The organism is Isoptericola maris (assembly GCF_048065335.1).
GTDB lineage: Bacteria > Actinomycetota > Actinomycetes > Actinomycetales > Cellulomonadaceae > Isoptericola > Isoptericola rhizosphaerae.
On sequence record NZ_JBLUNY010000008.1, the window covers coordinates 111,024 to 166,959 of the forward strand.

Consider the following 55,936-nt stretch of genomic DNA (forward strand, 5'->3'; position numbering starts at 1 on the left):
CTCACGGTGGGAGCGGTCTTCGCCGTCGTCCCCGCGGCCCAGATCGTGCTGGCCGTGGCCTACTGGCAGTCCAGCTACGGCCGCCGGGGATACCTGACCCAGACGTTGCCGGTGCGAGGATCCTCGATCTACTGGGCCAAGACGGTCTGGGCGTGGCTGGTCTCCCTCGCCGGGATCGCCCTCAGCCTCGGCATCGCGCTCGCCGTGTCGCCCCTGGTCGGCACCGGCGACGGGACGGGGCGGGGCGACCTGTTCAGGCCGCTGCGCGAGGGCTGGGCGCGACTGGTCGAGATGGCGCCCGCCTGGGGCGTCGTCGCCATCGTGGTCGCGGTCGTCTCGCTCGTCCTGATCTGGCCGGTGCAGTACTTCTTCGCTGCCTCGATCGGGAGCCAGGCACCGCTGAACCGGCTGGGCGTGGGAGGCCCGGTCGTGGTCTGGGTGGGTGTGTACCTGGTCACACAGGTCGCCACCTTCGCCTCGTTCGCCCTCGTGCCGCTGGCGATCGGGGTCGACGACGGCCGGCTGAGCATCGTCCGCTTCGCTGTGTTCGTCGAGATGGTGGCGGGCACCCCCGCCGACGTCATGCCCATCGGGTTCCTGCCGGCGCTGCTGGTGGTGGCCCTGGTGTGCGTCGTCTGGAGCGTGCGCTCCTGGAACCGCCGGGTGTCGCTGGTCTGAGGCCAGGGCCCCTCGGCAGGCCCGTAGAATCGAACGGTGACGACCCCCGAGAATCCCGCCTCCGCCGCGCCCGACGACCTCCCCGAGCAGCTGCGAGTCCGTCTCGAGAAGCGTGACCGCATCATCGCCGAGGGCGGTGAGGCGTACCCCGTCAGCCTCCCGATCACGACCACGATCGTCGCGGTCCGCGACGGGTACGGACACCTCGAGCCCGGCGTCGAGACTGACGACCTCGTCGGCGTCGCCGGCCGGGTGGTCTTCCTGCGCAACACCGGCAAGCTCTGCTTCGTGTCGCTGCAGGACGGCGAGGGGAACCGGTTGCAGGCGATGCTCAGCCAGAAGGTGGTCGGGGAGGAGTCGCTGGCCGCGTTCAAGGCCGACGTCGACCTCGGCGACCACCTGTTCGTCCACGGACGCGTCGCGGCTTCCCGCCGGGGTGAGCTGAGCATCTTCGCCGACTCCTGGCGAATGGCGGCGAAGGCGCTGCGCCCGCTGCCGGTCCTGCACAAGGAGCTCTCGGAGGAGGCACGGGTCCGCCAGCGGTACGTGGACCTCATCGCGCGCCCGGCCGCACGCGACATGGTGCGGGTGCGTGCCGGCGTCGTGCGCTCGCTGCGCGAGAACTTCCACCGCCGTGACTTTCTCGAGGTCGAGACGCCGATGCTGCAGACGGTCGCCTCGGGCGCCTCTGCGCGGCCTTTCGAGACGCACATGAACGCCTACGACATGGATCTGTTCCTGCGGATCGCGCCGGAGCTGTTCCTCAAGAAGGCCGTCGTCGGTGGTGTCGAGCGCGTCTTCGAGATCAATCGCAACTTCCGCAACGAGGGCGCGGACTCCTCCCACTCGCCCGAGTTCGCGATGGTCGAGGCCTACGAGTCGTACGGTGACTACGACACGATGGCGGATCTCACCAAGAATCTTGTGCAGCGGGCTGCCGAGGACGTCCTCGGTACCACCCTGGTCACCCTGGCCGACGGCGAGGAGTACGACCTGGGCGGCGAGTGGGCCGACATCAAGATGTACGACTCCCTCTCGGCGGCCGTGGGAGAGGAGATCACGCCGCAGACGTCGGTGGAGCATCTCATGGCGCTCGCCGAGAAGGTCGAGATCTCGATCGACCCGAAGAAGGCCAGTCACGGAAAGCTCGTCGAAGAGCTGTGGGAGCACCACGTGGGCGACCACCTGCACGCGCCGACCTTTGTCCGGGACTTTCCGGTCGAGACCTCCCCGCTCACGCGCGACCACCGCAGCGTCCCGGGCCAGGTCGAGAAGTGGGACCTCTATGTGCGCGGTTTCGAGCTCGCCACGGCCTACTCCGAGCTCGTGGACCCCGTGATCCAGCGCCAGCGGTTCGAGGCCCAGGCGCTGCTGGCTGCGGCCGGCGACGACGAGGCCATGCGTCTCGACGACGACTTCCTGACGGCGATGGAGTTTGCGATGCCGCCGGCCGGTGGAATGGGGATGGGCATCGACAGGTTGCTCATGGCACTCACCGGCGCCGGCATCCGCGAGACCATTCTGTTCCCGCTCGTCAAGCCGACGCACTGAGAGGATCGAGACATGGATACCTTCTGGGCGGTGCTTGCCGGGCTGGTCCCTTCCGTGGGCGTCGGTCTGCTCTTCTGGTTCGTGATGCGGAAGATCATGCGGGCCGACCGGAACGAGCGTGCGGCGCTCGAGCTCCATGATGCCGAGGCGCGGATGGCTGCGGAGAAGAATTCGGCGAATGGTTCTGCCGAGGCAATCAAGAACGCCTGACCGGTCGTGGTGAGTTGACAATTCATTCTCTGCTCGGGCATGCTCGAATCGCTCAGTCAATTCGAGGCACCGGAGGGTGACAGCGTGGTTCAGAAGACACAGGTCGTACTGATCGACGACATCGACGGGAGCGAGGGTGACGAGACCGTCACCTTTGCGCTGGACGGTGTGTCGTACGAGATCGACCTCTCTGCAGCGCATGCTGCCGAGCTCCGCGAGTCCCTGTCCCAGTGGATCGGGCACGGACGCAAGACGGTGGCAAGGACCACCCCTCGCGCCACGGCGTCGCGCCGTGGCCGCACCGATCGTGAGCAGTTGCAGAAGATCCGCGAGTGGGCGCGCGAGAACGGTCACACGGTCAACGACCGCGGCCGCATCCCGGGTCGCGTCCTGGAGGCCTACGAAGCCGCTCACTGACCCTCACCACAACCAGCCTGCGCCCCGGTCGGATCAGCCCCGCCGGGGCGCGGTGCTGTCCGGAGCCTAGGCTGGCCCCATGATCTCCTCGAGCTCCCGGACCCTGTGGATCGGCACCTATCCCGCGGGCAGCACGCCGGGCACCGGTGAGGGCGTGTGGCGGGTCGAGGTGGACCCGGGCACCGGGGCCTTCGGCACCCCGACGCTCGCCGCGGAGGTGGCGGCGCCGTCCTTCCTGGCTCTGCACCCGCACGCTCCGGCGCTCTACGCCGTCTCCGAGACGGCGCCCGGGAGGCTGACCGCGCTGCACGTCTCCGACGACGGGGGCGCCACCCCGCTCGGCGCGCTCGCCTCGGGCGGCGACGACCCGTGCCACGTGGCCGCGACGCCGCGGACCGTCTGGGTCGCGAACTACGGCGACGGCGCCGCGGCGGCGGTCGCGGTGGCCGACGACGGCACCCCGGCGGAGGACCACCGGGCGGTGCACCTCGGTGAGGGGACCGGGCCGGTCACGGATCGGCAGGAGGGCCCGCACGCCCATCAGGTCACGGTCGTCGGCGACCACGTGCTGGTGACCGACCTCGGCGCGGACCTGGTCCGGCGGTACCCGGTCGACGCGGGCCCCGGCGACGCCGGCCCGAGCCGCTCGCCCGCGGCCGACGACCCGTCCGTGGACGACGACGTCGCGGCACGCCTTCCCGCCGGCACCGGTCCCCGGCACCTCGTCGTCCTGCCGAGCGGTGCCCTGGTGGTGGTCGGCGAGCTCGACGCGCGGCTGCACGTGCTGGTCCCGTCGGGTGCGGGGTGGGAGCACGCGGGCGCCGTGCCGGTCAGGCCGGGCGCCGTCGCCGGGGAGGACTTCGGCGGGCACGTCACCGTGAGCGGGGACGGCACGCGGCTGCACGTGGGTGTGCGTGGGCCGGACGTGCTCGCGGTCCACGAGGTGGCGGACGGCGCCGCACCGACGATCACGCACCTCGCCGACACCTCGTTGGGGGACGGCGGCTGGCCCCGGCACCACGAGGTGCTCGACTCGGACGGGGCGGAGCTCGTGGTCGTGGCCCTGCAGGGGTCGAGCGAGCTCGCCGCGGTGCGGCTGGACGGCGGCTCCGGTGCCGGTGAGGTCGTCTCCCGCGTCCCGTGGGCGACGCCCCCGGCGTGCGTCGTGGTGGCGCGATGACCCCCGCCCGGCCCGGCCCGCGGGTCGCGATGCTCTCGGTCCACACCTCGCCCCTGGACCAGCCGGGCACTGGCGACGCGGGCGGGATGAACGTCTACGTCCTGGAGCTGTCCCGGGCGCTCGCCGGGCGCGGGGCCGAGGTGGAGATCTACACCCGCGCGACGACGTCGGCCCAGCCGAAGGTCGTGGAGGTCGAGCCGGGCATCCGGGTCGTGCACGTGTCGGCCGGGCCGTACGAGGGCCTCGACAAGAACGACCTGCCGGGCCAGCTCTGCGCGTTCACCGCCGGGGTGCTGCGCGCCGAGGCGCACCGCCCGGCCGACTGGTACGACGTCGTGCATGCGCACTACTGGCTCTCGGGGCAGGTCGGCTGGCTGGCCGCCGAGCGCTGGGACGTCCCGCTGGTGCACACCATGCACACGATGGCGCGCGTGAAGAACGCGGCGCTCGCCCCGGGGGACGTCCCGGAGCCGCAGGGCCGCATCATCGGCGAGGAGCAGGTGGTCGAGGCCTCGGACGCGCTGGTCGCGTCGACGCGCGAAGAGGCCGACGACCTCGTGCGGTACTGCCACGCGGACCCGGACCGGGTCCACGTGGTGGCCCCGGGCGTCGACCTGGAGGAGTTCGCCCCGGCGTCGCCCGCGGGGACGACGGCGGAGTCTCGGCGCGCGCTCCGCGAGCGGCTCGGCCTGCCGGACGACCGGCCCGTCGTGCTCTTCGCGGGCCGGGTACAGCTGCTCAAGGGGCCGGACGTCCTCGTGCGGGCGTGGGGGGTCATGGCGGACCACACGGACCCGGCGGGCGCGCCGGAGGACCAGCTGCTCCCGCGGCTCGTGGTCCTGGGTGGTGCGAGCGGTCGTCCGACGGCGGTGCGCGAGCTCGAGGCCCTGGCCCACCAGAAGGGGGTCGGGGAGCACCTGGACGTGCGTCCGCCGGTGCCGCGCAGCGAGCTCGCCGACTGGTACCGGGCGGCCGACGTCGTCGCCGTGCCGTCGCACAACGAGTCCTTCGGCCTGGTGGCGGCCGAGGCGCAGGCCTGCGGGACGCCGGTCGTCGCCGCGGCCGTGGGCGGGCTGCAGACCGTGGTGGTCGACGACGTCTCGGGCGTGCTGGTGCGCGACCACAGCCCGTGGACCTGGGCGCGGGAGCTGACCGGGCTGCTGGCCGACGAGCCCCGGCTCGTCCGGCTCGCGGCGGGTGCCCGGCGCGCGAGCGAGCGTTTCTCCTGGGACCGCGCGGCCGCGGCGATGCTGGACGTGTACGAGCAGGCCGGCAAGGTCCGCCGCGCGAGGTAGCGCACCGGGAATGACCTGGCGGTCCGACGACGTTGGCGCGGACATGCCTATCACCGGAGAATACGTCCCCAGCCCGTCCACCTGGGCCGCCGAGCAGGTCTCGACGTACGAGTCCTCGGGCGGCACCGAGGGCACCACGTTGCGTGGCAAGCCGGTCATCATCCTGACGACCCTTGGCGCCCGGAGCGGCAAGGTGCGCAAGACGCCGCTGATGCGCGTCGAGCACGACGGCGCCTACGCCGTCGTCGCCTCCATGGGCGGTGCACCGAAGCACCCCGTCTGGTACCACAACATCGTGGCGAACCCGCAGGTCGAGCTGCAGGACGGCACGGAGAAGCACGACTACGTCGCCCGCGAGGTCGCCGGCGAGGAGCGGGCGGCCTGGTGGGAGCGCGCGGTCGAGGCGTGGCCTGACTACGCCGAGTACCAGACGAAGACGGATCGCGAGATCCCCGTGTTCGTCCTCGAGCGCGCCGACGCCTGACGGCGGCTCGCCGACGGCGAGACGACGGACGCCAGACGTCCGCGATCCGGCCGGGAAGTGCGTCCGGTCCCTCGGTCAGGGCAGGATGGAGGCATGACCTACACCCTCGTGCTGCTCCGCCACGGCGAGAGCGAGTGGAACGCCAAGAACCTCTTCACCGGCTGGGTCGACGTCCCGCTGTCGGACAAGGGCATCGAGGAGGCGAAGCGCGGCGGCACCCTCCTGACGGAGGCCGACGTGCTGCCCGACGTGCTGCACACCTCGCTGCTGCGCCGTGCGATCTCGACCGCGAACCTCGCGCTCGACGCCGCGGATCTCCACTGGATCCCCGTCAAGCGCAGCTGGCGCCTGAACGAGCGCCACTACGGCGACCTGCAGGGCAAGGACAAGAAGCAGGTCCGCGACCAGTACGGCGAGGAGCAGTTCATGCTCTGGCGTCGTTCGTACGACGTTCCGCCGCCCGAGATCGAGCTCGGCTCGGAGTTCTCCCAGGACGCCGACGTCCGTTACGCGGGGGAGCCGATCCCGCGCAGCGAGGCGCTCAAGCAGGTGCTGGAGCGGGCCCTGCCCTACTGGGACGGCGAGATCGTGCCCGACCTCCAGGCGGGCAAGACCGTCCTGGTGGCCGCGCACGGCAACTCGCTGCGCGCGATCATCAAGCACCTCGACGGCGTCGACGACGAGACCATCGCGGGGCTGAACGTCCCGACGGGGATCCCGCTGCTCTACGAGCTCGACGAGGAGACGCTGAAGCCCACCAACCCGGGTGGCACCTACCTGGACCCGGAGGCCGCGAAGGAAGCCATCGCGGCCGTGGCCAACCAGGGCAAGTAGCCCTCCGGCACACCGGCACGTCCGGCGTGTCGTGCACGACGGCGGCGCCCCCCATCGCGGGGAGCGCCGCCGTCGTCGTCCACAGGGGCCGGAGCGCCGCGTGCGCCGCTCAGGCCTCGGCGACGCGGGAGTGCTCCGCGTCGAAGTCGCCCGTCACGAGGAACGTGATGCGTCGTGCCACGGAGACGCCGTGGTCGCCGAACCGCTCGTAGTAGCGGCCCAGCAGGGTGACGTCCACCGTCTCCTGCGCGGTGCCCGTCCAGTCCGGGGACAGCGTGGCCGCGAACGTGTCCTGGTGGAGCTGGTCGAGGGTGTCGTCGCCCTGCTCCACCTCTGCGGCCAGCGCGACGTCGCGGGTCGCCAGCAGCTCGGTCGTGCGGCGGGCCACGAGGATCGCGGCCTCGTTCATGCTGACGAACGTCTCGCGCGCGCCGTCCGGCACGGCGGGCGCCGGGTACCGGCCGCGCGCCACCTCCGCGACGTGCTGGGCCAGGTCGCCCATCCGCTCCAGCGTGGCGCTGATGCGCAGGGCGCTGATCACGACCCGCAGGTCGGTCGCGACGGGTGCCTGCTGCGCCAGCAGGTGCACGCAGCGCTCGTCCAGCTCCTTCTCGAGCCGGTCGATCTCGTGATCGGCGGCGATGACGTCCTGCGCGAGCTGGTGCTCGCCGTCGAGCAGCGCCGAGCCGGCCCGCGTGATCGCGGACTCGACCAGCCGGCTCATCTCCACCAGTCCCTCACCGATCTGCTGCAGCTCGGCGTCGAAGATCTCTCGCATGGGTGTCCTCCCGGAATTCTTGTGCTGAGCAACTCTCGCAGCCGGCCCAGGCTCCCAGGTGAACGTCGCGAGGTCCACAGGTGAACACTGGACGACACGTCAGGGAGCAGACGGCGCCCTGGCACGGCGAGGGCTCCGGCGCGACCTAGGCTGAGGGCGTGGAGGGAATCATCCAGGGTGCGACCGCCGTCGTCGCCGGCGTGCTCGGCGTCGTCGTCGGGCTGGTCGCTGCCCTCGCCTTCCGCTTCTCGGACCGCATCCAGCGCCGTGACGCGGACGCCGGGACGTCGGAGCTCGACAGCGGTCTCGTGCGGGTGCTGTCGGTGCTGCGCTCCGCCGCCGTGGTGCTCGGCGACGACGACGAGGTGATCCGGGCGTCCCCGCCCGCGTATGCGCTCGGCATCGTGCGCAACGACGCGCTGGTGCACCCGGCGATCGTCGACATGGTGCGGGAGGTGCGCCGCGACGGCGTCATCCGCGAGGAGGAGCTGGAGCTGCCGCGCGGCCCGATCGGCTCCGGCACGGTGCTGCTGCAGGTGCGGGTCGCGGCGCTGGGGCTCGACAACCTCCTCGTCCTGGCCGAGGACCGCACCGAGGCGCGGCGCGTCGAGGCCATCCGTCGGGACTTCGTCGTCAACGTCTCCCACGAGCTGAAGACGCCGGTGGGCGCGCTCGCGCTGCTCGCGGAGACCGTGCAGGACGCCGCTGACGACCCCGTGGCCGTGCGCCGGTTCACCGAGCGGATGCAGTCCGAGGCGCACCGGCTGTCCGCCCTGGTGCACGAGATCATCGAGCTCTCGCGCCTCCAGGTGGCCGGAGCGTTGCAGCAGGTCCGCCCCGTCCCGGTGCGCGACGTCGTCGACGAGGCCGTCGACCGGGCCCGCACGACGGCGCAGGGCAAGAACATCACCATCACGGTGGGCGGCTCGGTGGACTGCGTCGTCTTCGGTGACCACAACCTGCTCGTGACGGCGGTGCGCAACCTGCTCGACAACGCCGTGTCCTACTCGGGGGAGAACACCCGCGTGGGCGTCGGCGTGCACGAGCGCGGCGGCCTGGTCGAGATCGACGTCGTCGACCAGGGCATCGGCATCTCCGCGGAGGTGCAGGAGCGGGTCTTCGAACGCTTCTACCGCGTCGACCCGGCGCGTTCGCGGGACACGGGCGGCACGGGCCTCGGGCTGAGCATCGTCAAGCACGTCGCCGCCGACCACGGCGGGGACGTGCGCGTGTGGTCCGAGCCGGGCAAGGGGTCGACCTTCACCTTGCGGATTCCTGCCGCGGACCTCCCGGCCGGCGAGCCGCCCGGGTCGACGGCGAGCCCGGCAGACGCGACCGACGACGTGACCCACGTTTCGCACGTGCCCCCGAGGGCGGGGCGCGGCGGTGACCATGAGCACGGGCCGGAAGGCCCGACGAACGAGGAGGTAGGCGCGTGACGCGCATCCTGGTGGTCGAGGACGAGGAGTCCTACCGCGACCCGCTGACGTACCAGCTGACCCGCGAGGGCTACGAGGTCGTGGCGACGTCGAACGGCAACGACGCGCTGGACCGGTTCGACGACGGCGGCGCGGACCTCGTGCTGCTCGACCTGATGCTCCCCGGCCTCAGCGGCACGGAGGTGTGCCGGGAGCTGCGGCAGCGAGGAGACGTGCCGATCATCATGCTCACCGCCAAGGACTCGGAGATCGACAAGGTCGTGGGCCTGGAGCTCGGCGCGGACGACTACGTCACCAAGCCGTACTCGTTCCGCGAGCTGCTGGCGCGCATGCGTGCGGTCATGCGGCGGCGTGGGGCGGCCGGTGCCGACAGCGGCGCCAACGGCCACGACGACGACGGCGAGTCGGTCCTCGAGGTCGGCCCGGTGCGCATGGACGTGGAGCGGCACACGGTGGCCGTGGGCGGGGAGGCGGTCTCGCTGCCCCTCAAGGAGTTCGACCTGCTCGAGCTGCTGCTGCGCAACGCCGGTCGCGTGCTGACCCGCGGGCAGCTCATCGACCGGGTGTGGGGCGCCGACTACGTCGGCGACACGAAGACGCTCGACGTCCACGTCAAGCGCATCCGCTCCAAGATCGAGGCCGACCCCGGGTCGCCGGCCCTCCTCCTCACGGTGCGCGGGCTGGGGTACAAGCTGGCCGACGAGTCCTGAGAGGCGGTCTCGCCAACAGGCCCTCGGCTGTTCATGAGTCGTTCACCTGCTCCTGGTCACCGGGTCATCTGGCCTCCTTAGCGTTCCATCCGAACGCCGGCGGCCGCCGGTGCCACCACATGCGTGAAGGATGGACGACTCGTGAACCTCAGCCGATTCACTCGTGCAGGATCTGCCGTCGCCGTCGGCGTGCTCGCCCTGAGCCTCGCCGCGTGCGGCTCGGACCCCGAGCCTGCGGACACCGCCTCGGGCGGCGACGGCGCGGAGTCGACGGAGACCGGCGACGCGACGGCCTCGCTCTCCGGCGAGCTCTCGGGCGGCGGTGCCTCGTCGCAGGAGGCCGCGATGAACGCCTGGCGCGCCGGCTTCCAGCAGGCGAACCCGGACGCCACCGTGAACTACGACCCGGTCGGTTCGGGCGGCGGGCGCACCGGGTTCGGTGACGGCTCCTACAAGTTCGCCGGCTCGGACGCCGCGCTGGACGACGAGGAGCTCGCCGCCGCCGAGGCCCAGTGCGGCCCGGACGGGGTCATCGAGTTCCCCGGCTACGTCAGCCCTGTGGCGGTGGCCTTCAACCTCGAGGGCGTCGACTCGCTGAACATGCAGCCCGAGACGATCGCCAACATCTTCCTCGGCGAGATCACCACCTGGGACGACGAGGCGATCGCCGCGGACAACCCGGACGCCGAGCTCCCCGGCACGGCGATCACCGTGGTGCACCGCTCCGACGAGTCGGGCACGACGGAGAACTTCGAGGAGTACCTCTACACGGTCGCACCCGACATCTGGACGACCGAGCCGTCCGGTGTCTGGCCGATCGACGGCCAGGAGTCCGCGCAGGGCACCTCCGGGGTCGTCGGCGCCGCCCAGGCCGGTGACGGCACCATCACCTACGCCGACGCCTCCCAGGTCGCCGACCTGGGCACCGTCGCGGTCGGTGTCGGCGACGAGTTCGTGCCGTACTCGGCCGAGGCCGCCGCCGAGGTCGTCGCCCAGTCGCCGCGTACCGAGGGCACCAGCGAGTACGTCTACTCGATCGACCTGGAGCGCGACATCCCGGGCACCTACCCGATCGTGCTCGTGTCGTACTCCCTCGCCTGCACGTCCTACGACGACGCGGAGACCGCCGAGCTGGTCAAGGGCTTCCTGACCTACCTCGCCAGCGAGGAGGGCCAGCAGGCCGCCTCCGACGCCGCCGGTTCCGCGCCGCTGTCCGACACGATCCGCCAGGCGATCATGCCCGGCATCGAGTCGATCTCCGCGAGCTGACCCGACCACAGGCTCCGGCCGGCGGCCGGGGGCCCCCCCCCCCCCCGCGCCCCCCCCCGCCCCCGGCACCGCCGTCTGGCACCAGAGCAGAGTCGAGAGCAGCGCACCCAGCATGAGCGAGGAATCCGAGTGAGCATCACCGACAGCCCGCCTCGAGCGGGCACCCGCGCGGTCCGCCGACGGCGGTCGTCCGACCGCGGCTTCAACCGCGTCTTCCGCTGGATCGCCGTCGGCGCCGGCGTCCTGATCCTCGTCGTGCTGGCCGCGGTCGCACTGTTCCTGCTGTGGCAGGCATGGCCGGCGATCACGGCGGGCAGCACCGAGCTCGCGTCGGCCGTGCCCCGCTACCCGGAGGACACGTCCCTCCTGGGGTACGTGGGACCCCTCGTCTTCGGCACGCTCCTGGCCGCGGTCCTCGCACTGTGCCTGGCGGTCCCGGTGGCGATCGGCATCGCGCTGTTCATCTCGCACTACTCGCCGCGGCGCCTGTCGCAGGTGCTGGGCTACCTCGTCGACCTGCTGGCCGCGATCCCCTCGGTCGTCTACGGCCTCTGGGGCTTCCTCGTGCTGGCCCCCGTGCTGACGCCGGTCTGGCTGTGGCTGAACGAGAACCTGAGCTGGATCCCGCTGTACGGCGGCCAGGCGTCCACGACCGGGCGAGCGATGGCCACGGTCGGCGTGGTGCTGGCCGTGATGATCCTGCCGATCATCACCGCGGTGTCCCGCGAGGTCTTCCTCCAGACGCCCAAGCTGCACGAGGAGGCGGCGCTCGCCCTCGGCGCCACCCGCTGGGAGGTCGTGCGCACCGCGGTCTTGCCCTTCGGGCGGTCCGGCGTGATCTCCGCGGCCATGCTCGGTCTGGGCCGCGCGCTCGGCGAGACGATGGCTGTGCTGATGATCATCTCGCCCGGGTTCTCCTACAGCCTGGACATCCTCGCCGCGGGGCAGCACCAGACGATCGCCGCGTACATCGCCGCAGACTTCCCGGAGTCGACCGGGCTCGGCATCAACACGCTGATCGCGACCGGCCTCGCCCTGTTCGTCATCACGCTGGCCGTCAACATGACCGCGCGCTGGATCGTCGCGCGCCGCAAGGAATTCTCGGGGGCCAACTGATGAGCGTCGCGACCGGAACCACGAACACCGCGGACGCCACCGAGCGCACCCGCGCCCTGCTCACGGCGGCCGACCCGGGCCGCCGCCGCACCGACCTCGTCATGCGGAGCCTCATCTGGTTCGCCTTCGCCCTGGCGATGGTCCCGCTGGTCTGGCTCCTGTGGACCGTCACGGTCGAGGGCGTCGGCCGGATGAGCATCGACTTCCTGTCGCTGTCGATGCGCAACATCTTCGGCGGCGACCCCACCGGCGGCATCTACCACGCGATCATGGGCACGCTCGTGATCACCGGGATCGCCGCGCTCATCTCCGTACCGGTGGGCGTGCTCACGGCGATCTACCTCGTCGAGTACGGGCGCGGCTGGCTGGCCAAGGCGGTCACGTTCTTCGTGGACGTCATGACCGGCATCCCGTCGATCGTCGCCGGGCTCTTCGCCTTCTCGCTCTTCGCCCTCTTCCTCGGCCCGAGCGCCCAGATGGGCTTCATGGGCGCGGTCGCGCTCTCCGTGCTCATGATCCCGGTGGTGGTGCGCTCCTGCGAGGAGATGCTCAAGCTCGTCCCGAACGAGCTGCGCGAGGCCTCCTACGCGCTGGGCGTGCCGAAGTGGTTGACGATCGTCAAGGTGGTGCTCCGCACCTCGATCGCGGGCCTGACCACGGGCGTGCTGCTCGCCGTCGCCCGCGTCATCGGCGAGACGGCCCCGCTGCTCGTCACCGTGGGCGTCACCGACTCGATCAACATGAACCCGTTCGACGGCCGCATGATGACGCTGCCCGTCTTCAGCTACCGGCAGTACCACCAGGGCTACGCGCCCTGCCCGTCCGGCGAGTCGGCGTCGTGCGTGGCGGACATCGCGTTCCAGAACGCGTGGGGCTCCGCACTCGTGCTCATCGCGATCGTCCTGGTCCTCAACATCGTCGGCCGACTGGTGAACCGTTGGTTCTCCCCGAAGCTGCGCTGACGCGCAGACCCGCCGACCAGACGCAGCTCAGAAGAAGGAAATAACGATGGCACAGCGCATCGATGTCAAGGATCTCAACATCTACTACGGCGACTTCCTCGCCGTGCAGGACGTCGCGATGACGATCGAGCCCGAGTCGGTGACGGCCCTCATCGGCCCGTCCGGCTGCGGCAAGTCGACGTACCTGCGCACGCTCAACCGGATGCACGAGGTGATTCCTGGTGCGCGCGTCGAGGGCAGCGTCCAGCTCGAGGGCGTCGACCTCTACGGGTCGGACGTCGACCCGGTCGCGGTGCGCCGCAACGTGGGCATGGTGTTCCAGCGCCCCAACCCGTTTCCCACGATGTCGATCCGCGACAACGTGCTGGCGGGCGTCAAGCTCAACAACAAGCGGATCTCCAAGGCCGACGCCGACGACCTGGTCGAGTCCTCGCTGCACGGCGCCAACCTGTGGAACGAGGTGAAGGACCGCCTCGAGAAGCCGGGGTCCGGACTCTCCGGCGGGCAGCAGCAGCGGCTGTGCATCGCTCGGGCCATCGCCGTGAAGCCGCAGGTGCTCCTCATGGACGAGCCCTGCTCGGCCCTCGACCCGATCTCGACCATCGCGATCGAGGACCTGATCGGCGAGCTGAAGAACGACTACACGATCGTGATCGTCACGCACAACATGCAGCAGGCGGCGCGCGTGAGCGACCGGACGGCATTCTTCAACATCGCCGGCACCGGCAAGCCGGGCAAGCTGATCGAGATGGACGACACGTCGACGATCTTCTCGTCGCCGGCCGAGAAGTCGACCGAGGACTACGTCTCCGGCCGCTTCGGCTGACCGCGGGGTAGTACCGCGCCTGCCGAGGCAGTACCGCCGGCCGCCGCGTCGCAACGAGAAGGCCCCTCCCGCTCGAGCGGGAGGGGCCTCTTCCTACTACCTCGACGGCGCCGCTACTACCTCGGCGCCGCTACTACCTCGGGGGTCAGGGGAGGTACTCGGCGTACTCCGGGAGCGTGCCGTCGAGGACGGGCAGGTAGAAGTCCTCCGTCGCGCCGGCGGCGGAGAGCGACGCCTCGAGGTTCGCGCCGGGGATCGCCGCCACGGAGCCGAGCATGACCTGCTCGCCGTCCTCGGTGCCGAGGTAGACCGTCCCGTTCGCGGGCACGGGGACGCTCACCGGGCCGGAGCCGGGGGTGGTCAGGACGAACTCGACGTCCTCGGAGGACTCGTTGGCGAGAGCGCCCAGCACCCTGCCCTGCTCACCCTCGGCAGCGGACACGACCATCAGGTTGAGACCGCGCACGTCGGCGTCCTCGAAGTCGACACGGCTGCCGTCCGAGGGCGAGTAGGCGAGCTGCGTGGTGATCGGTGCGCACGCCCCCAGCAGCAGCGCTCCGACGGCGGCGCCCGCGACGGCGAGGGTGGTTCGGGCAGGACGGGCGGAGCGGGCCACGTGCTCTCCTTCGGCTGGAGCGTGCGTGCCGACGGCAGGTCTTGTGCACGCGTTGTGTCACTGGATGGGAGGACGCAGAGCGCCCGGCGCTATCCTAGTGCGGTTCGCCGACCTACATCCACCGAGGTTCCCGGCAACGCTCTGACCTGCGGCGATGCTGTCGCGAGCCACGGCGTGAACGCCTCCGGGCACGCAGAGCGAGCCCTTTCCCGTGATAGACTCACCTACTGGGAAAGGGGACATCTACAGATGACGTTCACAGTAGGCGAGACGGTTGTCTACCCGCATCACGGCGCCGCGCTGATCGAAGAGGTCAAGACGCGCAAGATCCGTGGTGAAGAGAAGATGTACCTCAAGCTCAAGGTCGCCCAGGGCGACCTGACGATCGAGGTCCCGGCCGAGAACGTCGACCTCGTCGGCGTGCGCGACGTGGTCGACCAGGAAGGCCTCGACAGGGTCTTCGACGTGCTGCGCGCCCCGTACACCGAGGAGCCGACCAACTGGTCACGGCGGTACAAGGCGAACCTCGAGAAGCTCGCGTCCGGCGACGTGATCAAGGTCGGCGAGGTCGTGCGCGACCTCTCGCGCCGTGACGCGGACCGTGGGCTGAGCGCCGGCGAGAAGCGCATGCTCGCCAAGGCTCGTCAGATCCTCGAGTCCGAGGTCGCCCTCGCCGAGGGCGTCGACGAGGAGAAGGCGGGCGCCATCATCGACGAGGTGCTCGCCTCCTGACGACGCTCGCGATCCTCACCGCGGCCGGCTCCGGCACGCGGCTCGGGCGGGACGTCCCCAAGGCGCTGGTCGAGGTCGGCGGCCTGCCGATGATCACGCACGCCGCCCGGGCGCTGGCGGGCTCCGGCGTGGTGGACGTCCTCGTCATCACCGCGCCGCCGGGTCGCAGCGCAGAGATGCGTGCCGCCGTCGGCCCGCTCGATCTCGAGCTGCACGTGGTCGACGGCGGCGTGACGCGTCAGGCGTCCGTCGCCGCCGGGCTCGCCCAGGCGGTCCCGGGCACGGACGTCGTCCTCGTGCACGACGCGGCCCGGCCGTTCACCCCGCCCGCGCTCGTCCGGCGCGTCGTGGCGGCCGTGCGCAGCGGGCATCCCGCCGTCGTCCCCGGCCTGCCGGTCACGGACACGATCAAGCGGGTGGCGCCCGACGACGGCGCCCCGGCCGGACGCTCCGCCTCCGGTGCGCCCGTGGTCGAGCGAGTCGTCGAGACCCCGGACCGCAGCGTGCTGCGTGCCGTGCAGACGCCGCAGGGCTTCGACCACGACCTGCTGGTCCGGGCGCACGCCGAGGGCGCCTCCCGGGCAGCCGCCGAGCACCTGGCCGCCACGGACGACGCGGGGCTGGTCGAGGCGCTCGGTGAGCCCGTGCACGTCGTCGCCGGCGACGCCGCGGCGCTCAAGATCACCACGGAACGCGACCTCGCCGTCGCCACCATCCTGCTGGAGGAACGATGAGCGCCCTGCCGCGGACCGGCGTCGGCGTCGACGTCCACGCGTTCGCCCCCGAGGGTTCGGACCGTGAGCTGTGGTTGGGCGGTCTGCACTGGCCGGGGGAGCGTGGGCTGGCGGGTCACTCGGACGCGGACGTCGCGGCGCACGCGGCAGCCGACGCGCTGTTCTCCGCGGCGGGCATCGGCGACCTCGGGTCGCACTTCGGTACCAGCGAGCCCGAGTGGGCCGGGGCGAGCGGTGCGGCCCTGCTCGCGGAGGCCGCGCGCCGGGTGCGTGCCGCGGGCTTCGAGATCGGCAACGTCGCCGTCCAGGTGATCGGGAACCGGCCGAAGGTCGGGCCGCGCCGGTCGGAGGCGGAGGCGGCGCTGTCGGAGGCTGCCGGCGCACCGGTGTCGCTGAGCGCGACGACGTCCGACGGGCTCGGGCTCACCGGTCGCGGCGAGGGCGTCGCGGCGGTCGCGACGGCACTGGTCGCCTCCCACGACGCCGAGGGTCGCCCCTGACGCTCAGAGGGCGCCGAGGACCCGGTCCGTGTACGCGTTGCGGAACGTTCCGGCGGGGTCGACGACGGCGCGGACGCTCGCGACGTCGTCGAGCGGGTAGTGCTCGGCCAGGTCGTCGGCGGTACGGGTGTGCAGCTTGCCCCAGTGCGGTCGCCCACCCGCGGCCACGAAGATCTCCTCCGCCGCGGCGAAGTACCGCTCGCGCGGCATGCGGTGGTACTGGTGCACGGCCACGTACGCCGTCTCCCGGCCGCGCGCCGTCGAGAGCCACACGTCGTCCGCCGCCGCGCAGCGCACCTCCACGGGGAACGGCACCGGTTCGCCGGACGTCCGCAGCCAGGCCGCGAGATCGGTCAGCACCTCGCGCAGCGCGGCGCGCGGCACGGCGTACTCCATCTCCGCGAAGCGCACCCGCCGCCGTGTCACCAGCACGCGGTCCGACGGCGCCACGTACGTGCGGTCGCCGAGCGCGGCCGCGCTCACCCGGTTGATCCGTGGGACCCAGCGGGGGGCCGCGGCCGCCAGCCGCATGGCGACCCCGAGGGCACCGTTGGCCAGCACCTCCTCGTCGAGGACGGTGCGCGCCCCTGCGCCCAGACGCCGCACCGTGCCGGCGAGGCCCTCCTGACGCTCGGCGTGCGCGGCAGCCTCGTCACGGTCCAGGGGGTCGTTGCACCACGTGAGCATGCGGTCCGTGCCGGGGAACCAGTAGGCGTCGACCCGTTGGTGCTGCGCCACGAGCTCGTCGTAGCCCTCCACGACCTCGCGCCACGGCCGTACCGTCTCCGTCGAGCGGAGCAGGTAGGCCGGTACCACCTCGAGGGTGACAGCGGCGAGCACGCCCACCGTGCCGAGACCGAGCCGGGCCACCTCGAAGAGCACCCGCTCGGGCGAGCCGGCGGGGTCGTCGTCGGTCACGGTGCGCACGGTGCCGTCGGCGTGCACGAGCCGCAGGCCGCGAACCTGGGTGGCCAGCCCGCCGAGCCGGGCGCCCGTGCCGTGGGTGCCGGTCGAGATCGCGCCGGCGACCGACTGTCGGTCGATGTCGCCCAGGTTGCGCATCGCCAGGCCGTGCGAGGCGAGGATCGCGTTGAGCTCGTGCAGCCGGGTGCCCGCTCCCACGGTCACGAGCGCACCTCCCGAGGGCAGCCGCTGCATCGACTCCAGGCCACGCAGGTGGTCCAGGCTGAGCAGCAGCCCGTCCGTCACGGCCGCGTCGGTGAACGAGTGCCCGGCCCCGACGGCGCGCACCCGCAGGCCGTCGGCCGCCGCGCGGGCCACCATGGCGCGCAGCGCCGGCTCGTCGCGGGGCGTCGCACGCTGTGCCGGTTCGGCGGTGAAGGTCCGCCCCCAGGTGGTGAACGTCACGGCGAACACTCTGCCACGCCGGGCCGCCGGTGTACCGTGCGTGCATGGGCGAGACCGAGCGGCTGACCAGGGCCACGGACGGTCTGCCCGCGCCGCTCGCCGTCGTCGACCTCGACGTGTTCGACGCCAACGCGGCGAGCCTGCTCAGCCGGGCCGGCGGCACCCCGGTCCGCGTGGCCGCCAAGTCGGTGCGGGTGCGCTCGCTGATCGAGCGGGCACTGGGGGCCGGGTTCGCGGGCGTCATGGCCTTCTCGCTGGACGAGGCCATGTGGCTGGTGGGCACCGGCGTGCGCGACGTCCTCCTCGGCTACCCGACGGTCGACGCCGGAGCGCTCGCCCGGCTCGCCGGCGACCCGGTCGCACGCCGCGAGATCACCCTCATGGTCGACGACGTCGCGCAGCTCGCGCTCGTGCGGACCGCGCTCGCCGGACGGGACGCAGCAGCCGGAGAGCCCGCGCTGCCGGACGTCGCGGTGTGCCTCGACGTGGACTCCTCGCTGCGGGTCGGGTGGGGTCCCCTTCAGCTCCACCTGGGCACCCGGCGGTCGCCGCTGCGCAGCCCGGAGCAGGTCGCCGCGCTGGCGGTCGAGGTGGCCGGTACCGAGGGTCTGCGCCTGCGGGGCCTGATGTTCTACGAGGCGCAGGTCGCCGGCGTGCCCGACACCCCGGCGGTCCGGGTGGTCAAGGCGCTCTCCGTGCCGGACGTCGACCAGCGGCGCCGCGGCATCCTCGCGGCGGTGCGTGCCGCCGTCGGGCACGACGTCGAGCTGGTCAACGCCGGTGGCACGGGCTCCCTCGAGACGTCCGCGGCCGGGACCGGGGTGACCGAGGTGACCTCGGGGTCCGGGCTGTTCGTCCCCGGCACGTTCGACGCGATGCGCTCCGTGACGCAGCGGCCGTCCGCCTTCTTCGGGCTCGACGTCGTGCGGAACCCGGGGCCCGGGTGGGCGACGGCGTTCGGCGGCGGGTACATCGCCTCCGGCCCCGCGGGCCGGTCCCGCCTGCCGCGGCTGGTCACTCCCGGTTGGGCGCTGACCCGGCAGGAGGCCGCCGGCGAGGTGCAGACGCCGTTGCGGCTGCGGGGTGGGCGTCCTCTGGACGTGGGGGACCGGGTGTGGTTCCGTCACGCCAAGGCGGGCGAGCTGATGGAGCGGTTCGCCGCCGTGCACCTGGTGCGCGGCGACGAGGTGGTCGGGACGGTGCCGACCTACCGTGGCGAGGGTCGCACCTTCGGCTGAGGGTCCACGCCGCCCGGCTCCGAGGAGCGGCGACCAGGCCGGTACCCTGGACCGGTGACCTTGCACCTGTATGACACCGCCACGCGCACCGTGCGCGAGCTCGTCCCTCGAACCCCTGGCAAGGTCGGCATCTACCTGTGCGGCGCGACCGTCCAGTCGTCGCCGCACGTCGGCCACCTGCGCCCCGCCGTCGCGTTCGACGTGCTGCGCCGCTGGCTGCAGCGCAAGGGTTTGGACGTGACGTTGATCCGCAACGTCACCGACATCGACGACAAGATCCTGACCAAGGCGGCCGCGGCCGGGGTCGAGTGGTGGGCGCACGCCGCCACGTACGAGCGGGAGTTCACCGCCGCGTACGACGCCCTGGGCGTCCTGCCGCCCACCTACGAGCCGCGCGCCACCGGCCACGTGCCGCAGATGATCGACCTGATGGAGCGACTCGTCGAGTCGGGGCACGCGTACACCACCGGGCCCGGCAACGTCTGGTTCGACGTCCGCTCCTGGCCCGCCTACGGCGAGCTGACCACGCAGCGGCTCGAGGACCTCAACCCCGAGTCCACGGACGACGCCGTCGCGACGGAGAAGCGCGACCCCCACGACTTCGCGCTGTGGAAGGCGTCGCGGCCCGGGGAGCCGGCGACCGCGGCCTGGGACACGCCGTTCGGGCGCGGCCGGCCGGGCTGGCACCTCGAGTGCTCCGCGATGGCGCGCCGGTACCTGGGCGAGTCCTTCGACATCCACGGCGGCGGTCTCGACCTGCGGTTCCCGCACCACGAGAACGAGCAGGCCCAGTCCCGAGCCGCGGGCTACGGGTTCGCCGACCGGTGGATGCACTCGGCCTGGGTGACCCAGCAGGGCGTGAAGATGAGCAAGTCGCTCGGCAACGGGCTGCTCATCGACGAGGTGCTCGCCAAGGCGCCCGCTCCGGTCGTGCGCTACGCCCTCGCGGCGGTCCAGTACCGCTCGATGCTCGAGTGGGGGCCGGACACGCTCGACGAGGCGCGTCACACCTGGGAGCGGCTCGTCGGCTTCGTGGCACGCGCCTCCGAGCGCGTCGGTGACGTGTCCCGCACAGAGGTCGCCACGTCGGCGCTGCCGCCGGCCTTCGAGGCAGCGTTGGACGACGATCTCAACGTCCCGGCCGCGCTCGCCGTCGTGCACGAGACGTTGCGCTCCGGCAACAGCGCCCTGGCCGCAGGGGACGACGACGGCGCTCGCCTGGCGCTGGTGACGCTGCGGGGGATGCTGGACGTGCTCGGCCTCGACCCCGCCGACCCGCACTGGGCCGCGGAAGCCGACACCAAGGTGGCCGACGCGCTCGACGCCGTCGTGGGCGCGGAGCTCGAGGCGCGTGCCGCAGCCCGAGCCGCGAAGGACTGGGCCACCAGCGACGCGATCCGGGACCGCCTCGCGGCGGCCGGCGTCGTCGTGCAGGACTCACCGGACGGTGCCCGCTGGGCGTTGTCCACCACGGAGGAGAACAGCTGATGGCGGGCAACTCGCAGCGTCCCGGCGCGAAGCGCAAGGGCAGCACCAAGAAGGGCGCACAGGTCGGTACCGGCGGCCACAGCCGCAAGGCGCTCCAGGGCAAGGGACCGACGCCGCGGGCCGAGGACCGCACCTACCACCCGGCGCACAAGAAGAAGGTCGCCGCGGAGAAGCGGCAGGAGTCGCAGAAGGCGCAGGGCGCACGCAAGGGCGTCTCCCGCGGCACGCGCAAGGCGACCGGTGGCGCGGAGGTGGTGGCCGGCCGCAACGCCGTGCTCGAGGCGCTGCGCACGCAGGCTCCCGTCACGGCCGTGCACATCGCCGAGCGCATCGACCACGACGACCGCACCCGCGAGATCATCGAGCTCGCCTCGATGCGGGGGGCGCGGCTGCTCGAGTCGTCGCGCGGGGCGCTGGACCAGCTCACCGAGGGTTCCGTGCACCAGGGCGTGGCGCTCGAGGTGCCGCCGTACGAGTACAAGGACGTCGAGGACCTGCTCGATGCCGCCGCCGACGCCGGGGAGCCGCCGCTCATCGTGGCGCTCGACTCGGTCACCGACCCGCGCAACCTCGGGGCCGTGCTGCGGTCGGCGGGCGCGTTCGGCGCGCACGGCGTAGTGGTGCCCTCCCGGCGCTCGGCCTCCGTCACGGCGTCGGCCTGGAAGGTCTCGGCCGGGGCCGCGGCCCGCGTGCCGGTCGCGAAGGAGACCAACCTGGCGCGGACGCTGACCGACCTGAAGAAGGCGGGCCTGTTCGTCGTCGGGCTCGACGCCGGTGGGGACACCGAGATCCGCGACCTGGCCTTCGCGACGGACCCGCTGGTGATCGTGGTGGGCTCGGAGGGCAAGGGGCTCTCGCGCCTGGTCCGCGAGACCTGCGACGCCGTGGCGTCGATCCCCATCGCGTCGTCGGTGGAGTCGCTCAACGCCGGCGTGGCCGCGGGGATCACGCTGTACGAGGTGGCGCAGGCCCGGGCCGCGGCCACCGCCTGACGCCGAGGTAGTACCGGATTGCGCGAGGTAGTGGGACGCGCGCCGAGGTAGTGGGTCGCGTGACGAGGTAGTTGGCCCGGTCGGGTTCCGCCGGGTGTCGGGCGCCGTGCACGGTCGCGTTCACGGGCGCTGGGCGCCCTCCACTTCGGGATTGACGACCGTGCACGGCACCCGACACCCGGCTTGAGCGTTTGCGCCCGGGCGCTACCTCGCGCCGTCGGGCACTACCTCGGCGCGAGCGCTACTACCTCGGCCCCAGCCCTACTACCTCGCGAAACCCGGTACTACCTCGGCAAGGTCCGTACTACCTCGGCGGCCGTGCTACTACCTCGGCGTCAGCCGTCCGACGATGCGTAGTGGAAGTAGTCCGACTCGGGGCCGTCCTCGGGCGTCTCTCCGGGGGCGAGCCCGAGGATGGCCTTCTCGTCGGGGCGGTGCTGGAGCACGTTCTCGACGTACGACGCGACCGTCTCGGGCATCGGCACGTCGCGCTGCGCCTGCTCGGAGATGTACCACCGGTGGTCGAGGATCTCGTGGTACAGCTGCGCGGGCTCGAGCTTGCGTCGCAGCTCGCGGGGCACCGCACGGATGGTCGGCCGGAAGACGTTCTGCAGCCAGTCGTGTGCCACGAGCTGCTCGTCGTCGTCCTGCCGCTCGGTCGCCGCCTGGTAGGAGTCGAGGTCGTTGAGCAGCCGGCGAGCCTGGTTGTCCTGAACGTCCAGGCCGGTGAGCTTGAGCAGCCGCCGCGAGTGGTGCCCCGCATCCACCACCTGGGGCTGGATCTGCACCGTGGTGCCGCCGATGTCCGTGGTGATCGACAGCTCGCCCACGTCGAAGCCGAGCTCGTTGAGCCTCTCGATGCGGGCGGCGACCCGCCAGCGCTCGTCGGCGTGGAAGGCCTCGACGCCGGTGAGCGCCTGCCACAGCTCGGTGTAGCGCTCGACCAGCGAGTCGCCGATGGCGATCTCGTCGACCTCCTCGTCGAGCAGCTCGCCCGCGGCGAGGTCCATCAGCTCGCCGATGATGTTGGTCCGCGCGAGGTCGAGGTCGTACTCCCGCTGCCCCCGGGTGAGCTCGCGGTGCAGGGCTCCCGTCTCGGCGTCGACGAGGTACGCCGCGAACTGTTCCGCGTCGCGCCGGAACAGCGTGTTGGACAACGACACGTCGCCCCAGAAGAACCCGGTCAGGTGCAGTCGCACGAGGAGCACCGCGAGGGCGTCGATCAGCCGGTTCGCGGTCTCGTCGCGCAGGGCCTGGCTGAACACGGAACGGTATGGCAGCGAGAACGCCAGGTGCTCGGTCACGAGGGCGGCCTCGAGAGGTTCGCCCGTGTCGGACCGGCGGCCCGTGACCACGCCGACGGGTGTCACGGCGGGGACGTCGAGCTTGCGCAGCTGGCGCAGCATCTCGTACTCGCGGAAGGCGATCGACTCGCTGATCTCCTTGATCGCGAGCACACGGCCGTCGAGGCGCACGAACCGCACCACGTGCCGGGAGATGCCGCGGGGCAGGGCGGCCAGCACGTCGGCCGGCCACTCGGCGAGGGGCTGCCGCCAGGGGAGGTCGAGCAGCGCCGAGTTCGGCGTCGCCGAGGTGATCTGCAGCTGTTCCATCGGGTGTCAGCGTAGACGACGGCGGGGCAGGTCCGGTCGATGCCGGACCCGCCCCGCCGCGATGCTGCTGCTCAGGCGTCGCTCAGAGTCGCGCGCCCGTCGCGGGGGAGAACACGTGCGACTTGCCCGGCTCGATGGTGACGTGGATGGTGTCACCCTTCATCGGGACGTCGCGCGGGTCGATGCGCACGATGACCTGGTCGGAGTTGCCGGAGTGCAGCTCGCCGGCGGCACCCTCGGTCTTGAGCGAGCCGTACACGAACGCGTCCGAACCGAGCTCCTCGACGAGGTTGACCTCGACCTGCAGGGCACCGTCCGTGCTGGACGGGACGATCTCGAGCGCCTCGGGACGGAACCCGACGGTGATCTTGCCGCCGTCGGCGTCCGTGAGCTGGCTGATGGTCTCCCGCTCGAGCGGGACGGAGGCGTGGCCGACGATGGCCTTGCCGTCCTTGACGTCGAACGTGCCGACGTTCATGGCCGGGGAGCCGATGAAGCCCGCGACGAACACGTTCGCCGGGGTGTCGTACATCTCGCGCGGGGTGCCGACCTGCTGCAGCAGACCGTCCTTGAGGACGGCGATGCGGTCACCCATCGTGAGGGCCTCGGTCTGGTCGTGCGTGACGTAGACCGTCGTGACGCCGAGGCGGCGCTGCAGGGACGCGATCTGCGTACGCGTCTGGACACGGAGCTTGGCGTCGAGGTTCGACAGCGGCTCGTCCATGAGGAACACCTGCGGCTGACGCACGATGGCACGGCCCATGGCCACACGCTGACGCTGACCACCGGAGAGCGCCTTCGGCTTGCGGTCGAGGTACTCGGTGAGGTCGAGGATCTTGGCGGCCTCTTCGACGCGCTGGCGGATCTCGGCCTTCGGCGTGCCCGCAATCTTCAGGGCGAAGCCCATGTTGTCGGCCACCGACATGTGCGGGTAGAGCGCGTAGTTCTGGAAGACCATCGCGATGTCGCGGTCCTTGGGCTGCACGTCGGTGACGTCGCGGTCACCGATGTAGATGTGCCCGCCGTTGACGTCCTCGAGGCCCGCCAGCATGCGCAGCGAGGTCGACTTTCCGCAGCCCGAGGGGCCGACGAGGACGAGGAACTCGCCGTCCTCCACCTCGAGGTTGAGCTGGTCCACGGCCGGGCGCTCAGAGCCCGGGTAGATCCGCGTCGCGTGGTCGTAGGTGACCGAAGCCATGGTGATTCCCTCCACCGGCAGGTACGTGCCGGACGATCCGTTGTGGTCGGGTGTCTTGCGTTCACGACTGGCGTGTCAGCGGTGACACATTCTGTTGTCCTGCGCGCGCATACCGGACCGTTCCGGCGGCCTCGCGCTGACTGATCGTACATGGCCGTGACCGGGATCACGCCATGTCGCTGGTCACGTCCCTGCAGGGCCGTGCGTCACACCGCGAGGAGGTCGGTGATCCGGTCCAGGACCGCGGCGACGCCGTCGCTGTCGGCGACGCGGTGCTCGGCGAGGGTCTCGCCCGAGCCGACCTTGAGGGTGACGTCGCCCGCACCGAGCACGGCGAAGGCCTTCTCGTCGGTGGTGTCGTCGCCCGCGTACAGGACACGCGTGGCCGGGGCGCCGACGTCGTGCGCGACGACGGTGCGCAGCCGCTCCAGCGCCTCGCCCTTGGACGTGTGCAGGACGGCGATCTCGACCACATCCTTGCCGTGCATGGCGTCCAGCCCGAGACGTGCTGCTGCGGCGTCGGCCGCCTCGACGGCAGCGGCCGAGTCGGCGGGCCTGGCCGTGCGCGTGTGCAGGACGGCGGCGCTCGGCTTGCGCTGCACCCACGCCCCTTCGCGGCCGACGACGGCGGAGTCCAGCGCGGCCGTCAGCTCGGCCAGGACGTCGGTCTGCTCAGGCGTGAGCTCGAGCGGGACGGCGTCGATCCCGTCGGCGGTCGCGTGGCCGGTCTGCGCCCCGTGGCTGCCCACGAGGTACGTGCCGGCGGGCGGGAGGGAACGCAGCGCCAGGTCGTCGAGGTCGCGCCCCGAGACGAAGGCGATCCGGGCACGACCCGCCGCCCCAGCCGCACCGGAGGCCTCGCGCACGTGCGCCCCCAGCCGGTCCACGGCGGCGCGGGTCGCCGGCGTCATGCGGGACGCCGTCGGGTCGTCCACGAGCGGGGCGAGCACCCCGTCGAAGTCGAGGGCGACGAGCACCGCGGCGCCGTCGTCGGCCACGAGCCGTTCCAGCGCGGCGACGAGGGGGGTGTCGATCGGGTCAGACATGCGTGTCCCGGGTCGGCATGGCCGTCAGGACGCCGAGGAACGACTTCGACCACTTCGCGACGTCGTCGCCCATGACCTTGCGGCGCAGGCGGCGCATGCGGCGGCGCTTCTCCTTGGGGTCCATGTGGGCGGCGGTGACGATGATGTCCTTCATGCCGTCGATGTCGTGCGGGTTGACGAGCAGCGGCCCGGGGGCGAGCTCGTCGGCCGCGCCGGTGAACTCGGACAGGACGAGCACGCCGCCCAGGTCGGAGCGGGCCGCGATGTACTCCTTGGCGACGAGGTTCATGCCGTCGCGCAAGGAGGTCACGAGCATGACGTCCGCCGCGAGGTAGAGGGCCGCCATCTCCTCCGGCGGGTAGGAGTGGTGCAGGTAGTGGATCGCGGAGTGCCCGATCTCGCCGAACTCGCCGTTGAGGCGTCCCACGAGGCTCTCGACGTGCTCGCGGAGCTCCTGGTAAGCGCCGACGTTCTCGCGTGACGGGCTGGCGACCTGGACCAGCGTGGTGTTGGCGGCCTCGATGCGGCCGTCCTGGAGGATCTCGCCGTAGGCCTTGATCCGGTGCCGGATGCCCTTGGTGTAGTCGAGGCGGTCGACGCCGAGCATGACGACGTCCGGGTCGCCCAGGTCGGCGCGGACCTCCTTGGCGCGGGCCTGGACCTCGGGGCTGCGGGCCAGCTCGTCGAACTTGGCGGTGTCGATGGAGATCGGGAAGGCCGCCGCGCGCACCCGCCGGCCGGGGGAGCCGTCGTCGGAGTCCATGGAGACGACCGAGCCGCGGGTCGGGTGGTCCGTGAGGCGTCGCACCGCGCGGACGAAGTTGGAGGCGTCCCCGCCGCGCTGGAAACCGACGAGGTCGGCGCCGAGCAGGCCTTCGAGGATGCTCCGGCGCCACGGGAGCTGCTGGAACAGCTCGACCGGGGGGAAGGGGATGTGGTCGAAGAACCCGATGCGCAGGTCGGGTCGGAGGTCGCGCAGCATCTTGGGCACGAGCTGGAGCTGGTAGTCGTGCACCCACACGACGCCCCCGTGGGCCGCCTGCGCGGCCGCGGCGTCCGCGAACCGCTGGTTGACGCGCCGGTAGGCCTCCCACCACTGCCGGTGGTAGGTGGGCGGCGCGATCACGTCGTGGTACAGCGGCCACAGGGTGTCGTTGGAGAAGCCCTCGTAGTACTTGCGGATCTCGCTCGCGGAGAGCGTGACCGGGACCAGCATCATGCCATCTGCCTCGAAGGGCTCGTGCGCGAGGTCCGGTGCGCCGGACCAGCCGACCCAGGCGCCGTCGTTCTCCTGCATGACCGGCTCGAGCGCCGAGACCAGTCCTCCGGGGGACCGCTGCCAGTCCACCTCGCCGTCCGCGTCCACGGAGAAGTCGACCGGGAGCCGGTTCGCCACGACGACCAGGTCGTAGCCTCCGGATCCGTCGGAGCCGTTTGCCGATCCTTGACCTTTCAAAGGTGTTCTCTCCCAAGATTGGTGGCATCCTGCTCTTTCTTGACAGGGTAGCCAGACTCCCACCGGGCACCTTACCGACCAGGTCTACCGCCTGCTCGGTCACGGCAGGGAGACGGGCCCGCCGGGCCCGTGCGAGCGCGCGGACCCCCACCCCGGCGCTACGGTGTGGCCCATGGGAGAGGGCGACGAGTCGCAGGTGATGACGGCGGGCGCCCCGGTGTCCGGAGCCGACGGGACGCTGCCCGTCGGGGCCGACGTCGGCGGCTACTCCGTCGTGTCCCTGCTGGGCCGCGGGGCGATGGGCGCCGTCTACGAGGCGGTCGACGGCGGCGGGCAGCGCGTCGCCCTCAAGGTGCTGCACGCGCACGTGGACGCCAACCCCGCCGGCCGGCAGCGTCTGCGGCGCGAGGTCGCGGCGCTGCAGCGTCTGCGGCACCCGGCCGTCGCCCAGGTGCTCGACGCAGAGTTCGAGGGGCCCCACGCGTTCGTCGTCACCGAGCTCATCGAGGGGCTCACGCTCGAGGAAGAGGTCGACGCGCGCGGCCCCCTCGACGTCGCCGACCTCTTCTCCCTGGCGGACCAGCTCGCCGACGCCCTGGAGTCCGTGCACGCCGCCGGGGTGGTGCACCGCGACCTCAAGCCCTCCAACGTGATGGTCACCGGCGACGGCCCGTCGCTCATCGACTTCGGGATCGCGCAGAGCCCCGAGGACGCCCGCACCACCATGACCGGGTTCGTGATGGGCACCCCGGGGTACATCGCGCCCGAGCTCCTCGACGGCGGCGACCCCGTGCCCGAGACCGACTGGTGGAGCTGGGCCGCGCTGCTCGCCTTCGCCGCCACGGGCCGGTCACCCTTCGGCGTGCGGCCCACCGACCTGGTGCTGCGCCGGTCGCGGGAGGGCCGGGCCGACCTCGTCGGCGTCCCCGCCCGTACCGGCCGGGCGCTCGCGGGCGCGCTGCACGCCGACCCCGCACGCCGTTGGGGTCCCACCGACGTGGTGCGCGCCGTCCGCCGAGACCTCGAGGAGGGGACGAGCGACGTCGTCGGCGTCCCGGAGGACCCGCACGCCACCCAGCGCATCGTGGTCGCCGCCGGTGCGGCGACGGCGGCGCTCGCGGGCGCAGCAGGGGCGATGGCCCACCAGGGGGACGACACCGCGGTCTCCGGCGAGTCCGGGGACGACGGCGGCACGGCACCGGACCGGGAGCCCGACGGCGACGTCGTGGGCCACGGGGCGGCCCGGTCCGTGGGGGTGCCCGCGGGTGACGAGACCGCCGTCGTCGGGCCTCCCGTACCGCCGCCGCCGGACCCGCAGGACGCCGGGCAGGTGATGTCGGCGGACGAGCGTGAGCGGGCGATGGCGCAGGACGGCGGCACCCAGGTCCTGCCGGTCGGGGACGTGCGGTACCGCAGCTACGACGAGCTGGCCGACGTGACGCCGGACCCGGAGCCGGAGCAGCCCGCCGGTCCGTACACGGCCCCTGTGCACGGACGCCGGTGGGGGACCGTGCTGGCGCTCGGTCTGCCGTTCGTCGTGCTGGCTGCCTTCTACCCGCTGATCACGTTCGGCGTGTTCTGCGGCGTCACCGTGCTGTGCCGGATCGTCGGCGTCTCGGGCCACCGCTTCCACGAGCGGCGCGAACGCAAGGGCGTGCACCGCTCCGACGGGCTCGTGGCGGGCCTGCTCCTGCCGTACCACGCCGCGATCGGCGCGATCGGCGTCGTGCCGGCGGTGCTGGTCGGCGGCTGCGTCGGGCTGCTCGCGGTCATGGGCGGCTACTGGCTGTTCGGGGACGGCAACCTCATCGTCGTGCCGCTGGAGGACGTCGCCTCCCGGTCGGTCGGCGGGCGGAACGCCCCGGTCGTCTTCGGTCTCGTGCTGGCCGGCTCGATGGTGTCGGCGGTGCTGGCGACCTGGTTCGGGCCGGCCGGGCGCACGGCGCGCGACGGCGCACGGACGATCCTGGCCAACCTCGCGCCCGGGCTGCTCGGCGCGGCCGTCGTCGTGGCGGTGTGCCTGGTCGGGTCGTGGATCCTGTACGCACAGCTCTCGCACCCGGTCGAGTGGTGGCCCATGGACGGCCCGCCGTCGTTCTTCTGACGGCCTCCCAGGTGTCTCCCAGGTCCTCGCGCTAGGTTCTCGCGGGCCGACGTCCGGCCGCAGGTAGGCTGACGCGCGGATCTGCCGCCCGGAACCCACGACGACCCGAAGGACCTGTACCGAGATGTCGAACAAGAACAAGGCCCAGCTCCGCGAGGAGGCGCGCCAGGAAGCGCTCGCGCGGCAGCAGAAGCAGGTGCAGCGCGACCGGCGCAACCGGATCCTGGTCTTCGGTGGCCTCGGCCTCGCGATCGCCGCACTGGTCGCCGTGGCGGCGTTCATCCTCATCAACGAGGGCGCCAAGAAGAACGTCGAGGACATCCCGCTGGCCGAGGTCACCGACGTGCCGTCCACGGCGCTCGAGTCGGGCGGCATCCCCGTGGGTGCCGACCTGGTCGCCGGCACCGAGAACGAGGGTGCACCCGTGGTCGACGAGTACCTCGACTACATGTGCCCGGTCTGCGGCCAGTTCGAGCAGGTCAACGGCGCCGACGTCGAGACGATGGTCACGTCCGGCGACGCCACCGTCGTCTTCCACCCCGTGTCGATCCTGGACCGGGCCTCCAACAACACCGAGTACTCCACCCGCGCGGCCTCGGCGGCCTACTGGGTGGCCGACCGCGCGCCGGAGGCGTTCTTCGCCTTCAACGAGGCGCTGTTCGCGAACCAGCCGGAGGAGGGCACCCCCGGCCTCGACGACGAGGCGATCGCCGACCTGGCGGAGGGCGCCGGCGCACCGGCGGACGTCGCCGCGGGCATCGCCGACGGCACCGCCCGCGCGACCTTCGGCCAGTACGTGTACTCGCTGACGAACGATGCGACCGCCGACGAGTCGCTGATGAACGCCAACGGAGGCTTCGGTACGCCGACGATCCTGGTCGACGGTGAGCGCTTCGAGGGCTGGAGCCAGCCCGGTGGCCTGCTGACGGCCGTGCAGGGCGGCGAGCCCGCGGCCGAGGAGGAGCCGGCCGAGGAGGAGGCCGCGGAGGGCTGACCCTCTCGCGGGGGCCGGCCGACCGCCGCGCGGTAGGCTGGTCCCCGCTCCCGCCGCCTTAGCTCAGCTGGTAGAGCTCCCGTCTTGTAAACGGAAGGTCGTCGGTTCGAATCCGACAGGCGGCTCCACCGTTCTGTTGTGGGCGCGATTTCTGGCCCGATTCGTCCCTTTCGGGCCGATATCCAGCCCAGAAATCGCGCCCACAACACTGTGGTCAGCGCTCGGACGGCGGCCAGATCGACGGTTCGGCCCACTTGGCCAGCCGGCCGTCACCGCTCGACGTGCCGGTGATCCGCCGTCGGACCCAGGGGGCCACGTGCACCCGCGCCCACTGCGCGTCCGCCTGCAGCTTCCGGTAGAACCGCACCGGGGGCGCGACGTCCAGCGGGACGTCGAACGCCGGGTCGTCCGGCTCGAGCCCCAGGCCCACGAGCGCGGCGTTCGACACGCGGCGGTGCCCCTCGTCGGTGAGGTGGATGCGGTCGTCGGACCACATGCGCCAGTCCATCAGGCCACGCAGGCCCCAGGTGTCCAGCACGAACGCCCCGTGGCGCTGCGCGATCGACCAGATGTTCGCGTTGTAGATGCCGACGCGGCCCTGCATCCAGTTCAGCGCGCCGCCGGTGCGGAAGCCGGTCCCGAGCAGGACGTCGGCCCCCGTCGAGCGGATCTCGGCGACCGCCTGCTCGAGCGCCCCCGAGAGCCCGTGCACGTCCGCCTGCGGACGCAGGATGTCGTTGCCGCCACCGACCAGCGACACCAGGTCCGGCTCCATGGCCAGCGCTCGAGGGACCTGCTCGGCGATGATCTGGCGGAGCTTGCGCCCTCTGATCGCGAGATTGCCGTACTCGAACGGGGCATCACCGCGGCGCTCGGCCAGATGGTCGGCGAGCCGGTCCGCCCAGCCGCGCAGGACGCCGTCGGACGCGGTACCGGCCGCCACGGGCGTGCCGTCCGCGTGCGGGTACGGGTCCCACAGGCCTTCGGAGAACGAGTCGCCGATCGCGACGTAGCGGGACCAGCGCGGGGTGGAGGAGGGCGAGTTCACGTCCCCCATCTTGCACCCGTCGCTCAGGGCAGACGCCAGTCCACGGGTGCGGCCCCCTGCTGCTCCAGCAGCGCGTTGACGCGCGAGAACGGCTTGGACCCGAAGAACCCGCGGTAGGCCGCCAGCGGGCTCGGGTGCGCGGACTCCACCGTGGGCGTGGCGCCCAGCCACGGCTTGAGCGACGCGGCGTCACGACCCCACAGGATCGCGACCAGCGGCCCGCCCCGCGCCACCAGCGTCTTGATCGCGGCCTCGGTGACCTGCTCCCAGCCCTTGCCGCGGTGCGACGCCGGTTCCCCCGGCCGCACCGTGAGCACCCGGTTCAGCATCATCACGCCCTGGTCGGCCCACGGGCTCAGGTCGCCCGACGACGGCGGGGGAGCGCCGACGTCGTCCGCCAGCTCCGTGTAGATGTTCGCCAGAGACTTGGGGACCGGCCGGACGTGCGGCTGGACCGAGAACGACAGGCCCATGGGGTGGCCGGGCGTCGGGTACGGGTCCTGCCCCACCACCAGCACCCGGACGTCCGCGAGCGGACGGCGGAACGCGGCGAAGACGTCGCCCGGCGCCGGCAGGTAGGTGCGCCCGGCCGCGACCTCGGCGCGCAGGAAGTCCCCCATCGCGTGGACCTGGGGCTCGACGTCGGCGAGTGCGGCAGCCCAGTCGGCTGCCATCACGGTGTCCAGGGCGGGTCGCGTCGTCGTCGGGGAGTCCACGCACGAGACGCTAGCGCACTCGCGACGCGCGGCCCAGGATGCCCGGGACGGCGTCCGAGGTGCCCCATACTGGCCGCTATGAGCGAGATGCTGGTCCAGGACATCGACACCACGACGGAGGCCCCGTCGTCGGTCACCGAACCCGGTGCGCTGACCGACCGGGATCGCGAGATCCTCGCCTTCGAGAAGCAGTGGTGGAAGTACGCCGGATCGAAGGAGCAGGCCGTGCGCGAGCTCTTCGACATGTCGGCCACGCGGTACTACCAGGTGCTCAACGCCCTGATCGACACCCCGGCCGCGCTCGAGCACGACCCGATGCTCGTGAAGCGGCTGCGCCGGATGCGGGCCACCCGCCAGCGGGCGCGCACCGCCCGGCGACTCGACGGGACGAACGGCTGACCTGCGGTGGCGCGATGCTGAACAACGGCTGTAGGTCCCGGGGCGGGGAACCGCTACCCTGTCCGGCGTGACAAAGAGCCAGTACCCGTACCCGCCCGACGAGTTCGACGTCCGCGGTCCCGAGGGAGCGCCGGTGGGAGTCCACCGCGAGCCCCGGAGCGGGTGGAGCTCGGTCTGGCCGTTCCTGCTCGTCGCGGTGGTCTTCGCCGGTCTGGGGATCGGCGTCATCTCCTTCCTGTCCGACGGCGGCGACACGCCGACGGAGAACCCGCCGGCGGCCTCCGAGCAGTCGGCAGCGCCGGAGGACTCCGAGGGCGGCGAGGGCTCTGAGGGCGAGGGCTCCGGCGAGGAGCCGACCGACGGCTCGGGCGACGAGGGGTCCGAGGGTGACGAGGGCGAGGGCGACGAGACCGAGGAGCCGTCCGAGGAGCCGAGCGACGAGGTGACGGACGATGCGGTGGACATCGACGCGCTGATCGCTGAGGGCGACACCAGCGCCTTGGTCCGGGTGCTGAACGACGACAGCGGCGTGAGCGGCGAGGCCGGACGGGGATCCGACGCCCTTTCGTCGTACGGCTTCACCAACACGGAAGCGAACAACTACGACGGTGACTCTGGCCAGACGACCAACGTGGTCTGGTACGCCGAAGGCCGTGCGGAGACGGCAGCAGCCGTCGCAGCGATCATGGGGATCCCGGCGGAACAGACGTCGCAGCAGCCACTTGCGAGCGGCGACGTCGTGGTCGTCATCAAGGAAGCCCTCGACATCGCTGAGTGATCTCGCTGGTCACGCACGTGCGGGTAGAGCCGGTCAGCTGACCCGGGCGCGGTCCGCGAAGATCGCGACACCCTGGATTCGGATGCTTCCCTTCGAGTGACCTCCGCCACTAGTCTCCTGTTCACTGCGGGGCGTCGGCCCCGTGTGCCAGAACGATGAGGAGAAGTAGATGGCCCAGGGCACCGTCAAGTGGTTCAACGCCGAGAAGGGGTACGGCTTCGTCACGCCGGCTGACGGCGGACAGGACCTGTTCGTCCACTTCAGCTCGATCCAGGCAGACGGGTACCGCACCCTCGACGAGGGTCAGCAGGTGGAGTTCGAGGTCGGCCAGGGCCAGAAGGGCCCGCAGGCGGAGCAGGTCCGCCCGCTCTGATCGTGCTGATCTAGACAGACCGCGTCGGCGAGGGCCGGCGCCCGACGGCGCATCGATGCGTCGGGGGCGCCGGCCTTCGTCGTGTCCGGGGTGCCGCCGTCGGGCGCGGTTGTGCGCCGACGGCGAACGTCTTGCACTCTCGACAGGAGAGTGCCAATAATGGGTTAGCACTCTCGGCTGTCGAGTGACAGCCGGGGTCGACAACCTTGGTCGAAAGGTGAGGCACGCCCACGCCCGTGATGTGAACGGTGCGGGGGCGCGTCGTCCGTCGCGGGCACCGGCCGACCATCCACCAGCCACAGCGGAGGATCAGTCCCCATGGCCAAGATCATCGCGTTCGACGAGGAAGCTCGTCGGAGCATGGAGCGCGGGCTCAACCAGCTCGCCGACACCGTGAAGGTCACGCTCGGCCCCAAGGGCCGCAACGTCGTCCTGGACAAGAAGTGGGGCGCCCCCACGATCACCAACGACGGTGTCTCCATCGCCAAGGAGATCGAGCTCGAGGACGCGTTCGAGAAGATCGGCGCCGAGCTCGTCAAGGAGGTCGCCAAGAAGACCGACGACGTCGCGGGTGACGGCACCACCACCGCGACCGTGCTCGCCCAGGCGCTCGTCCGCGAGGGTCTGCGCGTCGTCGCGGCCGGCGCCAACCCGATCGCCGTCAAGCGCGGCATCGAGAAGGCTGTCGAGGCGGTCACCGAGCAGCTGCTCAATGCGTCGGTCGACGTCGAGACGAAGGAGCAGATCGCTGCCACGGCCGCGATCTCCGCCGGCGACCTCGCCATCGGCGAGCTCATCGCCGAGGCCCTCGACAAGGTGGGCAAGGAAGGCGTCATCACCGTCGAGGAGTCGAACACCTTCGGCCTCGAGCTCGAGCTCACCGAGGGCATGCGCTTCGACAAGGGCTTCCTCGCCCGCTACTTCGAGACGGACCCGGAGCGCCAGGAGGCGGTCCTCGAGGACCCGTACGTCCTGATCGTCGAGTCGAAGATCTCGAACGTCAAGGACATGCTGCCGCTGCTCGACCAGGTCATGAAGTCCGGTCGTTCGCTGCTGATCATCGCCGAGGACGTCGAGGGCGAGGCCCTGGCGACCCTGGTGCTGAACAAGATCCGCGGCACCTTCAAGTCCGTCGCCGTCAAGGCCCCGGGCTTCGGCGACCGCCGCAAGGCCATGCTGCAGGACATCGCGGTGCTCACCGGTGGCCAGGTCATCACCGAGACCGTCGGCCTCAAGCTGGAGAACGCCACGCTCGAGGAGCTCGGCCAGGCCCGCAAGGTCGTCGTCACCAAGGACGAGACCACGATCGTCGAGGGCACCGGCGACGCCGACCTCATCGCCGGTCGCGTGCAGCAGATCCGTTCCGAGATCGAGAAGTCGGACTCGGACTACGACCGCGAGAAGCTGCAGGAGCGCCTCGCCAAGCTGGCCGGCGGCGTCGCCGTCATCAAGGCCGGTGCGGCCACCGAGGTGGAGCTCAAGGAGCGCAAGCACCGCATCGAGGACGCCGTGCGCAACGCCAAGGCCGCCGTCGAGGAGGGCATCGTCGCCGGTGGTGGCGTCGCGCTCCTGCAGGCCGGTGCCGCCGCGTTCGCCAAGCTCGAGCTCGAGGGTGACGAGGCGACCGGTGCGCAGATCGTCAACGCAGCGATCTCGGCCCCGCTGAAGCAGATCGCCATCAACGCCGGCCTCGAGGGCGGCGTCGTGGCGGAGAAGGTCCGCGGTCTCACCCCGGGTCACGGCCTCAACGCCGCGACCGGTGAGTACGAGGACCTGCTGGCCGCGGGCGTCAACGACCCGGTCAAGGTGACGCGTTCCGCGCTGCAGAACGCCGCGTCGATCGCCGCGCTGTTCCTCACCACCGAGGCCGTCGTGGCTGACAAGCCGGAGCCCGCCGGTGCCTCCGGTGGCGACGGTGGCGGCATGGGCGACATGGGCGGCATGGGCTTCTGACCCACGCTCGCTCGGTGCGGTAGCCCGCGCCATGCACGACGGCGGCCGGTCGTCCGGGGAGTTCGCTCCCGGGCCGACCGGCCGCCGTCCGTCGCTGTAGCCCTGTGTTGTGGGCGCGATTTCTGGCCCGTTATGCCCGAGATATCAGTATTTACGGCCCAGAAATCGCGCCCACAACGCTTGACCCTGCACCGGGGTGCAGGGGTGAGGGTGAGCGCATGACCCGAACCGGCGCACTGCGCATCGTGCGGCTCTCCGCCCCCTACGACCTGCTCGTCACGGCCCCGCTCGCGCTGCCCTGGACGGCCGCCCTCGTCCTGACCGGGCTCGCCTGGGCCCATACCGGTCTGGGGCTCGACGGCGTCGCACCGGACCCGTCGAACGTCTACGTCGTGCTGTTCGCCAGTCTCGTGGGCGGCCTGGTGACGGTGTGGGCGCTCGTGCGGCTCTGGCGGCCGACGGAAGAGGACGTCCGGCGTCTCCGGTTCCTGCGGCGTGGGCAGGAGCTCGGGTTCCCTGCGCAGGATGCGGACGGCGCTCGGGGACGTCCTCGCGGCGCAGCGGCTCGACCCGGCCGTTCCGTGCCCGGTCGTGGGCGCCCTCGCCTGATCACCCGAGGTTGTGGGCGCGATTTCCGGCACTGAATGTTCCGCAAAAGGGGCAAAACGGGCCAGAAATCGCGCCCACAACTGGAAGGGGTCAGCGGGCGAAGAGGCGGGCTGCCTGGCTCTCCGCGTCCGCATAGGTGGTCGATGCGGACTGCAGCGCCGCCGTGACGGAGTCGAGCGCCGTCTCGACCTGCGCCTGGGCGGACTGCCACTGCGCCATGACACCCGCGAACGACGTCGCGGCGCTGCCGTGCCAGCTCGACTGCAGATCCTGCAGATGGCGCATCATCGCCCCGACCTCAGCCCGGATGGCCCCTACAGACCCGTTCACCGCGGCGCTCGCCTGCGCCACCCGCTCGCTGTCGACCTCGTACCGCATGCTGTCTCCTCCGTCGTCGTCCCGGTGGACCGGGCTGAGCATGACGGTAGGTCGCAGCGTGCGCTGCGCGCCGCCGTCGTCCACAGCCTGTGGACGACGAACTACCTCGACGCGAGCGGCACTACCTCGGCGACGGGCCAGCCGTCGCCTCCTCGCCCAGCTTGCGGCGCTCCTTGGCCAGGCGGTGCAGCTCGGCGTCGAGGTTCTGCCGCGCCGGCTCCTCCCAGGTCGCCCCGAGCGGGCTCACGTAGAGGTTCGGTCGCCCCAGCAGCTTGGTCAAGACCTTGATCCGCGCGTCGAGATAGTCCGGCAGCGGGATGTGAGCGTACTCGGCGCGGATCTCCCCGACGTACTCCTTGTAGCGCTGGGGCTCGGCGGCGAGCATGCCCAGGTCGGCGTCGTTGAGCACCGCGGAGTCGAAGTCGCCGGGGGCGGCCTTGTGCCGGGCGAGCGTGTCGACCAGCTCCCCGACGCGGTCCGCCGACTCCACGGGCACGCCGATCTCCACGAGCTGGGTGCGCGCGAGCTCGGCGCTGAGGGTGGTCTGCTCCCCGCCGCGCGTCGCGTAGGCGACCTTGCGGTCCGCGTCGAAGACGGCGCCGTGGTACCAGGCGGCGAGGCGGACGAGGTCGGGCTCGTGGGTCTCGTGAGCGAGCTCGTCGACCCGGTGCAGGACGGCGGCGAGATGGCGCAGGTTGTGGAAGTGGCGGCCAGGCCCGGACCACCGTTCGATGAGCTCTTCGCCCACCGCGCGGATCGATTCCTCGGGCTCCGTGGCGCCCGCCCCCCGACAGGTGCGGACGAACGCCGAGAGGAACCACTGCGGCGCGCCGGCGCTGGGGACGCCCATCGCTATCAAGACCTTTGCTCGGAGATCGTTCCTTGTCTCCCTGTCAGCCTACGACCGTCGACCGACACTCGGGTCCCCGACGGCCCGCTGACCGGGCCGTCACGCAGCGTAGCCGCCGGCAGCCGGAAGGAGAACCTGCACGGTCAAGCCGCCGCCCGGCGTCTCGACCACGGAGGCGGAACCGCCGTGCGCACCGAGGATCGCGGCGACGATCGCCAGGCCCAGCCCGGACCCGCCCGACTCGCGGTTGCGCGAGGAGTCGGCGCGGTAGAACCGCTCGAAGACCCGCCTGGCCTGCTCCGGGGAGACCCCGGGCCCGTGGTCACGCACCTCGACCACGACGCCGTCCGCCACGGTCCCGAGCGCGAGCTCGGTGGGCGACCCGGCCGGCGTGTGCCGGGCGACGTTCCCCACGAGGTTGGTCAGGACCTGCCGCAGCCGGTCCGCGTCACCGACGGTGCGCAGCGCCGACGGCGGGGCCTCGCCCCGCAGCCCCGTCACCGAGACGGTGCGCGTCGGGTCGAGCGCGTGCAGGTCCTGCGCGGTCTCGTGGGCGAGCGCCGCGAGGTCGACGACCTCGTGCCGCATGGGCCGTCCCTCGTCGAGGCGCGCGAGGACGAGCAGGTCGTTGACGAGCGTGCCCATCCGGCGGGCCGAGTCCTCGATGCGCACCATCGTGTCCTCGACCTTCTCGTCCGTGTCGAGTGCGCCCATCCGGTACAGCTCGCCGTAGCCGCGCACCGTGGCGAGCGGCGTGCGCAGCTCGTGGCTCGCATCCGACACGAAGCGCCGCATCCGCTGCTCGGAGGCCTCCTGCACGGCGAACGCCGACTCGATCTGCGTGAGCATCGCGTTGAGCGAGTGCGACAGCGAGCCGACCTCCGTCGAGGGCGGCTGCTCGGGCACGCGGCGCGACAGGTCGCCCTCCGCGATCGCGGCGGCGGTGGCCTCGATGCGGCGCAGCGGGCGCAGCGAGTGCTGCATCAGCCAGAACGCGAGCGCGCCGCCGAGCACGACGATCCCGATGCCCGACCAGAGCAGCGAGCTCGACAGGTAGGCGGTCGTCTTGTCGACCGCGGCCATCGGCAGGGCGACGTACGCGGCGCCCTCGACGGGACTGTCCTGCGTCTGGCTGCAGGGGATGGACACGACGCGCCACGTCGTCGGGTCGGAGCCGCCCTCCGAGTCGACGGTGAAGGGCTCGAGGCCGCGGTCCACGACGGCGGTCAGCGACTCGTCGGGGATCTGCGGCTCGCCGAACCGATCGAGCGTCGCGGTCCAGCCTGCCGGGCCGCCGTCGAGCCCGTTGCAGCTCCGCAGGGTGACGGCGTACTCGCTGGGGATGTGCTGGCTGCCCTCGGCCGGGTTCAGCGCCGTCATGCGGGCCACGCCCTGTGCCGACTGCTTGAGCTGGGTGTCGAGCTGGTCGACCAGGTAGTTCGACACGACGGTGCGCGTCGTGAGGCCGGCGATGATCATCCCGGCGCCCAGCAGCAGCACGAGGATCGCCACCAGCCGTACCCGCAGCGGCACCTGCGCGAACCAGCCCCAGTGCTGCTCGTCCGGTGCGCCCGGCGGGACCTCCGTCGTCGGCCCGGGAACGTCCGTGCCCGACGGCGGTCCCTCCGCAGCGCTCGGCTCCCCGGGGGCTGCTGGTGCGGCGAACGTCGGCTCGGTGCTGTCGGGCCGGTCGCGGAAGGTCATCGCTGCTGTGCGCGCAAGAGGTATCCGACGCCACGCTTGGTGTGGATGAGCGGGGGCAGCTCGACTTCCGCGCCGTCCGGCCCGGTGATCGTGACGTGGTCGATCTTGCGGCGCAGGTAGGAGATGTACGACTCGACGATGTTCGCGTCGCCGCCCCAGTCGTACTGCCACACGTGGTCGAGGATCTGGGCCTTGGAGAGCACGCGGCCGGCGTTGAGCATGAGGTACCGCAGCAGCTTGAACTCGGTGGGGGAGAGCTCGAGCTCGACGCCGGCGCGGTGCACCTCGTGGCTGTCCTCGTCGAGCTCGAGGTCGCCCACGCGCACGACGGCGTCGTCGTCCGGCTCGCCTCCGGCGGTGCGTCTCAGCACGGCGCGGATGCGGGCGACGACCTCCTCGAGGCTGAACGGTTTGGTGACGTAGTCGTCTCCGCCGACGGTCAGGCCCTGGATCTTGTCCTGGGTGTCGTCGCGGGCGGTGAGGAACAGCACGGGGGTGTGCCGGCCGGTGGCGCGCATCCGGCGGGTGACGGTGAAGCCGTCCATGTCGGGCAGCATGACGTCCAGCACGACGAGGTCCGGCTCGGTGTCGCGGACGAGCTCGAGCGCGCTGGCGCCGTCAGCCGCGGCATGCACCTGGAAGCCGGCGAAGCGCAGGGACGTGGAGAGCAGCTCGCGGATGTTCGGCTCGTCGTCGACGACGACGAGCCGTGCCTCCGGGGTGTCGGTGGTGGCGGCCATGGGTTCAGTGTGCTCCCGATCCCTGAAGGTTTCCTGAATGCGCGGCGTACGAGTCGCGGGGCGACCCTCCTGCCTTCAGGATGCGGGTGTGACTGCTGTCGCGATCCTGCCTGCCCGTCCGGGCGGCCGCGTCGTGCGCCGATGGGTCGCGGCGGTACTGGTCGTCGTGACCACGCTCCTGGTCGTCGCCTCGACCGTGGCGGTGTGGGCGCACCGCACGGTGCTCGACACCGACGACTTCATGGACGCCGTCACGCCGGTGCTGGACGACCCGGCGTTCTACGACGCGCTCGCGGACCACGTGACCGAGCAGACGCTGCTGGCCCTCGACCTCGACGCCCGCGCCGCCACGCGGCTCACCGAGCTCGACGAGATGATGGCGCTCGCGCTGGTCGAGCAGCTGGACGCCGAGCCCGGCCCGCTGCTCGAGGCGTTGAGCACGCGCGTCGACCGACTCACCCTCGCCACGCTCGCACCCGTGGTGGCCGACCGGTTCGAGGAGCGCGTGGAGACGCTGGTCCACCGGCTCGTCGACTCCGAGGCGTTCCACGATCGGCTGCCGCAGCTCGTCGAGCGGGCGCACCGGGCGGCCATCGGCGTCGCCCGGGCCGACGGCGCGGACCACCCGGACGTGTACCTGACCGACGACGCCGTCGTGCTGGACACGACGCCGCTGATCGCGGAGGCGCTGCGGGAGGCCCTCGGGAGCGTCGGCGACATGCTGCCCGGGGTCACGCTGCCCGACGCCCTCGTGGAGCGGGCACCCGACGCCCGGGCGCAGCTCGGAGCGGCGCTCGGCACCCGGCTTCCTGACGGGTTCGGCCAGGTGGCGCTCCTCGACCGGGAGACCTTCGACCTGGTCCAGGGCACCGTCACCACGGTGGACCGTGCCGTCTGGGTCCTGGTGGCGCTGACCGTGCTGCTCGTCGTCGTGACCGTGGCGGTCGCCCCGGCCCGGCGCCGGGTCACCGTCCAGCTCGGGATCGGCGTCGTGGCGGGCCTGATGATCGCCGCCGCGCTGGTGGCACGGCTGCGCGACCTCGTGGTGGACGCCGCGCGGACGACCGACGGGGAGCGGGTCGCGACGGTGCTGTTCGACGCCGTCGCGGCCGACCTGCACGAGATCTTCTGGCTGATCGGGATCGTCGCCGCCGTGGGCGCAGTCGTCGCCGTGCTGCTCGGCCGACCGGCCTGGCTGCGTCGGGCCGGGGACCGCTGGCCGTGGTTGCGCGCCACGGACGGCGAGGCCGCCGGGATCTCGCGCCGGGTCGCCGGGCACGCCGACGCCCTCAGGGTCGTGGTGGTGGCCGTGGCCGTCCTGGTCGTCGTCCTGACGGGCTTCAGCTGGGTCGGGCTCGTGCTGGTCGGGCTGTTCCTCGCGGTCTGCCTCGTGGGCATCTCGGTCGCGCAGCGCATCGCCGACGTCCCGGGCGAGCGCCGGTCGGCGCCCGCCCCCTGAACGTCGGAGGTGGTGCCGCGCGTCAGAGGTAGCGCAGCGGGTCGAACTCGTCGATCGGGATGATCCGGACGCGCGGCAGCGGGCTGGTGAAGGCGTCGACGTCGCCCTCCAGGTCGAAGATCTCGAGCCCGTCCTCGGTCAGCGAGGTGAGCTGGCCGTTGACGAACTCGCGGAAGGCCAGCAGCCCGACCCGCCGGCCGTCGTCGGCCAGGAGACGCTCGACCTGCGGCAGGAAGTCGCCGTCGTGGCTGGCGAGCAGGACGTCGCCGTCGCGCCCCGCGATCGCCTCGAGGGTGCGCTGGATACCGAGGTCGACGACCTTCTCGTCGCCCTTCGCCGCCAGCGGGATGGGCCGGTAGCCCATCGCGAGCAGCGCCTGGACGAACGACATCGGCATCTGGCCGCTGGTCGCGTTGAGGAAGAACAGCGGGACGACGTCGGAGCCCCACACCTTGCTCGCGAACTTGGTGATCCGGTCCCAGCGCGGCCGCTCCTCGGGGTTGGGGCGGCGGTTCAGCACGTTCATGCCGAGCGTGGCGTCGATGTTCTCGCCGTCGACCAGGAGGTACGTGGTGCGGGTCGGCTCGTTCGGCGACGCCGGGGTCGGTGCCGGCGCAGGCGATGCGGTCGGCGCGGAGAAGGGGGAGACCATGCGCCCAGGGTACGCGGGACGGCGGCGCCGCGGTGGACGGGCATGGACCGCAGCGGCGGGTCGGAGTAATCTCAGCGGCCGTGCCCGACTTCTCCAGCTCCGACCACCCGCAGGTGACCGTTCTGCAGCACGGCTCCGACGTGCCGCTCGACCGGTTCGTCCGGACGTTCCCGGCTGCCCGCGTCGTGCGGCTCTTCGCCGGAGATCCCGTGCCGTCGCTCGAGGAGTGCGGCGACGGCCTGATCGTCCTGGGCGGGCGGATGCACGCCTACGACGACGCCGCAGCGCCCTGGCTGCCCGCGGTGCGCGACCTGCTGGCGCGCGCGGCCGTCGACGGGCTGCCCACGCTCGGCATCTGCCTGGGTGCCCAGCTCCTCGCCGTCGCCGGCGGGGGAGCGGTGCAGGTGGCCGCCCCGCCCGGGCGGGAGGCCGGCGTCGTCGACGTGCACTGGCGTGCCCAGGCGCTGGAGGACCCGGTCCTCGCGCCGCTCGTCCGTGCCGCCGGGGCGACGTGCGCCGACGACGTCGAGGCGCCCGGCTGCGTGACGCCTGCGGTCTCCATGCACTCCGACGCGATCATCGAGCTGCCCGCCGGAGCGCAGTGGCTCGGGTGGTCCGACACGTACCCCTACCAGGCGTTCCGCTGGGGCTCCGCGCTCGGCGTGCAGTTCCACCCGGAGGCGAGCCCGTCCCTGGCCGTGCGCTGGGCCCTCGGTGAGGTCGACGTCGACACCGCCGCCGTCCACGCCGACGTCACCGCGCACGACGACGGTCTGGCACGCACCGCGGGCCTGCTCGCCGGGGCGTTCCTCGAGCAGATGCGTGCCGCCGTCGGGCGTCGTGCCGCACCCGCGGTCGCCTGATCGGCTTCCCCCCACGCGCGGTGGGGGGGCCCCCCCCCCCCCCGCCCCCCCCCCCCCCCCCCCGGGGGGGGCCCCCCACCCCCAGGCGGGGGGGGGGGCGGGGAGTGGGAGGTCAGGACTCGATCTGGTTCTGCGGGGTGCCCGACTTCAGGGCTGCGAGGCGCGCCTCCAGCTCGAGGTCCTCCATCGACCCCTCCAGCTCGGAGAACTGCGACTCCAGCGACGACGCCGCGATCTCCGCCTGGCCCATGGCCTGCGCCTCCTCGCGACGCACCGCCTCCTCGAACCGCGAGAGCTCGCTGGTCGGGTCCATGATGTTGATCGAGCTGATCGCGCCCTGCACGGTCTGCTGCGCCACGGCGGCCTTCTGGCGGGCGACGAGCTGGTCGCGCTTGGACTTCAGCTCCACGAGCCGGTCCTTCATCTGGGCGAGACCGGTCTTCAGCTTCTCGACCGTGACCTGCTGCTGCTCGATCATCGGCTGGGCCGACTTGACCTCGTTCTCGGCGTCGAGCTGCTTGCGCAGCGCCACCTTGGCGAGCTGGTCGAACTTGTCGGCGTTCGCGGTGTCGCCCGCGCTGCGCCGCTCGTCGGCCTTGCGGGAGGCGGCCAGCGCCTTGGCGCCCCACTCCTGCACGGACTGCACGTCCTCGTGGTAGTCCTGCTCGGCGAGCCGCAGGTTGCCGATCGTCTGGGCGATCGCCTGCTCGGCCTCCGCGATGTTGTTCGTGTAGTCGCGGATGAGCTGGTCGATCATCTTGGCCGGGTCCTCGGCACGGTCCAGCATCGCGTTGATGTTTGCCTTCGCGAGCTGGCTGATGCGCCCGAGGATGCTCTGCTTCTGCGTCATGACGTGCCCTTCTGGTCCGTGCTGCCCGGATGTTGATGTTGATGACTAGGACGACGGCGGGGGCTCCGAGGTTCCCGGAGGCTCGACGTCAGAAGCGGCCACCGGCGCCGCCCCGGCCGCCGCCCCCACCGAATCCTCCGCCGAACCCGCCACGGGAACCGCCGCGCGGCCCTCCGAAGCCGCCACCGAATCCTCCGCCGAACCCGCCTCCGTAGCGTCCGCCCCGCCGTCGGCCGCGGCCCGAACCGCGCAGGACGGAGTCGAGGACGATCCCTCCGAGGATCATGCCGCCCATGTTCGGGGCGCTGCGACCGGAACCGGCGAACCCGCCCGGTCCGCCGTGCCGCATGTCCCAGCCGGAGGTGTCGGTCTGCGCCATCTGGGTCGCCTGCTGGACGTACCGTTCGGCCTGCTGCGCCGCAGCGAGCGCCGCGTGCTGGTCGGTGGCCTGCAACGTGCGGGCCTCGGCGGCGAGGCGCTCGGCCTCGGCCAGCCGGGTGCGGGCGTCCGGCCCGACGGCGCCGCGACGGGTGGTCACATAGCTCTGCGTGGCGCGGAGCTGGGACTCGACCCGGCCGAGGACGTCGCGCAGCAGCGCCTTGGCGCGGGCGTCGGACTCGGCCTGCTGCCGGGCCGGGGCGAGAGCGGTGTCGAGCGCGGCCTCCGCGGAGGTGAGCCGGGCGAGCGCGGCCAGCGGGTCGCCGCCCTCGCGGGCGCTGCGGGCCTGCTCGGCGGCGGACCGGGCCTCGGCGGCGGCGCCCTGCACGGCCGGGTCGCCGGACGCGAGACGCTCGGCGTCGACGATGTCCTGCGTGATCGAGGCGATGCCCTTGTCGAGGTTCGTCGCGGCGGAGGCGAGGTCGTCGCCCGCGCTCGCCACGGCGTCGAGGAGCGTCACCGCCTGGCCGAGGGCGTTCTGCGCGGCCCGCGCGTCCGCGACCGCGACGGCCTTCTTGCGCTTCTGGACGGCGGTCCGGCCCGCGGCGACGGCCTCGCGGGCGTTGGCGACGAGGGCGGCCGCCTGGTCCGGGTTGTCGCGCACGGAGGCCAGCGCCGAGGCGGGGTAGGTGGCGGTGAGCCCGGCGAGCGTGCTGCGGGCGACCTCGATCCGCCCCTCGATCTCACCGGCACGCTGCTCGGTCTCGTCGAGCACCTGCGGCGCCCGCGACTGCAACCGGCGCAGGTCGTCGAACGAGTCGGCCTGGGCGTCCAGGGTGGCGGCCGCGGCCTGGCAGCGCCGGACGACGTCGGCGAGCACGGCGCGCTGCCGGGCGGCGTCCGACGGCGGCGCGTCGCCCAGCGAGCCGCCGGCCGGCACGCTCTCCTCGAGGCCCTGGCGCAGCCGGAACGCCTCGGCGACGTCCGCGCGGGCCTGCTCGAGGGCAGCGGTGAACTCGCGCGTCGCCTCGATCCCGAACTCGGCCTGCGCGAAGCCGAGCTCCTGCTCGGAGGTCTTGATCGCGTCGTCGACGGAGACCAGGGCGCTGCCGGCCCGTTGTGCGAGCTCCTCGGTGGTGAGGTTGGCGAGCGGGTCGGGGTCGGGTCCGCCGGCCCCGGTGCGCGCGGCGGCCGCTGCGGCACCTCGGCGCGTCAGGTCGGTGTCCCGCCGCGAGCGGGACCACAGGTAGACGCCCCCGGCGGCGACGACGGCGATCCCGCCGACCAGCAGCGGCCCGGGCACCGAGAACCCGCCGGAGGAGCCGCCGTCGTCCGCGCTGCCGGTGGTCGCGGCGCCACCGGAGCCGGTGACCGCCAGGGTGGTGTCGACGGCGGCGACCGTGGCGCCGGCCCAGTCGTCGTCGCGGAGCTCGTCGACGGTGGCGTCGCGGATCGCGTCGAGCTGCTCTTCCGAGAGGTCGATGTTGTTGTCCCAGCTCAGCCCGTACAGGCGGTCCTCGGTGGCGACGGCGAGGAGCAGGTCGTCGGGGCCGAGCTGCGCGTTGGTGGCCGTCGCGTCCGCCCACCCCCGCCCGTCGACGCCGTCGAAGGTCTCCACGTAGACGACGAAGAGCTGGTAGGGGCTCTCCCGGGCGAGCGAGTCCAGGGCCCCCTGGACCTCGGTGACGTCGTCCTCGCTGAGCACGCCCGCCACGTCCGTCACGTCGCCGTCCAGCTCCCGCAGGGGCGACTCGGCGTGCGCGGCGGGGGCGGTGAGGGCGAGCAGCACCGGCAGCGCGACCGCGAGCAGCAGCGTCCGAGGGGCGAGTGCCACTCGTCGGCGTGTGGCCTGGGTAGACGGGATCACGGTCTGCATCGTTCCGCGCGCGGGGGCACGGCGCAATCGCGGGGCGGGTGACGTTCGCCGCCGTCGGCCGGGCGCACCGCCGCGGGGCTATGCCGCGGATGTGCGGACCGTCCCGCGCAGCACGTCCACGACGCGCGACCAGGAGTCGCCGCCGCCCAGCAGCTCCGCGAGCTCGAGCGCGACGGCGTCGTGCGCCGCGACGCGCACGACCAGGTGCCGCCCAAGGTCGTCTACAGCCTCACCGACGACGGCGCCGCGCTGGAACGCGCGCTGCGTCCGCTCGGCGACTGGGGCGAGGAACGCATGGCGCAGATCAGCTCCGTGCGTCAGGGCAAGGCCGTCACCGCGCCCTGACGCTCGGCAGTCAGTCCGTCGTAGGCGCGGCCGCGCGGAGCTTCTCCAGCAACGGCCCGGCCGCCGTGTCGAGGAACTCCTCCTGCTTGGCGTCGCCGATCTGGTGCAGCGCCAGGTCGGTGTACCCGGCCTCCCAGAAGGCGGACGCCGCCTCGACGATCGCGTCCAGGTCCGGCCCGCAGGGGATCGACTCCGCGACGTCCTCCGGCCGCACGAACGCGCTGGCGTGGTCGAACGCCTCCGTGGTGGGCAGGTTGGCGTTCACCGGCCAGCCGAGGCCGAACCAGCGGAACTGGTCGTGGGCCCGCTCCACCGCGGCGTCGGTGTCCAGGTCCCACGAGATCGGCATCTGCGCGATCTTGCGGGACGCCGGCAGGTCGGCGTCCGTGCGCGCGGCATCCCACTGCTGCAGCATGCCCGGCTTCGGCTCGGTGGAGATCAGGTGGTCCGCCAGCGTCGCGAAGTTGTCCACCGACTGCTCCCCGGAGACGGCGACGCCGATCTCCACGGGCTCGTCCGGCAGGTCCCACAACCGCGCCGAGTCCACCTGGAAGTGGTCGCCGCGAAAGCTCAGCAGGTTGCCCTCGAACAGCGCCGCGATGATCTGGACCGCCTCACCGAGCATCTCGTGCCGCTCGTCCACGGCAGGCCAGCCGGCGCCCACGACGTGCTCGTTGAGGTTCTCGCCCGCCCCCAGGCCCAGCGTGAAGCGGCCCTGCGACAGCAGCCCCACCGTCGCAGCCTTCTGGGCGACGACGGCGGGGTGGTAGCGCAGCGTCGGGCACGTCACGTACGACATGAGCCCGACCCGCTGCGTCACCTGCGAGACGGCGCCCAGCAGGCTCCACGCGTACGGCGAGTGGCCCTGGGAGTCGAGCCACGGGAAGTAGTGGTCGCTCATCACCTCGAACTCGAAGCCGGCGTCCTCAGCCCGGACCGCGTAGTCGACGAGGCTCCGCGGACCGGACTGCTCGGTCATCAGGGTGTATCCGAATCTGGTCACCCGATCACCGTGCGGCCGATGCGCGCTGCCCGCACCTCGGCCCCCACCCTCTACTTCACTCCGTCCAGCTCCTCGGTATCTTCGCGGAGCCGGACTGCGTTCCGTGCCGGGCGGGTACCTCGTTCCTCGGCCCCCACCCTCTACTTCACTCCGTCCAGCTCCTCGGTATCTTCGCGGAGCCGGACTGCGTTCCGTGCCGGGCGGGTACCTCGTTCCTCGGCCCCCACCCTCTACTTCACTCCGTCCAGCTCCTCGGTATCTTCGCGGAGCCGGACTGCGTTCCGTGCCGGGCGGGTACCTCGTTCCTCGGCCCCCACCCTCTACTTCACTCCGTCCAGCTCCTCGGCGTCGACGATGCGGTAGGCGTAGCCCTGCTCCGCCAGGAACCGCTGACGGTGCGCCGCGAAGTCCTGGTCCACGGTGTCGCGGGCGACGACGGCGTAGAAGTGCGCCGTCCGGCCGTCCTGCTTGGGCCGCATCACCCGTCCGAGGCGCTGCGCCTCCTCCTGCCGGGACCCGAACGACCCCGAGACCTGGATCGCCACGGACGCCTCGGGCAGGTCGATCGAGAAGTTGGCGACCTTCGACACCACCAGCCGGGAGATCTCGCCGGACCGGAACGCGCCGAACAGCTTCTGGCGCTCGCGGACCGTCGTCGCGCCGGTGATCAACGGCGCGTCCAGGTGCCCGGCCAGCTCCTCGAGCTGGTCGATGTACTGACCGATGATGAGCACCTGGTCGTCCGGGTGCTGTGCGACGAGCCGCTCCACCACGCGGTTCTTCCCCGGGGCGCACGCCGCGAGGCGGTACTTGTCCTCCGGTTCGGCCGTGGCGTAGACCATCCGCTCGTGCTCGGGCAGGGTCAGGCGCACCTCGACGCAGTCGGCCGGGGCGATGTAGCCCTGCTGCTCGATGTCCTTCCACGGGGCGTCGTACCGCTTGGGCCCGATGAGGGAGAACACCTCGTCCTCCCGACCGTCCTCGCGCACCAGGGTGGCGGTGAGGCCGAGCCGACGGCGTGCCTGCAGCTCCGCCGTCATGCGGAAGATGGGCGCGGGCAGCAGGTGCACCTCGTCGTACACGACGAGGCCCCAGTCGCGGGCGTCGAGCAGCTCGAGGTGCGTGTACACGCCCTTCCGCTTGGTCGTCAGTACCTGGTACGTCGCGATCGTGACGGGCTTGACCTCCTTGCGCGCACCCGAGTACTCGCCGATCTCGTCCTCGGTCAGCGACGTGCGGCGGATCAGCTCGTCGCGCCACTGCCGTGCGCTGACGGTGTTGGTCACCAGGATCAGCGTGGTGGTGCCGGACTTCGCCATCGCGCCCGCACCGACGATCGTCTTGCCGGCGCCGCAGGGCAGCACGACGACGCCGGAGCCGCCGTGCCAGAACCCGTCGACGGCCTGCGCCTGGTACGGCCGCGGCTCCCACGTGGCGGCGTCCTCGCCCGGGTAGACGGGTGTCGTCGTCGGCGACAGCGTGATGGCGTGCTTCTCGCCGTCGACGTACCCGGCGAGGTCCTCGGCCGGCCAGCCGAGCTTGACCAGCGCCTGCTTGAGGTTGCCGCGCTGGGAGGGGTGCACCGCGACCGTCGTGTCGTCGATCCGCTCGCCCACGAGCCCGGAGCTGCGCTTGGACTTGAGCACCTCGGCGAGCACGGCGGCGTCGGTGGACTCCAGCACCAGCCCGTGCACGGGGTGCGAGGCCAGGGTGAGGCGGCCGTAGCGGCCCATCGTCTCGGCGACGTCGACGAGCAGCGCGTGCGGCACGGGGTAGCGCGAGTACGTCATCAGCGTGTCGACGACCTGCTCGGCGTCGTGCCCGGCGGCGCGCGCGTTCCAGAGGCCGAGGTTGGTCAGCCGGTAGGTGTGCACGTGCTCCGGGGCGCGCTCCAGCTCGGCGAACGGCGCGATGGCGCGGCGTGCGTCGCCGGACTGCGGGTGGTCGACCTCCAGCAGGATCGACTTGTCGCTCTGGACGATGAGGGGGCCGTCGGGCATGCGGGTCCTTCCGGTGGGGGTGTCCAGGGTGCCAACGCCGGGCGGTCCGTGGGTGTTCCGCCCCTCAGTGTGTGGTGTCGGACAGGTCACTACTACCTCGGGGTGAGCGTTACCACCTCGGCGTCAGTCGATCGGTTCGACCGACGCGATGCGGTGCACCGCCACCGTCAGCTCCGCCTCGCGCAGCGGGTCCAGCGCCCGCAGGCGTCCGCCGTCGAGCCGGATCGGCTTGAGCTCGCGCCGCACGAGCGTGCCCGACCCGCCCACCATCTCGACCCGCACGGTGCGGCCCTCACGCAGCGCGTCGTGCAGCAGGGCCAGGGAGTCGCCCGGTTCGCTCGTCCCGCCCCCGGCATCCCGCCCAGCATCGCGCCCGGCACCGTGCCCGACGGCGGCACCCACCACGGGCGGTCCGCCGCCGTCCGCGGCGCCCACCGGGACCGGGGTGCCGCCGTCGGGCACGGGGACGGGTGCCACCGGGCCGGGAGGCGCCCCCTCGCTGCCCGGTGCCCGGCGCAGGCGCGCGACGACGGCGGCGCGGGCGTCCGCGGAGGTGTCCCGGACGGGGGCCGAGGGGCGCCGGGACCACGCCGCGCGGTCGAGCCGCACCGTGCGACGCACGGGGCCGAGCGGCCGACCGTCCGGACCCTCCAGGCCGGAGAGCAGGCCGTACCGGCGCAGCGTCTCGTGCAGCTCGGCGGCGGGCGCGGACGACGCCAGGACCGTGGGTGCCAGCCGCACCAGCCCCAAGGAGGCGAGCCGGCCGTCCTCGGCCAGGCCGGCCAGCGCGGCCGGGTCGGCGGCGCGCACGTACGAGGTGGCGGAGCCGACCCGGACCGCCTCGTGCCGCCGGGCGGTGTCCTTGACCAGGTACTCGAGGGGTTGCGGGACGGGCACGGGGGAGCGCCCGGCGAGCTCGGCCAGGAGGTCCTCGCCGCTGCGGCCGTGGTCCAGCGCGCGCGTGACCGACCCGGTCGAGAAGCGCACGGTGGTGGCCGCCCCGCGGGACTCGTAGTCGGCCGACTGGTCCAGCAGCCGCGAGAGGGCGAGGGAGGGACGCCCGGGCACGATGCCGGTGAGGTCGCCCTGGAGCAGGACCTCGTCGACCTCGGCGGGCAGCGCGCGGCGCAACGCCTCGGCCAGGAGAGCCGGGCCGCCGTCCTCGGCACCGCTCGCGACGACGTGACCGGGCGACGACAGGGCACCCGCCCCCGTCACGCCGAGCAGCGCCGCCTCGCGCAGCAGCCCGGCCAGCGCCGCCTCGGCGGGCACCGCCCGCGGAGAGCGCCACCGCAGCACCGTCATCACCTCCTCGGGCCCGAGCGCCGTGCCCGGCTGGGCGGCCAGCACGTCGAGCACCGCCGCACGCAGGCGAGCCACCCACGGCCGGTGCAGGTCGGGGGACAGCGGCGCACGCAGCGTGCCCTTCTCGTCGCGCGAGCCCACCTGCCACGGCGTGCGCCGCGACCCCGTCCAGGCCGTCACGAGCTCCGCCCACCGGTCGGCGTCGTCGGCCTCCTCCCAGGCGTCCGCCCGGACCGTCGGCACGAACGACGCCGGCGCCTCGCCGTCGTCTCCCACGAGCCCGGCGCTCGCGGCCAGCTCCACGACGAACGCCGCCGTGGGCTCGTCGGTGTCCAGCAGCAGGGCGGTGCGGCGCAGGTCGCGCACGCCGAGCCCGCCGGCGCGCAGCACGGACGGCGGGGCGTCCTCCCAGGAGGTGATGAGCCGGGCGACCTGTCGCACGATCTCCAGGGCGGCCGTCGCGGCCTCGGCGTTCGCTCCTGCGGTCGGCACGCCGTGGCCGTCGGGGCGGGGCGGGTCCAGGTCGGGGATGCGGTGCGTGCGCCCGCCGCGCAGCGACAGCCCGACGTCGCGGGGGAGCACCACGTGCCGCGCGTCGGTGCGGAGGAGCAGACCCGCCTCCACCAGGGCGTCGACGGCGCGGCGCGGACCGGTGCCCGCCGGGGGTACGACGCCGACGGGCGGCCCCCAGGCGAGCGCGTCCAGGATCGGCTGGGCGCCCGGCGGGAGGTCTGCCGGTGCGGGCCGTCGGTCCTCGCGCGCGGGCCCGAGCCCGGCGGGGTAGGGGCCGAGCACGTCCTCCAGCCCGGGCGTGGGCAGCACGCCGTCCTCGTCGTCCCAGACCAGCGCGGCGGTGCGGGCACCGTCCAGCACGTGCCCGACGGCGGTACCCGCCTCGGGCGCGCCGATCGCGGCCGCGACCTGGTCGGGCCGGACCGGGGTGCCTTCGGACAGCGCGAGCAGCGACTCGAGGACCTGCAGCGTGCCCGCGTCGAGGTGGCTCAGGGCGCGGTCGAGGCTCGTCCGGCTCGCGGCGCGGGCGGCGAGCGAGCGGAGCGTGGAAGGGGCGGGGGTGCCGAGATCGGGCCGCGCGGCGAGCAGCTCGAGGAGCTCGTCGTCGGAGCGGTTGCGCACCCATTCGGTGAAGCTGCCGACCATCTGCACGATGCTACGCCGGGTCCCTGGACGTCTCGCGACCCGGGTCGTCAGGGCGGCCAGGGCACGGTCAGGACGGTCCGGTCAGGGCCGTCGCGTCAGGGCCGGGCGGTCGCGCGGCAGACCTCGTCCCACGGTGTCGGGGCGATGCCGAACCGCTCCTGCGCCGCCCGGGAGTCGAGGAGGTACGGCGCCTCCCACTGGTAGCGGAGCTGGCGCAGCTCGCGCAGCAGGGGCGAGAAGGCGGCGGCGACGGTCCAGGCGGGGCCGCGCAGCGACGAGACGGGCACGGCCGGCCGGCCGACGGTCGCGAGGACGTCGGTCAGCGCCTGTGCCTGGGTGACGGGCGGGTTGCTGGGTACGTGCCAGATGCGCCCGTGGGCGTCGGCGTCGTCGGCGGCCGCGACGAGGGTGCGTGCGACGTCGCGCACGTCGGTGAAGGTGTGCGGCAGGTCGGTGCGGCCCATCATCATGGCGCGGCGGCCGCGCAGGGCGGCCGGGACCACGCGCGAGACGTGGCCGTTCTGCCCGACGCCGGGGCCCATGTAGTCGGATCCGCGCACCTCGACGGCGCGCAGCCGGCCGGCGTCGTGCGCGGCGCGCGCGTCGGCCCACAGCCGGGTGCGCAGGCGGCCCTTGTGGTCGGTGGCGGCGTCGGGGAGGCCCTCGGTCATGGGGCCGTCGACGGGGCCGTACGGGTAGAGGGTGCCGGTGATGGCGTAGACGGCGCCGGTGCGCTCGGCGGCGGTCTGCAGCGACGCGGCGAGGGGCGGCCACACGGTCTCCCACCGGGTGTAGTCGGTGGGGTTGGTGCAGTTGTAGAGGACGGCGGCGTGCTTGGTGGCGCGGGTCAGCGCGTCGGGGTCGGCGGCGTCGAGCGTGAGGTGCTCCACGCCGTCGACCCCGGTGCTGCGCCCGGAACGGGTGGCAACGGTGACGTGCGAGCCGCGACCGGCGAGCAGGGCGGCGACCTGGCGGCCCACAGGCCCGGCACCGACGACGAGATGACGATCCATGATCAGTGCTCCTTGTTGTGAACGGTGCTCTCGTTTCGAGTATGCCTCCGGCGCCACGGACTTGGCAAGAGCGGCGCTCTCGGTAGTGAGCACCGATCCGTGCGAGGATGCGAGACGTGACCAGCACGCCGCGCACGGCCAGGGCGCTCGCCCGCGAGACCATCACCCAGGAGATCCTCGCGGCCGCCCGCGCCCGCCTCGCGGCCGACGGCCCCGCGGCCCTGTCGCTGCGCGCCGTCGCCCGCGACGTCGGCATGGTCTCCTCCGCGGTCTACCGGTACGTCGAGAACCGGGACGCCCTGCTGACCGCGCTCATCGTCGAGTGCTACGACGAGCTCGGTGCCGCCGTCGAGGACGCGGAGGCCGCCGTCGCCGAGCGCTCCGACGTCACCACGCGGTGGCTCGTCGCGTGCCGCGCCGTGCGCACGTGGTCGGTGGCGCACCCCGGCGAGTTCCGGCTGCTCTACGGCACCCCGGTGCCCGGGTACGCCGCCCCGCCCGACACGATCGACCCGGCGACGCGCCTCGTCCTGGTCCTCGTCAAGGTCGTGGCCGACGCGCACGACGGCGGCACCGTCCCGCCGCTCAGCCCGACGGCGCAGGCTGACCTGACGGACCTCGTGGCCGGTGCGCGGGACTTCCTCGCGGCGCGCGGCCTGATCACGGACGCGCCGCCCGAGCTGGTCGTGCGCACCCTCATGGCCTGGACCACCGTGCTGGGAACGGTCTCCTTCGAGATGTTCGGTCACCTGGTCAACACGGTGAGCGACCCCGAGGCGTGGTTCGACGTCGTCGCCCTGCGACTGGCCGCGGACCTCGGCATCGGCCTCTAGCACGCGTTCTCACCCGGGTGAAACTGCGTGTGACAGGGGAAAACGCTGCCCCGGGAACAGTGGGTGAAAGACGGGGTGAAAGGGCTCCGGAAAAGCACATCGAATCGGTTCTCCGCTCCTAGAGTCATGACAGAAAGCGTCGTCTCGAGGAGAACCCACCGTGTCCATCACCGACGTCCAGCAGCGAACGCGCCGAGCGCTCGCCGGGGTGCGCGCCGCGCGCCTCCGGGAGGTCCGTGCAGCGTTCCGCGCCGGGAGCTGGCAGACGGCGTACCGCCGTCGGCTGATGCTGACCGACGCCGTGCTGGTGGCGATGGCGACGTTCCTGGCGGTCATGGGCAACAACCTCGACGGCACCTGGCCGCCCGCGCACGGCCTCCGCGCGGACCAGATCGTCTTCATCGTGGTCGTCACGGCGGTGTGGCCGGTGTCGATCGCGCTGAGCCGTGGCTACGACGTCCGCCTCTTCGCCTCGGGCCCGCAGGAGTTCGAGCGGATCTTCGACGCGACCCTGCGCCTCTTCGCCGTCCTCGCGCTGGGCGCCTTCGTCCTCTCCTGGCCGGGCCTGCGCACCTACCTGCTCGTCGCGTTCCCGCTCGGGCTGGTGTTCCTGCTGGTGGGCCGCTGGCAGTGGCGCGGCTGGCTGCGCCGTCGCCGCGCCCGGGGGGAGTCGACGACGTCGGTCCTCGCCGTCGGGCTGCGCGACCAGACCGAGCGCCTCATCCGCGAGCTCAACGAACGGCCCTCGGGGTACCGGGTCGTCGGGGTGTGCACCCCGACGACCGAGGCGCGCACGGGCGAGGAGGTGCTCGGCGTCCCGGTGCTGGCCGACCTCGACGGGTCGGCGACGATCGCGGCCCAGGTGGGCGCGGACTGCGTCGCCGTGGCGGGCTCCGACCGGATGACGGCGGAGGCCGTGCGCCGCCTCGGGTGGGAGCTCGAGCCGGTGGGTGTCGACCTCATGCTCATGGCCGAGCTGGCCGACGTCGCCGGCCCGCGCATCACCGTGACCCCCGAGCAGTCCGTCTCGCTGCTGCACGTCGACGCGCCGCGGTTCGCGGGCCCCAAGTACGTGGCCAAGACGATCATGGACTGGATCGGCGCGGCCCTCATCACGCTCGTGGTGCTGCCGGTGCTCGTGACCGTGGCGCTGGTCGTCGCGACGACGAGCCGGGGGCCGGTGTTCTACAGCCAGCTCCGGGTCGGCCGCGGCGGGCAGACGTTCCCGATGCTGAAGTTCCGCACGATGCGCGTCGGGGCGGACCAGGAGGAGGCCGTCCTCGGCTCGGAGCACGACGGCACAGGCGTGCTCTTCAAGCGCCACGACGACCCGCGCGTCACCCGTGCCGGCAGGATGCTGCGCCGCTACTCCCTGGACGAGCTGCCACAGCTCTTCAACGTGCTGGCCGGGCAGATGTCCCTCGTGGGGCCGCGGCCGCCGCTGCCGCAGGAGGTCAGCCGCTACGAGGCCCGCATGCGCCGTCGGCTCCTCGTCAAGCCCGGGATCACCGGGCTGTGGCAGGTGGGAGGTCGTTCGGACCTGCCGTGGGAGGAGGCCGTCCGCCTGGACGTCTACTACGCGGAGAACTGGACCCCGTTCGGTGACCTGCTGATCCTGGCCCGCACGGCCAAGGTGGTGCTGGCCGCCCAGGGCGCCTACTGAGGTTGTCGAGAGGTCCTGCGACGAGCCGGCGCCCAACTTCCCGGTACCCTGGGACACTGCCTCGGCCCCTCTGGCCGAACAGCTGTGAAGAACGACGAGCACGAAGAGGTCCAGGTGCCAACCGGCAAGGTCAAGTGGTACGACGCGGAGCGTGGATTCGGCTTCATCGCCAACGACGACGGCGGTGAGGTGTTCCTGCACGCCTCCGCGCTGCCCGAGGACGCGCAGAGCCCGAAGCCCGGCGCCCGGGTGGACTTCGGCGTGGCGGACGGGCGACGCGGCCCTTCCGCCCTGTCGGTGAAGCTGCTGGACCCGCAGCCGTCGGTGGTCCGGGCCAAGCGCCGGCCGCCGTCAGAGCTGGCGGGCATCGTGGAGGACCTCATCCGGGTGCTCGACCGCACGGGCGACCAGCTCAAGCGCGGCAAGTATCCGGAGGGCGAGGCCGGCAAGCGCGTCGCCACGATGCTCCGTGCCGTCGCCGACAACCTCGATTCCTGAGAGCGAGACGATCATGGCAAACGCCGACGCGCCCGTGAGGGCACGCCGCGTGAGCTCGCGGGCCAAGAACGACGCCGTCCTGCTGGGCGCGGTCGAACAGGCACGCGCCGCGGCGCTGGACGTCGCCTCCTCACCGGACGACGTCGGTGAGCACCTCGGTACCCACGCCGAGGGTGAGCGGCTCATGTCGCACCGGTTCGCGGCCGGCATGAAGGGCTACCGCGGCTGGCACTGGACGGTGACGCTGGCCCGCGTGCCGCGCGGCCGCAACGCCACGGTGTGCGAGGTGGAGCTGCTGCCGGGGGACGAGGCGATCCTCGCCCCGGAGTGGGTGCCGTGGTCGGAACGGCTGCGACCGGGTGACGTGCGGCCGGGGGACACGCTCCCGTTCCGGCCGGACGACCCGCGGCTGGAGCCCGGCTGGACGCCCACGGGCGACGCGGAGCTGGACGAGGTCGCGATCGACGAGCTCGCCCTGGCCCGCCAGCGGGTGCTCTCCCCGCAGGGCCGGGACGAGGCGGCGGAGCGCTGGTACCGCGGTTCGCGCGGCCCGACGGCGCCGGGTGCTGTCGCCGCGGCGAAGGAGTGCACGTCCTGCGCGTTCCTTGTGCCGCTGCAGGGTCCCCTGGGCCAGCTCTTCGGGGTGTGCGCCAACGAGTGGTCG

54 protein-coding genes and 1 tRNA gene (2 of these 55 only partly in view) are annotated in these 55,936 nt (G+C 72.5%); 35 read left to right on the top strand and 20 right to left on the bottom strand.

What is annotated here, in order from left to right; all coding sequences use genetic code 11:
* The 8 genes from ACH5HR_RS12750 to ACH5HR_RS12785 all read left to right on the top strand — a co-directional run.
* On the top strand, window positions 1-678 hold the 3' portion of the coding sequence (locus tag ACH5HR_RS12750) for a hypothetical protein (RefSeq protein ID WP_402374163.1). The gene continues 141 nt to the left of window position 1, outside the view; 678 of the gene's 819 nt are visible here — the last part of the coding sequence; the start codon falls outside the window, past its left edge; the stop codon is at window positions 676-678.
* Between the two features lie 36 nt (window positions 679-714).
* Entirely contained in the window at window positions 715-2,229 is a 1,515-nt protein-coding gene (gene lysS / locus ACH5HR_RS12755) for a lysine--tRNA ligase (RefSeq protein ID WP_416478180.1), read from the top strand.
* Window positions 2,230-2,241: 12 nt separating this feature from the next.
* Window positions 2,242-2,439 (top strand): hypothetical protein, encoded by a 198-nt coding sequence (locus ACH5HR_RS12760; RefSeq protein ID WP_402374167.1) that lies wholly within the window; start codon window positions 2,242-2,244, stop codon window positions 2,437-2,439.
* An 84-nt stretch (window positions 2,440-2,523) separates the two neighbouring features.
* Complete coding sequence (locus tag ACH5HR_RS12765) at window positions 2,524-2,856, top strand: histone-like nucleoid-structuring protein Lsr2 (RefSeq protein WP_402374169.1); 333 nt, start codon at window positions 2,524-2,526, stop codon at window positions 2,854-2,856.
* A 79-nt stretch (window positions 2,857-2,935) separates the two neighbouring features.
* Window positions 2,936-4,036 (top strand): lactonase family protein, encoded by a 1,101-nt coding sequence (locus ACH5HR_RS12770; protein WP_416478182.1) that lies wholly within the window; start codon window positions 2,936-2,938, stop codon window positions 4,034-4,036.
* A complete protein-coding gene (gene mshA, locus ACH5HR_RS12775; protein ID WP_416478184.1) occupies window positions 4,033-5,331 on the top strand; it encodes a D-inositol-3-phosphate glycosyltransferase in 1,299 nt (432 codons plus the stop codon). The genes ACH5HR_RS12770 and mshA overlap by 4 nt, the downstream gene beginning before the upstream one ends.
* A 43-nt stretch (window positions 5,332-5,374) precedes the next feature.
* On the top strand, window positions 5,375-5,815 hold the full coding sequence (locus ACH5HR_RS12780; protein WP_402374175.1) for a nitroreductase family deazaflavin-dependent oxidoreductase: 441 nt from the start codon (window positions 5,375-5,377) through the stop codon (window positions 5,813-5,815).
* Window positions 5,816-5,908: 93 nt separating this feature from the next.
* Window positions 5,909-6,649, top strand: a complete 741-nt coding sequence (locus ACH5HR_RS12785) for a phosphoglyceromutase (protein ID WP_402374177.1) — start codon at window positions 5,909-5,911, stop codon at window positions 6,647-6,649.
* A 109-nt stretch (window positions 6,650-6,758) separates the two neighbouring features.
* Here the strand turns inward: ACH5HR_RS12785 and phoU are convergent, their stop codons facing one another.
* On the bottom strand, window positions 6,759-7,427 hold the full coding sequence (gene phoU, locus ACH5HR_RS12790; protein WP_402374179.1) for a phosphate signaling complex protein PhoU: 669 nt from the start codon (window positions 7,425-7,427) through the stop codon (window positions 6,759-6,761).
* A gap of 158 nt (window positions 7,428-7,585) precedes the next feature.
* On the opposite strand from phoU, the gene ACH5HR_RS12795 reads away from it, so the two are divergent.
* The 6 genes from ACH5HR_RS12795 (at window position 7,586) to pstB (ending at window position 13,749) form a co-directional block, all read left to right on the top strand.
* The gene (locus ACH5HR_RS12795; protein WP_416478185.1) at window positions 7,586-8,866 is read left to right on the top strand and encodes a sensor histidine kinase; all 1,281 of its coding nucleotides are present in this window, start codon (window positions 7,586-7,588) and stop codon (window positions 8,864-8,866) included.
* On the top strand, window positions 8,863-9,576 hold the full coding sequence (locus ACH5HR_RS12800) for a response regulator (protein ID WP_402374182.1): 714 nt from the start codon (window positions 8,863-8,865) through the stop codon (window positions 9,574-9,576). The genes ACH5HR_RS12795 and ACH5HR_RS12800 overlap by 4 nt, the downstream gene beginning before the upstream one ends.
* Before the next feature lie 141 nt (window positions 9,577-9,717).
* On the top strand, window positions 9,718-10,845 hold the full coding sequence (pstS, locus tag ACH5HR_RS12805; RefSeq protein ID WP_402374184.1) for a phosphate ABC transporter substrate-binding protein PstS: 1,128 nt from the start codon (window positions 9,718-9,720) through the stop codon (window positions 10,843-10,845).
* 129 nt (window positions 10,846-10,974) lie between these two features.
* Window positions 10,975-11,961 carry a phosphate ABC transporter permease subunit PstC gene (gene pstC, locus ACH5HR_RS12810; RefSeq protein WP_402374186.1) on the top strand — a complete coding sequence of 329 codons (987 nt, stop codon included), beginning with the start codon at window positions 10,975-10,977 and terminating at the stop codon, window positions 11,959-11,961.
* On the top strand, window positions 11,961-12,923 hold the full coding sequence (pstA, locus tag ACH5HR_RS12815) for a phosphate ABC transporter permease PstA (RefSeq protein WP_416478186.1): 963 nt from the start codon (window positions 11,961-11,963) through the stop codon (window positions 12,921-12,923). Before pstC ends, pstA begins: the two co-directional genes overlap by 1 nt.
* Window positions 12,924-12,969: 46 nt before the next feature.
* Window positions 12,970-13,749 (top strand): phosphate ABC transporter ATP-binding protein PstB, encoded by a 780-nt coding sequence (gene pstB, locus ACH5HR_RS12820; protein ID WP_402374190.1) that lies wholly within the window; start codon window positions 12,970-12,972, stop codon window positions 13,747-13,749.
* A gap of 145 nt (window positions 13,750-13,894) precedes the next feature.
* On the opposite strand, the gene ACH5HR_RS12825 is transcribed toward pstB, so the two are convergent.
* Complete coding sequence (locus ACH5HR_RS12825) at window positions 13,895-14,365, bottom strand: hypothetical protein (protein WP_402374192.1); 471 nt, start codon at window positions 14,363-14,365, stop codon at window positions 13,895-13,897.
* Between the two features lie 249 nt (window positions 14,366-14,614).
* On the opposite strand from ACH5HR_RS12825, the gene ACH5HR_RS12830 reads away from it, so the two are divergent.
* The 3 genes from ACH5HR_RS12830 to ispF are packed head-to-tail and all read left to right on the top strand — an operon-like array spanning window position 14,615 to window position 16,331.
* A complete protein-coding gene (locus ACH5HR_RS12830; RefSeq protein ID WP_098464588.1) occupies window positions 14,615-15,097 on the top strand; it encodes a CarD family transcriptional regulator in 483 nt (160 codons plus the stop codon).
* Window positions 15,094-15,831 carry a 2-C-methyl-D-erythritol 4-phosphate cytidylyltransferase gene (ispD, locus tag ACH5HR_RS12835; RefSeq protein WP_402374531.1) on the top strand — a complete coding sequence of 246 codons (738 nt, stop codon included), beginning with the start codon at window positions 15,094-15,096 and terminating at the stop codon, window positions 15,829-15,831. The genes ACH5HR_RS12830 and ispD overlap by 4 nt, the downstream gene beginning before the upstream one ends.
* Window positions 15,828-16,331: a 2-C-methyl-D-erythritol 2,4-cyclodiphosphate synthase gene (gene ispF / locus ACH5HR_RS12840; RefSeq protein ID WP_402374194.1), complete on the top strand. Its 504-nt coding sequence runs from the start codon at window positions 15,828-15,830 to the stop codon at window positions 16,329-16,331. The genes ispD and ispF overlap by 4 nt, the downstream gene beginning before the upstream one ends.
* A 3-nt stretch (window positions 16,332-16,334) precedes the next feature.
* Here ispF and ACH5HR_RS12845 read toward each other — a convergent pair whose 3' ends face one another.
* The gene (locus tag ACH5HR_RS12845; RefSeq protein WP_416478188.1) at window positions 16,335-17,699 is read right to left on the bottom strand and encodes a D-arabinono-1,4-lactone oxidase; all 1,365 of its coding nucleotides are present in this window, start codon (window positions 17,697-17,699) and stop codon (window positions 16,335-16,337) included.
* A 44-nt stretch (window positions 17,700-17,743) separates the two neighbouring features.
* On the opposite strand from ACH5HR_RS12845, the gene ACH5HR_RS12850 reads away from it, so the two are divergent.
* The 3 genes from ACH5HR_RS12850 to rlmB are packed head-to-tail and all read left to right on the top strand — an operon-like array spanning window position 17,744 to window position 21,417.
* Window positions 17,744-18,937, top strand: a complete 1,194-nt coding sequence (locus ACH5HR_RS12850) for a type III PLP-dependent enzyme domain-containing protein (protein ID WP_416478189.1) — start codon at window positions 17,744-17,746, stop codon at window positions 18,935-18,937.
* A 54-nt stretch (window positions 18,938-18,991) separates the two neighbouring features.
* Window positions 18,992-20,425 (top strand): cysteine--tRNA ligase, encoded by a 1,434-nt coding sequence (cysS, locus tag ACH5HR_RS12855; RefSeq protein WP_416478191.1) that lies wholly within the window; start codon window positions 18,992-18,994, stop codon window positions 20,423-20,425.
* Complete coding sequence (rlmB, locus tag ACH5HR_RS12860; RefSeq protein WP_402374202.1) at window positions 20,425-21,417, top strand: 23S rRNA (guanosine(2251)-2'-O)-methyltransferase RlmB; 993 nt, start codon at window positions 20,425-20,427, stop codon at window positions 21,415-21,417. Before cysS ends, rlmB begins: the two co-directional genes overlap by 1 nt.
* Before the next feature lie 335 nt (window positions 21,418-21,752).
* On the opposite strand, the gene ACH5HR_RS12865 is transcribed toward rlmB, so the two are convergent.
* The 4 genes from ACH5HR_RS12865 to ACH5HR_RS12880 form a co-directional block, all read right to left on the bottom strand.
* Window positions 21,753-23,030 carry a DUF4032 domain-containing protein gene (locus ACH5HR_RS12865; RefSeq protein ID WP_416478193.1) on the bottom strand — a complete coding sequence of 426 codons (1,278 nt, stop codon included), beginning with the start codon at window positions 23,028-23,030 and terminating at the stop codon, window positions 21,753-21,755.
* Window positions 23,031-23,112: 82 nt separating this feature from the next.
* Entirely contained in the window at window positions 23,113-24,228 is a 1,116-nt protein-coding gene (locus tag ACH5HR_RS12870; RefSeq protein ID WP_416478195.1) for an ABC transporter ATP-binding protein, read from the bottom strand.
* 206 nt (window positions 24,229-24,434) lie between these two features.
* The gene (gene otsB / locus ACH5HR_RS12875) at window positions 24,435-25,274 is read right to left on the bottom strand and encodes a trehalose-phosphatase (RefSeq protein ID WP_416478196.1); all 840 of its coding nucleotides are present in this window, start codon (window positions 25,272-25,274) and stop codon (window positions 24,435-24,437) included.
* Window positions 25,267-26,730, bottom strand: coding sequence for an alpha,alpha-trehalose-phosphate synthase (UDP-forming) (locus ACH5HR_RS12880; RefSeq protein ID WP_416478198.1), 1,464 nt, complete (start codon window positions 26,728-26,730; stop codon window positions 25,267-25,269). The genes otsB and ACH5HR_RS12880 overlap by 8 nt, the downstream gene beginning before the upstream one ends.
* Window positions 26,731-26,902: 172 nt before the next feature.
* On the opposite strand from ACH5HR_RS12880, the gene ACH5HR_RS12885 reads away from it, so the two are divergent.
* The 3 genes from ACH5HR_RS12885 (at window position 26,903) to ACH5HR_RS12895 (ending at window position 29,956) form a co-directional block, all read left to right on the top strand.
* Window positions 26,903-28,834, top strand: coding sequence for a serine/threonine-protein kinase (locus ACH5HR_RS12885; RefSeq protein WP_416478200.1), 1,932 nt, complete (start codon window positions 26,903-26,905; stop codon window positions 28,832-28,834).
* Between the two features lie 124 nt (window positions 28,835-28,958).
* Entirely contained in the window at window positions 28,959-29,828 is an 870-nt protein-coding gene (locus ACH5HR_RS12890) for a DsbA family protein (protein ID WP_402374213.1), read from the top strand.
* 52 nt (window positions 29,829-29,880) lie between these two features.
* Window positions 29,881-29,956 (top strand) — tRNA-Thr (locus ACH5HR_RS12895).
* An 86-nt stretch (window positions 29,957-30,042) separates the two neighbouring features.
* Here ACH5HR_RS12895 and ACH5HR_RS12900 read toward each other — a convergent pair.
* Both ACH5HR_RS12900 and ACH5HR_RS12905 read right to left on the bottom strand, forming a co-directional pair.
* Window positions 30,043-30,885 carry an SGNH/GDSL hydrolase family protein gene (locus tag ACH5HR_RS12900; RefSeq protein WP_416478201.1) on the bottom strand — a complete coding sequence of 281 codons (843 nt, stop codon included), beginning with the start codon at window positions 30,883-30,885 and terminating at the stop codon, window positions 30,043-30,045.
* 14 nt (window positions 30,886-30,899) lie between these two features.
* Window positions 30,900-31,592 (bottom strand): uracil-DNA glycosylase, encoded by a 693-nt coding sequence (locus ACH5HR_RS12905; RefSeq protein ID WP_402374217.1) that lies wholly within the window; start codon window positions 31,590-31,592, stop codon window positions 30,900-30,902.
* Window positions 31,593-31,679: 87 nt separating this feature from the next.
* On the opposite strand from ACH5HR_RS12905, the gene ACH5HR_RS12910 reads away from it, so the two are divergent.
* From ACH5HR_RS12910 to ACH5HR_RS12930, 5 genes are all read left to right on the top strand, one after another.
* Window positions 31,680-31,991, top strand: coding sequence for a DUF3263 domain-containing protein (locus tag ACH5HR_RS12910; RefSeq protein ID WP_402374533.1), 312 nt, complete (start codon window positions 31,680-31,682; stop codon window positions 31,989-31,991).
* 67 nt (window positions 31,992-32,058) lie between these two features.
* On the top strand, window positions 32,059-32,769 hold the full coding sequence (locus tag ACH5HR_RS12915; protein WP_416478203.1) for a LytR C-terminal domain-containing protein: 711 nt from the start codon (window positions 32,059-32,061) through the stop codon (window positions 32,767-32,769).
* A 169-nt stretch (window positions 32,770-32,938) separates the two neighbouring features.
* Window positions 32,939-33,142 carry a transcription antiterminator/RNA stability regulator CspE gene (cspE, locus tag ACH5HR_RS12920; protein ID WP_106266085.1) on the top strand — a complete coding sequence of 68 codons (204 nt, stop codon included), beginning with the start codon at window positions 32,939-32,941 and terminating at the stop codon, window positions 33,140-33,142.
* Window positions 33,143-33,460: 318 nt separating this feature from the next.
* Window positions 33,461-35,095 carry a chaperonin GroEL gene (groL, locus tag ACH5HR_RS12925; protein ID WP_416478205.1) on the top strand — a complete coding sequence of 545 codons (1,635 nt, stop codon included), beginning with the start codon at window positions 33,461-33,463 and terminating at the stop codon, window positions 35,093-35,095.
* A gap of 218 nt (window positions 35,096-35,313) precedes the next feature.
* On the top strand, window positions 35,314-35,739 hold the full coding sequence (locus ACH5HR_RS12930) for a hypothetical protein (RefSeq protein WP_416478206.1): 426 nt from the start codon (window positions 35,314-35,316) through the stop codon (window positions 35,737-35,739).
* A gap of 55 nt (window positions 35,740-35,794) precedes the next feature.
* Here ACH5HR_RS12930 and ACH5HR_RS12935 read toward each other — a convergent pair whose 3' ends face one another.
* The 4 genes from ACH5HR_RS12935 to ACH5HR_RS12950 all read right to left on the bottom strand — a co-directional run bounded on the left by ACH5HR_RS12935 (window position 35,795) and on the right by ACH5HR_RS12950 (window position 39,376).
* On the bottom strand, window positions 35,795-36,082 hold the full coding sequence (locus ACH5HR_RS12935; protein ID WP_402374225.1) for a WXG100 family type VII secretion target: 288 nt from the start codon (window positions 36,080-36,082) through the stop codon (window positions 35,795-35,797).
* 121 nt (window positions 36,083-36,203) lie between these two features.
* Complete coding sequence (locus ACH5HR_RS12940) at window positions 36,204-36,932, bottom strand: HD domain-containing protein (RefSeq protein ID WP_402374227.1); 729 nt, start codon at window positions 36,930-36,932, stop codon at window positions 36,204-36,206.
* A gap of 99 nt (window positions 36,933-37,031) precedes the next feature.
* A complete protein-coding gene (locus tag ACH5HR_RS12945; protein WP_416478208.1) occupies window positions 37,032-38,636 on the bottom strand; it encodes a sensor histidine kinase in 1,605 nt (534 codons plus the stop codon).
* Window positions 38,633-39,376, bottom strand: a complete 744-nt coding sequence (locus ACH5HR_RS12950; protein WP_416478210.1) for a response regulator transcription factor — start codon at window positions 39,374-39,376, stop codon at window positions 38,633-38,635. Before ACH5HR_RS12950 ends, ACH5HR_RS12945 begins: the two co-directional genes overlap by 4 nt.
* An 88-nt stretch (window positions 39,377-39,464) precedes the next feature.
* Between ACH5HR_RS12950 and ACH5HR_RS12955 the strand changes: the two genes are divergently transcribed.
* Window positions 39,465-40,835, top strand: coding sequence for a hypothetical protein (locus tag ACH5HR_RS12955; protein WP_416478212.1), 1,371 nt, complete (start codon window positions 39,465-39,467; stop codon window positions 40,833-40,835).
* A gap of 22 nt (window positions 40,836-40,857) precedes the next feature.
* Here ACH5HR_RS12955 and ACH5HR_RS12960 read toward each other — a convergent pair whose 3' ends face one another.
* Window positions 40,858-41,487 carry an NYN domain-containing protein gene (locus ACH5HR_RS12960; protein WP_416478213.1) on the bottom strand — a complete coding sequence of 210 codons (630 nt, stop codon included), beginning with the start codon at window positions 41,485-41,487 and terminating at the stop codon, window positions 40,858-40,860.
* An 80-nt stretch (window positions 41,488-41,567) separates the two neighbouring features.
* On the opposite strand from ACH5HR_RS12960, the gene ACH5HR_RS12965 reads away from it, so the two are divergent.
* Window positions 41,568-42,350 (top strand): type 1 glutamine amidotransferase, encoded by a 783-nt coding sequence (locus ACH5HR_RS12965; protein WP_416478215.1) that lies wholly within the window; start codon window positions 41,568-41,570, stop codon window positions 42,348-42,350.
* Between the two features lie 112 nt (window positions 42,351-42,462).
* Here ACH5HR_RS12965 and ACH5HR_RS12970 read toward each other — a convergent pair whose 3' ends face one another.
* Window positions 42,463-43,200 carry a PspA/IM30 family protein gene (locus tag ACH5HR_RS12970; protein ID WP_402374238.1) on the bottom strand — a complete coding sequence of 246 codons (738 nt, stop codon included), beginning with the start codon at window positions 43,198-43,200 and terminating at the stop codon, window positions 42,463-42,465.
* An 88-nt stretch (window positions 43,201-43,288) separates the two neighbouring features.
* Window positions 43,289-45,412 (bottom strand): TPM domain-containing protein, encoded by a 2,124-nt coding sequence (locus ACH5HR_RS12975; RefSeq protein WP_416478216.1) that lies wholly within the window; start codon window positions 45,410-45,412, stop codon window positions 43,289-43,291.
* 246 nt (window positions 45,413-45,658) lie between these two features.
* Here ACH5HR_RS12975 and ACH5HR_RS12980 point away from each other — a divergent pair, with 246 nt between their 5' ends.
* Window positions 45,659-45,799 (top strand): winged helix-turn-helix transcriptional regulator, encoded by a 141-nt coding sequence (locus ACH5HR_RS12980; protein ID WP_416478217.1) that lies wholly within the window; start codon window positions 45,659-45,661, stop codon window positions 45,797-45,799.
* A 10-nt stretch (window positions 45,800-45,809) separates the two neighbouring features.
* Here ACH5HR_RS12980 and ACH5HR_RS12985 read toward each other — a convergent pair whose 3' ends face one another.
* The 4 genes from ACH5HR_RS12985 to ACH5HR_RS13000 all read right to left on the bottom strand — a co-directional run bounded on the left by ACH5HR_RS12985 (window position 45,810) and on the right by ACH5HR_RS13000 (window position 52,278).
* Window positions 45,810-46,802 carry a TIGR03557 family F420-dependent LLM class oxidoreductase gene (locus tag ACH5HR_RS12985; RefSeq protein ID WP_416478218.1) on the bottom strand — a complete coding sequence of 331 codons (993 nt, stop codon included), beginning with the start codon at window positions 46,800-46,802 and terminating at the stop codon, window positions 45,810-45,812.
* 320 nt (window positions 46,803-47,122) lie between these two features.
* Window positions 47,123-48,802 carry a DNA repair helicase XPB gene (locus ACH5HR_RS12990; RefSeq protein WP_416478219.1) on the bottom strand — a complete coding sequence of 560 codons (1,680 nt, stop codon included), beginning with the start codon at window positions 48,800-48,802 and terminating at the stop codon, window positions 47,123-47,125.
* Between the two features lie 123 nt (window positions 48,803-48,925).
* Entirely contained in the window at window positions 48,926-51,265 is a 2,340-nt protein-coding gene (locus tag ACH5HR_RS12995; protein ID WP_416478220.1) for a helicase-associated domain-containing protein, read from the bottom strand.
* 95 nt (window positions 51,266-51,360) lie between these two features.
* A complete protein-coding gene (locus tag ACH5HR_RS13000) occupies window positions 51,361-52,278 on the bottom strand; it encodes an NAD-dependent epimerase/dehydratase family protein (protein ID WP_416478221.1) in 918 nt (305 codons plus the stop codon).
* Between the two features lie 116 nt (window positions 52,279-52,394).
* Between ACH5HR_RS13000 and ACH5HR_RS13005 the strand changes: the two genes are divergently transcribed.
* The 4 genes from ACH5HR_RS13005 to ACH5HR_RS13020 form a co-directional block, all read left to right on the top strand.
* The gene (locus ACH5HR_RS13005; protein WP_416478222.1) at window positions 52,395-53,111 is read left to right on the top strand and encodes a TetR-like C-terminal domain-containing protein; all 717 of its coding nucleotides are present in this window, start codon (window positions 52,395-52,397) and stop codon (window positions 53,109-53,111) included.
* Window positions 53,112-53,271: 160 nt separating this feature from the next.
* Window positions 53,272-54,774 carry a sugar transferase gene (locus ACH5HR_RS13010; RefSeq protein ID WP_416478223.1) on the top strand — a complete coding sequence of 501 codons (1,503 nt, stop codon included), beginning with the start codon at window positions 53,272-53,274 and terminating at the stop codon, window positions 54,772-54,774.
* A gap of 114 nt (window positions 54,775-54,888) precedes the next feature.
* Window positions 54,889-55,272: a cold-shock protein gene (locus ACH5HR_RS13015; protein ID WP_402374254.1), complete on the top strand. Its 384-nt coding sequence runs from the start codon at window positions 54,889-54,891 to the stop codon at window positions 55,270-55,272.
* Between the two features lie 13 nt (window positions 55,273-55,285).
* A protein-coding gene (locus ACH5HR_RS13020; RefSeq protein ID WP_416478224.1) for a DUF3027 domain-containing protein crosses the window boundary here: on the top strand, window positions 55,286-55,936 show its 5' portion. 210 nt of this gene lie beyond the right edge of the window; 651 of the gene's 861 nt are visible here — the first part of the coding sequence; its start codon is at window positions 55,286-55,288; the stop codon falls past the right edge of the window.

Coding starts and splice junctions, on each gene's coding strand:
- ACH5HR_RS12870 (WP_416478195.1), bottom strand. CDS start 24,228: ATGGCTTCGGTCACCTACGACCACGCGACGCGGATCTACCCGGGCTCT.
- ACH5HR_RS12940 (WP_402374227.1), bottom strand. CDS start 36,932: ATGGGCGTCCCCAGCGCCGGCGCGCCGCAGTGGTTCCTCTCGGCGTTC.
- ACH5HR_RS12850 (WP_416478189.1), top strand. CDS start 17,744: ATGGGCGAGACCGAGCGGCTGACCAGGGCCACGGACGGTCTGCCCGCG.
- ACH5HR_RS12995 (WP_416478220.1), bottom strand. CDS start 51,265: ATGGTCGGCAGCTTCACCGAATGGGTGCGCAACCGCTCCGACGACGAG.
- ACH5HR_RS12865 (WP_416478193.1), bottom strand. CDS start 23,030: ATGGAACAGCTGCAGATCACCTCGGCGACGCCGAACTCGGCGCTGCTC.
- ACH5HR_RS12760 (WP_402374167.1), top strand. CDS start 2,242: ATGGATACCTTCTGGGCGGTGCTTGCCGGGCTGGTCCCTTCCGTGGGC.
- cspE (WP_106266085.1), top strand. CDS start 32,939: ATGGCCCAGGGCACCGTCAAGTGGTTCAACGCCGAGAAGGGGTACGGC.
- ACH5HR_RS13000 (WP_416478221.1), bottom strand. CDS start 52,278: ATGGATCGTCATCTCGTCGTCGGTGCCGGGCCTGTGGGCCGCCAGGTC.
- ACH5HR_RS12910 (WP_402374533.1), top strand. CDS start 31,680: ATGCTGGTCCAGGACATCGACACCACGACGGAGGCCCCGTCGTCGGTC.
- ACH5HR_RS12990 (WP_416478219.1), bottom strand. CDS start 48,802: ATGCCCGACGGCCCCCTCATCGTCCAGAGCGACAAGTCGATCCTGCTG.
- rlmB (WP_402374202.1), top strand. CDS start 20,425: ATGGCGGGCAACTCGCAGCGTCCCGGCGCGAAGCGCAAGGGCAGCACC.
- ACH5HR_RS12945 (WP_416478208.1), bottom strand. CDS start 38,636: ATGACCTTCCGCGACCGGCCCGACAGCACCGAGCCGACGTTCGCCGCA.
- groL (WP_416478205.1), top strand. CDS start 33,461: ATGGCCAAGATCATCGCGTTCGACGAGGAAGCTCGTCGGAGCATGGAG.
- ACH5HR_RS12770 (WP_416478182.1), top strand. CDS start 2,936: ATGATCTCCTCGAGCTCCCGGACCCTGTGGATCGGCACCTATCCCGCG.
- ACH5HR_RS12950 (WP_416478210.1), bottom strand. CDS start 39,376: ATGGCCGCCACCACCGACACCCCGGAGGCACGGCTCGTCGTCGTCGAC.
- ACH5HR_RS12780 (WP_402374175.1), top strand. CDS start 5,375: ATGCCTATCACCGGAGAATACGTCCCCAGCCCGTCCACCTGGGCCGCC.
- mshA (WP_416478184.1), top strand. CDS start 4,033: ATGACCCCCGCCCGGCCCGGCCCGCGGGTCGCGATGCTCTCGGTCCAC.
- ACH5HR_RS12970 (WP_402374238.1), bottom strand. CDS start 43,200: ATGACGCAGAAGCAGAGCATCCTCGGGCGCATCAGCCAGCTCGCGAAG.
- pstB (WP_402374190.1), top strand. CDS start 12,970: ATGGCACAGCGCATCGATGTCAAGGATCTCAACATCTACTACGGCGAC.
- ACH5HR_RS12890 (WP_402374213.1), top strand. CDS start 28,959: ATGTCGAACAAGAACAAGGCCCAGCTCCGCGAGGAGGCGCGCCAGGAA.
- ACH5HR_RS12885 (WP_416478200.1), top strand. CDS start 26,903: ATGGGAGAGGGCGACGAGTCGCAGGTGATGACGGCGGGCGCCCCGGTG.
- ACH5HR_RS12830 (WP_098464588.1), top strand. CDS start 14,615: ATGACGTTCACAGTAGGCGAGACGGTTGTCTACCCGCATCACGGCGCC.
- ACH5HR_RS12900 (WP_416478201.1), bottom strand. CDS start 30,885: ATGGGGGACGTGAACTCGCCCTCCTCCACCCCGCGCTGGTCCCGCTAC.
- ACH5HR_RS12930 (WP_416478206.1), top strand. CDS start 35,314: ATGACCCGAACCGGCGCACTGCGCATCGTGCGGCTCTCCGCCCCCTAC.
- ACH5HR_RS12960 (WP_416478213.1), bottom strand. CDS start 41,487: ATGGTCTCCCCCTTCTCCGCGCCGACCGCATCGCCTGCGCCGGCACCG.
- otsB (WP_416478196.1), bottom strand. CDS start 25,274: ATGTCTGACCCGATCGACACCCCCCTCGTCGCCGCGCTGGAACGGCTC.
- phoU (WP_402374179.1), bottom strand. CDS start 7,427: ATGCGAGAGATCTTCGACGCCGAGCTGCAGCAGATCGGTGAGGGACTG.
- pstA (WP_416478186.1), top strand. CDS start 11,961: ATGAGCGTCGCGACCGGAACCACGAACACCGCGGACGCCACCGAGCGC.
- ispF (WP_402374194.1), top strand. CDS start 15,828: ATGAGCGCCCTGCCGCGGACCGGCGTCGGCGTCGACGTCCACGCGTTC.
- ACH5HR_RS12785 (WP_402374177.1), top strand. CDS start 5,909: ATGACCTACACCCTCGTGCTGCTCCGCCACGGCGAGAGCGAGTGGAAC.
- ACH5HR_RS12935 (WP_402374225.1), bottom strand. CDS start 36,082: ATGCGGTACGAGGTCGACAGCGAGCGGGTGGCGCAGGCGAGCGCCGCG.